Source organism: Methylobacterium terricola (genome assembly GCF_006151805.1).
Classification (GTDB): Bacteria; Pseudomonadota; Alphaproteobacteria; order Rhizobiales; family Beijerinckiaceae; genus Methylobacterium; species Methylobacterium terricola.
Genome location: NZ_VDDA01000032.1, coordinates 1 through 49,949, shown reverse-complemented (window position 1 = coordinate 49,949; position 49,949 = coordinate 1). Strand labels below are relative to the sequence as shown.

At 61.6% G+C, this 49,949-nt stretch carries 51 protein-coding genes and 1 pseudogene; 27 read left to right on the top strand and 25 right to left on the bottom strand.

What is annotated here, in order from left to right; genetic code table 11:
* Positions 1-746 precede the first annotated feature (746 nt).
* Entirely contained in the window at positions 747-1,061 is a 315-nt protein-coding gene (locus tag FF100_RS31815; RefSeq protein ID WP_139040039.1) for a hypothetical protein, read from the top strand.
* 38 nt (positions 1,062-1,099) lie between these two features.
* On the opposite strand, the gene FF100_RS31810 is transcribed toward FF100_RS31815, so the two are convergent.
* On the bottom strand, positions 1,100-1,444 hold the full coding sequence (locus tag FF100_RS31810; protein WP_246102608.1) for a tyrosine-type recombinase/integrase: 345 nt from the start codon (positions 1,442-1,444) through the stop codon (positions 1,100-1,102).
* A gap of 466 nt (positions 1,445-1,910) precedes the next feature.
* Here FF100_RS31810 and FF100_RS31805 point away from each other — a divergent pair, with 466 nt between their 5' ends.
* The 3 genes from FF100_RS31805 (at position 1,911) to FF100_RS31790 (ending at position 5,470) form a co-directional block, all read left to right on the top strand.
* Positions 1,911-2,543, top strand: coding sequence for a recombinase family protein (locus FF100_RS31805; RefSeq protein ID WP_139040038.1), 633 nt, complete (start codon positions 1,911-1,913; stop codon positions 2,541-2,543).
* 402 nt (positions 2,544-2,945) lie between these two features.
* Positions 2,946-3,197: a hypothetical protein gene (locus tag FF100_RS31800; RefSeq protein ID WP_139040037.1), complete on the top strand. Its 252-nt coding sequence runs from the start codon at positions 2,946-2,948 to the stop codon at positions 3,195-3,197.
* Positions 3,198-3,994: 797 nt separating this feature from the next.
* Complete coding sequence (locus tag FF100_RS31790) at positions 3,995-5,470, top strand: methyl-accepting chemotaxis protein (RefSeq protein ID WP_139040036.1); 1,476 nt, start codon at positions 3,995-3,997, stop codon at positions 5,468-5,470.
* Between the two features lie 57 nt (positions 5,471-5,527).
* On the opposite strand, the gene FF100_RS31785 is transcribed toward FF100_RS31790, so the two are convergent.
* Complete coding sequence (locus FF100_RS31785; protein ID WP_139040035.1) at positions 5,528-6,076, bottom strand: PAS domain-containing protein; 549 nt, start codon at positions 6,074-6,076, stop codon at positions 5,528-5,530.
* 137 nt (positions 6,077-6,213) lie between these two features.
* Here FF100_RS31785 and FF100_RS31780 point away from each other — a divergent pair, with 137 nt between their 5' ends.
* On the top strand, positions 6,214-6,435 hold the full coding sequence (locus FF100_RS31780; RefSeq protein WP_139040034.1) for a hypothetical protein: 222 nt from the start codon (positions 6,214-6,216) through the stop codon (positions 6,433-6,435).
* A gap of 413 nt (positions 6,436-6,848) precedes the next feature.
* Here the strand turns inward: FF100_RS31780 and FF100_RS31775 are convergent, their stop codons facing one another.
* Positions 6,849-8,642 (bottom strand): cation:proton antiporter, encoded by a 1,794-nt coding sequence (locus FF100_RS31775; RefSeq protein ID WP_139040033.1) that lies wholly within the window; start codon positions 8,640-8,642, stop codon positions 6,849-6,851.
* Positions 8,643-8,785: 143 nt separating this feature from the next.
* Here FF100_RS31775 and FF100_RS31770 point away from each other — a divergent pair, with 143 nt between their 5' ends.
* Both FF100_RS31770 and FF100_RS31765 read left to right on the top strand, forming a co-directional pair.
* Positions 8,786-9,034 (top strand): transposase, encoded by a 249-nt coding sequence (locus tag FF100_RS31770; RefSeq protein ID WP_171070411.1) that lies wholly within the window; start codon positions 8,786-8,788, stop codon positions 9,032-9,034.
* Between the two features lie 94 nt (positions 9,035-9,128).
* Positions 9,129-9,386, top strand: coding sequence for a hypothetical protein (locus tag FF100_RS31765; RefSeq protein WP_139040031.1), 258 nt, complete (start codon positions 9,129-9,131; stop codon positions 9,384-9,386).
* 105 nt (positions 9,387-9,491) lie between these two features.
* On the opposite strand, the gene FF100_RS31760 is transcribed toward FF100_RS31765, so the two are convergent.
* Positions 9,492-10,958 carry a sensor histidine kinase gene (locus FF100_RS31760; protein ID WP_139040030.1) on the bottom strand — a complete coding sequence of 489 codons (1,467 nt, stop codon included), beginning with the start codon at positions 10,956-10,958 and terminating at the stop codon, positions 9,492-9,494.
* 140 nt (positions 10,959-11,098) lie between these two features.
* On the bottom strand, positions 11,099-12,793 hold the full coding sequence (locus FF100_RS31755; protein ID WP_139040029.1) for a methyl-accepting chemotaxis protein: 1,695 nt from the start codon (positions 12,791-12,793) through the stop codon (positions 11,099-11,101).
* 223 nt (positions 12,794-13,016) lie between these two features.
* Between FF100_RS31755 and FF100_RS31750 the strand changes: the two genes are divergently transcribed.
* Positions 13,017-15,212 carry a putative bifunctional diguanylate cyclase/phosphodiesterase gene (locus FF100_RS31750; RefSeq protein ID WP_139040028.1) on the top strand — a complete coding sequence of 732 codons (2,196 nt, stop codon included), beginning with the start codon at positions 13,017-13,019 and terminating at the stop codon, positions 15,210-15,212.
* 240 nt (positions 15,213-15,452) lie between these two features.
* On the opposite strand, the gene FF100_RS31745 is transcribed toward FF100_RS31750, so the two are convergent.
* The 3 genes from FF100_RS31745 to FF100_RS31735 form a co-directional block, all read right to left on the bottom strand.
* Positions 15,453-15,656, bottom strand: coding sequence for a hypothetical protein (locus FF100_RS31745; protein ID WP_139040027.1), 204 nt, complete (start codon positions 15,654-15,656; stop codon positions 15,453-15,455).
* A 262-nt stretch (positions 15,657-15,918) separates the two neighbouring features.
* A complete protein-coding gene (locus FF100_RS31740; RefSeq protein WP_139040026.1) occupies positions 15,919-16,098 on the bottom strand; it encodes a DUF3606 domain-containing protein in 180 nt (59 codons plus the stop codon).
* A gap of 205 nt (positions 16,099-16,303) precedes the next feature.
* A complete protein-coding gene (locus FF100_RS31735) occupies positions 16,304-16,717 on the bottom strand; it encodes a DUF1236 domain-containing protein (protein WP_139040025.1) in 414 nt (137 codons plus the stop codon).
* A gap of 662 nt (positions 16,718-17,379) precedes the next feature.
* On the opposite strand from FF100_RS31735, the gene FF100_RS31730 reads away from it, so the two are divergent.
* The 3 genes from FF100_RS31730 to FF100_RS31720 all read left to right on the top strand — a co-directional run bounded on the left by FF100_RS31730 (position 17,380) and on the right by FF100_RS31720 (position 19,370).
* The gene (locus tag FF100_RS31730; RefSeq protein ID WP_139040024.1) at positions 17,380-17,814 is read left to right on the top strand and encodes a tellurite resistance TerB family protein; all 435 of its coding nucleotides are present in this window, start codon (positions 17,380-17,382) and stop codon (positions 17,812-17,814) included.
* 455 nt (positions 17,815-18,269) lie between these two features.
* The gene (locus tag FF100_RS31725) at positions 18,270-18,854 is read left to right on the top strand and encodes a response regulator (protein ID WP_246102606.1); all 585 of its coding nucleotides are present in this window, start codon (positions 18,270-18,272) and stop codon (positions 18,852-18,854) included.
* A 90-nt stretch (positions 18,855-18,944) separates the two neighbouring features.
* Positions 18,945-19,370, top strand: a complete 426-nt coding sequence (locus FF100_RS31720) for a Ros/MucR family transcriptional regulator (RefSeq protein ID WP_205825108.1) — start codon at positions 18,945-18,947, stop codon at positions 19,368-19,370.
* 746 nt (positions 19,371-20,116) lie between these two features.
* Here the strand turns inward: FF100_RS31720 and FF100_RS31715 are convergent.
* Both FF100_RS31715 and FF100_RS31710 read right to left on the bottom strand, forming a co-directional pair.
* Positions 20,117-21,403 carry an alpha/beta hydrolase gene (locus FF100_RS31715; protein WP_139040044.1) on the bottom strand — a complete coding sequence of 429 codons (1,287 nt, stop codon included), beginning with the start codon at positions 21,401-21,403 and terminating at the stop codon, positions 20,117-20,119.
* 441 nt (positions 21,404-21,844) lie between these two features.
* Entirely contained in the window at positions 21,845-23,818 is a 1,974-nt protein-coding gene (locus tag FF100_RS31710; RefSeq protein ID WP_139040023.1) for an AI-2E family transporter, read from the bottom strand.
* Positions 23,819-24,008: 190 nt separating this feature from the next.
* Here FF100_RS31710 and FF100_RS31705 point away from each other — a divergent pair, with 190 nt between their 5' ends.
* From FF100_RS31705 to FF100_RS31685, 5 genes are all read left to right on the top strand, one after another.
* Positions 24,009-24,836: a transglutaminase-like domain-containing protein gene (locus FF100_RS31705; RefSeq protein WP_139040022.1), complete on the top strand. Its 828-nt coding sequence runs from the start codon at positions 24,009-24,011 to the stop codon at positions 24,834-24,836.
* Positions 24,837-24,878: 42 nt separating this feature from the next.
* Positions 24,879-26,840, top strand: a complete 1,962-nt coding sequence (locus FF100_RS31700; protein WP_246102597.1) for a hybrid sensor histidine kinase/response regulator — start codon at positions 24,879-24,881, stop codon at positions 26,838-26,840.
* Between the two features lie 915 nt (positions 26,841-27,755).
* Positions 27,756-28,271, top strand: a complete 516-nt coding sequence (locus tag FF100_RS31695) for a hypothetical protein (protein ID WP_139040021.1) — start codon at positions 27,756-27,758, stop codon at positions 28,269-28,271.
* Between the two features lie 125 nt (positions 28,272-28,396).
* Positions 28,397-28,945 carry a CsbD family protein gene (locus FF100_RS31690; RefSeq protein ID WP_246102595.1) on the top strand — a complete coding sequence of 183 codons (549 nt, stop codon included), beginning with the start codon at positions 28,397-28,399 and terminating at the stop codon, positions 28,943-28,945.
* A gap of 141 nt (positions 28,946-29,086) precedes the next feature.
* Entirely contained in the window at positions 29,087-29,290 is a 204-nt protein-coding gene (locus FF100_RS31685) for a hypothetical protein (RefSeq protein WP_139040020.1), read from the top strand.
* A gap of 51 nt (positions 29,291-29,341) precedes the next feature.
* Here the strand turns inward: FF100_RS31685 and FF100_RS31680 are convergent, their stop codons facing one another.
* Positions 29,342-30,442 carry an RHE_PE00001 family protein gene (locus tag FF100_RS31680; protein ID WP_139040019.1) on the bottom strand — a complete coding sequence of 367 codons (1,101 nt, stop codon included), beginning with the start codon at positions 30,440-30,442 and terminating at the stop codon, positions 29,342-29,344.
* 178 nt (positions 30,443-30,620) lie between these two features.
* On the opposite strand from FF100_RS31680, the gene FF100_RS31675 reads away from it, so the two are divergent.
* A complete protein-coding gene (locus tag FF100_RS31675; protein WP_139040018.1) occupies positions 30,621-31,793 on the top strand; it encodes a tyrosine-type recombinase/integrase in 1,173 nt (390 codons plus the stop codon).
* Between the two features lie 131 nt (positions 31,794-31,924).
* On the opposite strand, the gene FF100_RS31670 is transcribed toward FF100_RS31675, so the two are convergent.
* The gene (locus FF100_RS31670) at positions 31,925-32,695 is read right to left on the bottom strand and encodes a hypothetical protein (RefSeq protein ID WP_139040017.1); all 771 of its coding nucleotides are present in this window, start codon (positions 32,693-32,695) and stop codon (positions 31,925-31,927) included.
* 794 nt (positions 32,696-33,489) lie between these two features.
* On the opposite strand from FF100_RS31670, the gene FF100_RS31665 reads away from it, so the two are divergent.
* Positions 33,490-34,515, top strand: a complete 1,026-nt coding sequence (locus FF100_RS31665; RefSeq protein WP_139040016.1) for a hypothetical protein — start codon at positions 33,490-33,492, stop codon at positions 34,513-34,515.
* Positions 34,516-34,839: 324 nt separating this feature from the next.
* Here the strand turns inward: FF100_RS31665 and FF100_RS31660 are convergent, their stop codons facing one another.
* Both FF100_RS31660 and FF100_RS31655 read right to left on the bottom strand, forming a co-directional pair.
* Positions 34,840-35,682, bottom strand: a complete 843-nt coding sequence (locus FF100_RS31660) for a hypothetical protein (RefSeq protein ID WP_139040015.1) — start codon at positions 35,680-35,682, stop codon at positions 34,840-34,842.
* Entirely contained in the window at positions 35,679-36,038 is a 360-nt protein-coding gene (locus FF100_RS31655) for a hypothetical protein (protein ID WP_139040014.1), read from the bottom strand. The genes FF100_RS31660 and FF100_RS31655 overlap by 4 nt, the downstream gene beginning before the upstream one ends.
* Before the next feature lie 132 nt (positions 36,039-36,170).
* On the opposite strand from FF100_RS31655, the gene FF100_RS31650 reads away from it, so the two are divergent.
* Positions 36,171-36,434 carry a helix-turn-helix domain-containing protein gene (locus tag FF100_RS31650; protein WP_139040013.1) on the top strand — a complete coding sequence of 88 codons (264 nt, stop codon included), beginning with the start codon at positions 36,171-36,173 and terminating at the stop codon, positions 36,432-36,434.
* 28 nt (positions 36,435-36,462) lie between these two features.
* Here FF100_RS31650 and FF100_RS38555 read toward each other — a convergent pair whose 3' ends face one another.
* Both FF100_RS38555 and FF100_RS31640 read right to left on the bottom strand, forming a co-directional pair.
* Entirely contained in the window at positions 36,463-37,191 is a 729-nt protein-coding gene (locus FF100_RS38555) for a DUF3768 domain-containing protein (protein WP_342779041.1), read from the bottom strand.
* Positions 37,192-37,230: 39 nt separating this feature from the next.
* On the bottom strand, positions 37,231-37,413 hold the full coding sequence (locus tag FF100_RS31640) for a PWWP domain-containing protein (RefSeq protein WP_139040012.1): 183 nt from the start codon (positions 37,411-37,413) through the stop codon (positions 37,231-37,233).
* 1,060 nt (positions 37,414-38,473) lie between these two features.
* Here FF100_RS31640 and FF100_RS31635 point away from each other — a divergent pair.
* Together FF100_RS31635 and FF100_RS31630 are read left to right on the top strand one after the other, a co-directional pair.
* Entirely contained in the window at positions 38,474-38,701 is a 228-nt protein-coding gene (locus FF100_RS31635; protein WP_139040011.1) for a DUF4160 domain-containing protein, read from the top strand.
* Positions 38,702-38,706: 5 nt separating this feature from the next.
* Positions 38,707-39,138, top strand: a complete 432-nt coding sequence (locus FF100_RS31630) for a DUF2442 domain-containing protein (protein WP_139040010.1) — start codon at positions 38,707-38,709, stop codon at positions 39,136-39,138.
* Positions 39,139-39,298: 160 nt separating this feature from the next.
* Here FF100_RS31630 and FF100_RS31625 read toward each other — a convergent pair whose 3' ends face one another.
* Positions 39,299-40,096 carry a hypothetical protein gene (locus tag FF100_RS31625; protein ID WP_171070409.1) on the bottom strand — a complete coding sequence of 266 codons (798 nt, stop codon included), beginning with the start codon at positions 40,094-40,096 and terminating at the stop codon, positions 39,299-39,301.
* A gap of 124 nt (positions 40,097-40,220) precedes the next feature.
* Positions 40,221-40,766 carry a recombinase family protein gene (locus FF100_RS31620; RefSeq protein WP_139040008.1) on the bottom strand — a complete coding sequence of 182 codons (546 nt, stop codon included), beginning with the start codon at positions 40,764-40,766 and terminating at the stop codon, positions 40,221-40,223.
* Positions 40,767-41,203: 437 nt separating this feature from the next.
* Here FF100_RS31620 and FF100_RS31615 point away from each other — a divergent pair, with 437 nt between their 5' ends.
* Both FF100_RS31615 and FF100_RS31610 read left to right on the top strand, forming a co-directional pair.
* Positions 41,204-41,881: a ParA family protein gene (locus FF100_RS31615; protein ID WP_139040007.1), complete on the top strand. Its 678-nt coding sequence runs from the start codon at positions 41,204-41,206 to the stop codon at positions 41,879-41,881.
* Positions 41,874-42,173 carry a hypothetical protein gene (locus FF100_RS31610; protein WP_139040006.1) on the top strand — a complete coding sequence of 100 codons (300 nt, stop codon included), beginning with the start codon at positions 41,874-41,876 and terminating at the stop codon, positions 42,171-42,173. Before FF100_RS31615 ends, FF100_RS31610 begins: the two co-directional genes overlap by 8 nt.
* A 90-nt stretch (positions 42,174-42,263) precedes the next feature.
* Here the strand turns inward: FF100_RS31610 and FF100_RS31605 are convergent, their stop codons facing one another.
* A complete protein-coding gene (locus FF100_RS31605) occupies positions 42,264-43,163 on the bottom strand; it encodes a hypothetical protein (protein ID WP_139040005.1) in 900 nt (299 codons plus the stop codon).
* A gap of 403 nt (positions 43,164-43,566) precedes the next feature.
* On the opposite strand from FF100_RS31605, the gene FF100_RS31600 reads away from it, so the two are divergent.
* The gene (locus FF100_RS31600; RefSeq protein WP_139040004.1) at positions 43,567-43,776 is read left to right on the top strand and encodes a hypothetical protein; all 210 of its coding nucleotides are present in this window, start codon (positions 43,567-43,569) and stop codon (positions 43,774-43,776) included.
* A 378-nt stretch (positions 43,777-44,154) separates the two neighbouring features.
* Here the strand turns inward: FF100_RS31600 and FF100_RS31595 are convergent, their stop codons facing one another.
* Positions 44,155-44,343, bottom strand: a complete 189-nt coding sequence (locus FF100_RS31595) for a hypothetical protein (RefSeq protein ID WP_139040003.1) — start codon at positions 44,341-44,343, stop codon at positions 44,155-44,157.
* Between the two features lie 13 nt (positions 44,344-44,356).
* Between FF100_RS31595 and FF100_RS31590 the strand changes: the two genes are divergently transcribed.
* Positions 44,357-45,427 (top strand): IS630 family transposase, encoded by a 1,071-nt coding sequence (locus FF100_RS31590; RefSeq protein ID WP_246102593.1) that lies wholly within the window; start codon positions 44,357-44,359, stop codon positions 45,425-45,427.
* A 376-nt stretch (positions 45,428-45,803) separates the two neighbouring features.
* Here the strand turns inward: FF100_RS31590 and FF100_RS31585 are convergent, their stop codons facing one another.
* Positions 45,804-46,070 carry a DUF6894 family protein gene (locus FF100_RS31585; protein ID WP_139040002.1) on the bottom strand — a complete coding sequence of 89 codons (267 nt, stop codon included), beginning with the start codon at positions 46,068-46,070 and terminating at the stop codon, positions 45,804-45,806.
* A 2-nt stretch (positions 46,071-46,072) separates the two neighbouring features.
* Positions 46,073-46,786, bottom strand: coding sequence for a Crp/Fnr family transcriptional regulator (locus tag FF100_RS31580; protein ID WP_139040001.1), 714 nt, complete (start codon positions 46,784-46,786; stop codon positions 46,073-46,075).
* 374 nt (positions 46,787-47,160) lie between these two features.
* Here FF100_RS31580 and FF100_RS31575 point away from each other — a divergent pair, with 374 nt between their 5' ends.
* The gene (locus tag FF100_RS31575) at positions 47,161-47,541 is read left to right on the top strand and encodes a response regulator (RefSeq protein WP_171070407.1); all 381 of its coding nucleotides are present in this window, start codon (positions 47,161-47,163) and stop codon (positions 47,539-47,541) included.
* Positions 47,538-48,332 carry a Crp/Fnr family transcriptional regulator gene (locus FF100_RS31570; RefSeq protein WP_139039999.1) on the top strand — a complete coding sequence of 265 codons (795 nt, stop codon included), beginning with the start codon at positions 47,538-47,540 and terminating at the stop codon, positions 48,330-48,332. The genes FF100_RS31575 and FF100_RS31570 overlap by 4 nt, the downstream gene beginning before the upstream one ends.
* Here the strand turns inward: FF100_RS31570 and FF100_RS31565 are convergent.
* The 3 genes and pseudogenes from FF100_RS31565 to FF100_RS31555 form a co-directional block, all read right to left on the bottom strand.
* A complete protein-coding gene (locus FF100_RS31565) occupies positions 48,290-48,910 on the bottom strand; it encodes a chemotaxis protein CheB (RefSeq protein ID WP_139039998.1) in 621 nt (206 codons plus the stop codon). The genes FF100_RS31570 and FF100_RS31565 overlap by 43 nt on opposite strands.
* A 128-nt stretch (positions 48,911-49,038) precedes the next feature.
* Complete coding sequence (locus tag FF100_RS31560; protein WP_139039997.1) at positions 49,039-49,626, bottom strand: recombinase family protein; 588 nt, start codon at positions 49,624-49,626, stop codon at positions 49,039-49,041.
* A gap of 207 nt (positions 49,627-49,833) precedes the next feature.
* Positions 49,834-49,949, bottom strand: a pseudogene (locus tag FF100_RS31555) (IS5/IS1182 family transposase); the annotation flags it as partial.

Below are 49,949 nucleotides of genomic sequence, written 5' to 3'. Positions count from 1 at the left end.
GCCCAGTAAGAGGGCTTTGGCCTCGTGCGATGGGCGATCGCCTCTCCTCGGGATCGGACGCCCGGCAAGGTCCTAACCCTCCGCCGGGCGTTCTGCTGCTCAGAAGCAACTTCGTGGGTGAAGAGAACGGTTCTAGTTGGTGGCCATCAGTCTGCCAGTCGACCCAATCCTGCCGCTTCTGGCCGCTCGTCTGGTGTCATCGGTGGGTTGGTATCCTTAGCGGGAAACTCTACTCGCCGCGATCCTCACACTTTTCGTGATGTAGCACAGAGATGTTCCGCATTGTGACAGACCGTGAGGAAAATTTATGTAGATTAATCCGATCATTGATTAGCAAAAATGTTTTTGAACCTTCTCATTCAAGTTTTGTTGGTAGCTTAATGCAGGAAAGGGAGTTTTTATGCGCTTACTTGTTATGTGTCTTGCCGCGGTCGTTGCTTTGTCGGTGACCGGCGCGGCTTCTGCTCAGACTTTGCCTCCTATAGAACCTGGGGTAGATTTTCCAGCCACGACAGGTGCCGTCACCGCGCGCCAAACAAACACGACCGGCAATGTGCCAGATCTGCTCATCGCACCTGGCGCCACTGGTGCTGAAACCATCACGACCAACTCGGCGGCTGGTGGCAATGCGCGCCTACCAGAACGCCCTGTGCCGAACGGTAGTGCCGGTGGTGGTGGGGATCCTGGCGGCGGCGGCTAACTCCACGATCAACGGGGTTTGTGGCCCGGATATATGACCCGTGTGAGTGGCTGCCTTTGTGGCAGCCACCTCTTTTGACAATGCTGAGTATCACAATATGTTCGAGCTGCTACCCGCCGATCTCGACGATGAAACCATTCAGCTAGTTCACGACATGAAAATGGAAGAGGCTCTTGATGCGAGTGCATCAAGGCTTTTAATGATTGAGAGACTGAGAAGATTAGAAGATTTTGCGCGAGTTCGCGGAGCAACGAGGCAAACGTTCCAAAAAATATCTTCAGCTAGGCGAGTTCTTGGTGATACAGAGGGTTTTGGAAGAGTAAATGTTCCATTTATTGCGGACGATCGAGGAATAAAATGATAATCTCGACGCGTTGGAGCTATCCAAACGAATTGTGACTACAAAAACCCGTCCCCTGAATGTCCTTTGAAGGCGTTCGCCCGCCGGATGTAGCCAACGACGGTCCGAGTATCCCGATGCCCGCTCTGGTCCATGATGCGCGCCAGATCCGCCCCGCGCTCCGCCGCCGTCGTGATGTAGCCGGCCCGCAAGCTGTGAGCCCCGAACGTCGATGCATCGAGCCCGGCCGCGGCGGCGTACCGCTTCACGATGTCGGCGACGGCTTGCGTGGTGAGGCGTGCGGGGTTGGCATCCCGCGTTGTCATACGAACCCTGCCTGATCGCGACACCGGCCGGAATACCGGCCCTTCGGTGATCCCCGCCGCCTCGAGCCAGTCGCGCACCAGGGCAACCGGCTTGATGAAGCGCTGCCTCGCCCATCTATGGATGCGGTCGACGCGTATGGATTAGGATCGGGCAATGACCCGTACCTCCTGCCAGCACCCCGACAACTGCATCGCCGCGGGCCGCGGCGGCCCCTGCTGGCGATGTGATGCAGCGGCGATCGCAGAGCGCGCGGTTCTCCTACGCGAGCGCATCCTCGCCAACCAGGCAGAGGGGCGTCCACCCTACGCTACTCGCCCGTCTCAGCCGCTCAAGGCTGCGCGACAAGCGCCTTGATCTCACCGGACCCGTGTGGGCTCGCTCTGCCCACATCATGCGCGAGCTATGCACAGCCGCGCCCGTCCGTAAGGGTATACCGTAGCGGACGGCGCAAAGCAGTCCAAAAGCCCGTCCGTAAGGGTTGACTTCGCCTTACGAACGACCAACCTTGCGGACAAGGCCCATTCGGACAGGCGTGCCGCTCTCATGCAGACGATCCTCTATGCCCGCGTCTCAACCGCGGACCAGACCCTCGCCCACCAACGCACCCAGGCAGAGGCGGCAGGCTTCAAGGTTGACCACGTGGTGGCAGACGAGGGCGTGTCTGGCCTCACCACCGCCTTGCAGGACCGGCCTCAGGGCCGCCGCCTGTTCGACATGCTCCGCCGAGGGGACGTGCTGGTGGTGCGCTGGGTGGATCGCCTCGGGCGCAACTACGGGGACGTGTGCGACATCATCCGGGAGTTGATGCGGAGAGGCGTCATCGTCCGCACCGTCATCAACAACCTAACATTCGATGGCGCCACCAAGGACCCGATGCATCAGGCCGTGAGGGACGCCCTGATCGGCTTCATGGCAGCCACGGCGCAGGCCCAGGCGGAAGCCACCAGGGAGGCGCAGAGGGCCGGCATAGACCACGCTAGGAGCCGCGAGGACGCCTATCGGGGCAGGAAGCCCAGCTTCACACGGGAGCAGTTCGAGGCCGTGCAGGGGGCTCTAGGCAAGGGCCAGGGGGTCTCGGAGGTTGCCATCGCGATCGGCCTCAGCCGGCAGACGGTCTATCGCATCAAGGGCAGCCCGGTTGAGGCAGAGGCGGCCCTGGCGCGGTGGGAGGCCTGAGGGCAAGGGCCGAAGAGGCGGCAGTCCGCCCCCCGTGAGGGGGCGGAACGCGGGCACTAGGCTGCCACCGAGCCGGGGGGCAGGCCGGAGGGGCCTTCGGGCGTGGGAGAGGGCGCACGGCGACGGTGATGGTGGGAGAGTGGTGGGCCGAGCCATTTCGGGGGATATGCCCAGCCCACCAGCCGCGCCGACGGGGGAGTGCAGCGCGACGGCATCTTTTCCCATCTTGTAGCATTGCGTGCAATCAAATTGGATGCGCTGTTAATACCGCAGCGTTACCGAGACGCTCGACAAGCCTGACGTTGCTGAAGACAGGGGCGGTCCCTAGCAGTCTTGTGGATTTGCGGTATGGTGCCCTGGAGAAAGCGCTTAACTTGGCGTCAGAAGACCTGTCGGAACGCAATGCCCCGCTATCGCTTCAGCTTGGTAGTCAACGATCGCTGCGTTGAGAGCGGCATAGGCATTGAGCTTGCCAACGAGAGCGCTGCGCTCGCTCAGGCGTGGCACATAGGTAAGGTGCTTCTCAGCTTCCCTGGCCGCTGCGACGCTTGGCGCAAGGGCGTGCTGATAATCGATGCCGAAGACGGAAAGGCGAGCTTCGCCCTGTCGATGGCGGATATTGCGGGCGGGGGCTTGGGCGCTGGGCTGCACTGAGGCGGCACCCGGAATACTCAGAGCGGCAGGCCAGGGTCCAACGGGAAGCTGTTCAGACTGCGCCGGCCCGGCCTGCCTGTCGCGTAAGATCGCGGGGGCGATCCTCGATACGACCTGAGCGCGGTAGCACGAGGCTGGCTGAAGGAGAATGCCGCGAGGCATGCCCCATGCAGCAGAACGTCCGCGTCCGCTACCAGGAAGCCAGACACGGCCTCAGGGCTCGCCGGCAGCGATCGGAACCCATACGGCGCGCACCAGGCCTCGAACGCCGCGGCGTCGCCCCTGTAGGCCCGCACGGTCGCATCGGCCTTGGATGCGCGCTGGTAGGCCTCGACGAGGGAAGCGGTTTCGGCGGGAAGGCCTGAGGGCTCGCGTATCTCGCCAACCTGGCGATTTGCGATCGGTAAGGCTACGGGGTCGCGGGTTGTGTCACCAAGCCGGCCTCTCAGCTCGGCGATCTCCGGCAGGATGAGATGGCCTTGAGGGTTCAATTCTCGGTCGGCTGTTCCACGTGACACTTTTGTGCTCTCGCTATCCTGTGGTGTGCCAGAGAACTGATGGCTTATACCACTTAGGCCGCATGGGCCATAGCGCTACGCTTTCAGTTTAGGCGATTAGGATTAGCTCGTAAATCAGCAGACCGAGCATTCAAATAATAACATTTGACAGTCAACATTCTGACTAAAACGTTTCCGCCTCATCTAATCAAACCGTGAGCCGATTATAAACTTGTTAGCACTTATTTGGCAGCATTTTGTCCGCAATCCTTCCGCGGACACGTGGCGCATGGAGCCTTCATGAACATTTTTGGTTCCGGTCAGCGCGCCATTCTGCGCGCCATCAATAGTTCTCGCGCCAGCATCGAGTTCGATCCTGATGGCACCATCCTTACTGTCAATCAGGTATTTGTAGATTTGTTCGGCTACCCAGCAACTGAATTGCAGGGTCAGCATCACCGAGTGCTGCTTGTGCCAGGGGATCGCGATACACCTTCGTATCATGAATTCTGGGCATCACTCCGGCGTGGACATAGCCAAACGCAATCTTCCAAGTGCATGACCCGTGATGGTCGTGAAATTTGGGTCCACGCGATATATAATGCTGTTTTGCGTAGAAACGGCAGTTTGGCCAAGGTGGTCACATTCGCGTCAGACATCACAGCAGCGACGATGCGGACCCTCGAACTCGAGGCCCAGACCGCGGCCCTGGATCGTTCTCAGGCTGTCATCGCCTTCACTCCTGACGGCTACATCCTAGATGCCAACGCCAACTTCCTTGCGGCTGTCGGATATGGCGTGGAGGAGATCCGAGGGCAGCATCATAGCCTGCTGGTTGATCCGACCGTAAAGGCAAGCGATGCCTACGCCGGTTTCTGGCCGGCCCTCGCGAGAGGCGATTTTCAGGCTGGCGAGTTCCGGCGGATCGGCAAAGGCGGGCGGGAGGTCTGGCTTCAAGCCACGTACACACCGATCAGCGGCGCTGATGGCCGTCCGTTCAAGGTGATCAAGTTCGCAACCGACGTCACGACGCAAGTGCAGGATCGGCAGCGGCGCGCTGCGTTGCAGCATAAGATTGATAGGGATCTTGGCGACATCAGCAAAGCGATCGGGAACGTCAGTTGTCAAACTGAGCGGGCAGCCACGACGGTAAAACGTGTCTCGAGCGAGATCCAGAGCGTAGCCTCCGGTGCGGAGGAACTCTCGGCCTCGGTGGGTGAGATCAGCCAGCAGGTGACGCTCGCCGCTCGGATTGCCGGTGAGGCCGTCGACCAGGCCCGCCACACCGGGACGATCGTTGCCGGTCTAAGCGGGCAGGCCGCGCAGATTGGTGACGTAGTCGGCCTGATCCAGGGAATTGCCGCACAAACCAACCTGCTGGCGCTCAATGCGACGATCGAGGCGGCACGGGCGGGTCCGGCGGGACGTGGGTTTGCGGTCGTGGCGGCTGAGGTGAAGGCCCTGGCGGAGCAGACCGCGCGTGCAACGGAACAGATCGGTGGTCAGATTGCGGCGACGCAAGGCGCGACCCGGGAGGCGGTCTCGGCCATCAACGCCATCCAGGGCACGATCCAGACTTTGAACCAGGTCTCATCGGCGATCGCGGCCGCAGTGGAGGAGCAATCGGCCGTCACGCGTGAGATGTCGAGCAGCATGCAAATGGCCTCACAGGGCGCGTCCACCCTCGCGATCGATATGACAGCGATCGCGCAGGCGAGTACACAAGTTGACTGTGGAACGCGTCAAGTGCGTGAGGCATCTCATCGGTTAGCATAAGATGGGGTAACAAGCCCCAACCCTGTTCTACCGACCGGTGGTTGCGTTTGTGCCACGTCAGTTGAGCGGCCGGACTGCTTCTCGCGTTCTGGCGGCCAGCGCAATCCCGATTTCTAGCAGCGCCAGCTTCACATGGGGTAGTGCCGCTCTCGCCCCATCACCTTCGATCATTGAGTGCGCAAGGATGAGATGGTCGGCGATCAGGTCGAGATGATCGCCCGGCATCGTTGATGGATGAGGCTCCGGCGGCACGAACCGGCCGACGTTGCCGTAGGCCGCGATCGTGTCCGTCGCACCCTCGGCCAGTTCGGTGATCGATCCGAGATAGCCGATGAAGCAGCCTTCCTCCATCCCGAACGAGGGCACACCACCTGCACCGATCCATCGGGGGCTGTCGTCGGCCCTCAGCAAGCGATATCGAACACAGAACTCCGCTGCGGTTTTGACCGCAGCACATATGGTCTCGCTAACGGTTTGGCGGTCTTCCGGGTGGACGCGATCGAGCCAACCCCAGGCAAGGGCCTCATTGACCGGTTGTCCGGTAAGGCTTGTCCATTCCGAGCTGACGTAGACGCATTGCCCGGTGGCGTCCGTGACGAAAATCATATCACCGGCCCCTACGCTGGCTCCTTATAGCTTAACATATGGCACAGCCAAGCTTGCACAAGCGCCCCTTCAACCGCAAATAGCGATGGGTAACGAAAGTATGACCCCACCGTGTGCTGCGGCATTGGAGAAGCGATATGGTCGGATCGGACGAGGCGACCAACTGGCGCCTGCGCCAGATCGCGGACATTCTCGGCGTGCCTGTCGAAGCCTTCGCCGATGCAGGTACATCCGGCGATGTCGTCGGCCTCAACGAACTCGTGAACCTATGCCTCACATTGAAAACACAAACGGGTCGCTCTGCCGCGCTCAACGCGTTGCGCCGAATACGAGATCACGAAAAGGGTGGGGTCACGTAGGCTCGGTCATACCCACGCCCATCTGAAACTTTCGAGAATGACGCTCTCGTTCCATACGCCTCCCTTATGCGAGGGTGAGGAGCTTAGAGACGGGCGCGACGCCCTTTGAGGCGGCTGCCCCCCATCCAACAAACTTGGCCGCAGGCCGCCGTGTATCGCGTCAGCGACCGTAACCTGAAAGGCCGAAACCAAGCAGCAGGCTCGGGGAGCCGCCGCAGGCGGCGAGTAGAGCGCGGCCCGAAGGGGACGCCCCCGAGGTGCCATCCGCCTCGGCGCTGGCAGCCGCTGCTGCGAGCGCAGCGACCGCCTTGCGCTGCCGGACCCTCTCCTGGTCGACCTCGCAGGGGCGCTGCATGTCGTACCGATCCTTCTCGGCTACCTGTTCGATCGGGTTATCAATCAGTAATCACTTTTCAACCCACATCCTCGATCGGTGGAGAAAACAGAACTAACTTATCCCCATGCAACGGCTCTCCAAGTTCGTGCTCAGGCGATGGAAAATCGAGGCTGCCGCTAGATCGAATGATCAACAGACATGACGTCCCCCGGTCTCGCGCGGCTTCGGTCGCCGAGATCACGAAGTGCCAACCGGCCGCATGCCGCGTGGCGATAGCCTCGAAACTCAGCTGCCCATCGCCCAGCACCTTGCCGCGCACGTCCCGGCTCACGCCGGTCTCCGCGTGCAGGAGGTGGTCTGCCGAGGGAGCGAGCTGATACACCCGCTCCCGCCCGAGCTCTGGGGCAAGGCGGGTGCAAACGAGGGCATTGTAGAGTTCGTCCCGCGTCGCCGCGAGCAGATAGTCCGGCGGCCGATCGGCCAACCCCTCCTCTGCATGGCGCGAGAGCAGCTCGGCCTGCAACGTCGGCACGCCCCCGATCCGGGCGGGTCGCAGGGCATCGGGATAGGTGTCGATCAGCACCACCGGCACGCCAGCGCGATGGAGTGTCAGGGCAAGGTCGCTCGACCACGGCGAAGCTCCCACGATGGCCAACCGCTCCGCATCCGCTGCGACCGAGAGCCCGAGCCGCCATGCCAACGGGCCGAGCGAGAAGCCATTCGCGAGCACCGTCGCGACGATGACGGCAAACACCGTCGGCTGGATCAAATCGCCGCCGACGTATCCCGCCTGGCTCAGCCTGGGGCCTGCGATACCTGCAACCGCTGCGGCCACGATACCACGTGGGCCAATCCAGCCGACGAACAGGCGCTCGCGCCAGGTCAGATCGCTGCGCCACGTCGCCATCCAGATCGCCGCGGGCCGCACCAGAAACAGCGTGGCGGCTGTGAGCGCCAGAATTGGTAGGGACAGCTTGCCTAGGACGACAAGGTCGAGGTCGGCGGTGAGCACCACGAACAAACAGGAGACCAGGAGGACGACAAGGGCCTCCTTGAACCGGCGCAGCTCCGAGATGCCAGGAACGTGGAGGTTAGCTAACGCGATGCCGAAGGCGGTCGCACCGATCAGTCCTGCCTCGTGCATTAGGAGGTTCGGAACGGCGTAGGCAACGAGCGACAAGGCGAGCAGCAGCGGCGTCTTCAGAGACTCAGGTACGAGATCGCGCTGGAACGCCCACGACACCAGGAACGCAGACCCGACGCCCAGAACCGCGGCCGTCGCCGCGCCTTCCGCGAGATGGAGCGCCAAGTCGGTCACGGAGGTGCTGCTCGATCCGTGGTCCGGGCCGACCAGGATCTCGATGACGATGGCAGTCAGGATGGCGCCTATGGGGTCATTGATGATCGCCTCCCACTTCAGAAATGCACCGGAGCGCCGCTCGAGCCGGGCACGGCGTAGCAGCGGCAGGATGACCGTCGGGCCGGTCACAACCAGAATGGCGCCGAACACGGCCGCCGGCCCCCAGAGCATGCCGCCGATGAGGTGAGCGGCGAGCGTGCCCAGAACGAAATTGAGGGGCAAGGCGACGGCTGTGAGCCGCAGTACACCCTCTGCGGAGGCTCTGAGCTCCCGGAAATCCAGAGCGAGCCCACCCTCGAACACCACGATAGCGACTGCCAATCCGATCAGCGGCCGAAGGTTGTCCCCGAATGCCTTGGATGGATGGAGAAGCCCGAGGACGGGACCAACCAGGAAGCCGAGGCCGAGGAGCAGGACGATGGCGGGGATGCGCAGGCGCGCGGCGAGTAGCTGGGCGGCGACGCCGCCGGCTACGATGCAGAGGACCGCGGTCGCGACGCCCTGTTCCATACGCAAATATCCTGAAGCCGCCGCGTCGGTGCGGCGCCCTACAACGCACCGAAGCCCAGAGGGTGTCACCGAGGCGGTGAGTTCGGCGAGCGCCGGCCTAGGCGCATCGGTGCGAGGAACATGCCGCGCTGGAAGCCGCGTAGGTGCAAGAAACCGATGGAGCCTCTGCGGAGCAGTACCGCTGGCGGGCGGGTATCGAAGGGATGCTGTCGTTGGGTGTGCGGACCCTGCATCTACGGCGGGCCCGCTATCTCGGACTGGCCAAGGTCTACTTCCAGCACGTGCTGACCGCCGCCCTCAACCTCAGCTGGATCGCCGAGTGGCTGTCGGGTGAGACCATCGCATCGACCCGCAGATCACCCTCCGCTCGCCTCGTCAGCCACGCGGCTTGAAGATACAGCGTTCGCCAGCAGCATCAGAGAACGGGGCAGCCCCAAAAAATGACAAGTACTCGATTTAATCGATTCAGGTGTATAAGGCGGTGAGATGATCACCACCAACTCACTTTCCGACGCCCTTCCGCTGGTTGCTGCGCTGGCCGAAAAACTCGCTTTCGCGCTGACCTCCGATCTCATGGCCGAGCAGTATTGGAGGCCCAGCCCGGCCCTCGACCGGCTTGCCGCCGCTAAGACCTTCCTTGATCGGCACCAGCACCCGGTAGGGCCGCGCGCGCAGGAGGTGGTGGAGATCGCCACCGCACAAGCTGGGCTGAGCTCTTATCAAGATCGCAACGCATCGATTTGAACTGTGCGATCACAAATTGACTGCTAAATCTATGTATATAGCCCTGGATTAATTTCCTGCAGAAAGACATAAAGACAGAGTGAACGCTACGGCTCTGCGCCTAAATTATGCCGCCGGCAGGAACAGATCGAAGCGGGTTCCAACGCCAAACTCTGATTGGAGGCTGATGTGGCCCCCAAGGGTACGGACGAGGGTTCGTACATGGGCAAGACCGATACCTTCTCCCGGCTGATCCTGCTTACCCGAGCGCCGGAACAACTCGAACACACGAGCGTGATCGGCTTGTGCAATGCCCCTACCATTATCCGTAATTTCGAACCATGCCCCTGCGCTTGTCTGATACCCTGATACGACGATGCGTCCAGGTCGTTCCGGGTCGAGATATTTGATAGCGTTGTCGATCAGATTGCCAAATATCTGCTGCACGGCCAATCGATCGGCCTTGATGGTCGGCAGCCCCTCAATCGTGACCGTCGCGCCCTTGGCAGCAGCCTGATGCCGTTGAGCATCCGCCAGCGTCTGTACTAAATTGGTCATCGCGAGTCGCTCGGGAACGTAGCGGCGCCGACCCTCACGTGCCAGTCGAAGGATCGCGCCGATCAGCGCATCCATCTTGCCCACTGCAGATTTGATAAAACCTAAGGCTTCGGTGTATTCAGCATTCAAACGGGCGGTGTCAGGATGGCTGCCTAGCGTCTGTATAATTTCACACCGGAGAGTATCAAGCTCCTCTCCAAATCCCATGATGTTAACCAGAGGCGCGCGTAGATCGTGCGAGACGATGTAGGCAAAACGCTGCACCTCCTCGTTGGCTTCGCGCAGCCCCGTCTCTGCCTCGCGCTGATGCGTTATATCCGTGTTCGTACCAAACCAACGCGCGACTTTACCCGTCTCGTCGTGGATCGGCTCGGCACGCGAGAGGAACCATCGGTAGCGTCCGTCAGCCCCCCGAAGGGGGAACGTATCTTCCCAGCCTGTTCCGGACATCATTGCCTGGCCGAACTTCGTAACGGCCGCATCTACATGATCAGGGTGATGCACGCTGCGCCAGCCTGAGCCACGCATGTCCTCGAACGTCGCGCCTGTATAATCGTACCAGCGTTGGTTGAACCAGAAGATGGAGCCCATCCCATCCGCCATCCAGGCGAGCTGCGGGATCGCATCGGCCATGACACGAAAATCGGTCTCGCGAGCGGCTGCCTCGGCCTCGGCCTGCTTGCGGTCGTGCACGTCGATGTGCACGCCAGCCCACTCACGCAGCATCCCGGCCTCGTCGAGAACCGGTGCACCGCGCGCATTGAACCAACGATAGGAGCCATCACGTCCGCGCAGACGATGTTCGATGGTGTAGCGCGAACGCGTCTCCACAGCCCGGCCCCAGGCCGCGGCGGTAGCGGCCTGATCGTCGGGATGCACCGCATCGAGCCACCCCCAGCCGGCGACCTCCTCAACGCTCTGGCCGGTATAGGTGCGCCATTCAGGGATATCGGCGACCTGGCCGTCGGGTGGCACGAACCACGTCAGTTCTGCTGTCGCGGCGATGAGCGCGCGCAAACGCGAGGCGGTCAGCAAAGGTCAGCTCGCATTGTCAGTGGCGGCCAAGGCAATTCGAGGGGCTCACTCGGTCCTCACGCTGCTCCTAGCGGCAGCTCAGGAGGCCAGCAATAGGCCCACCGAGCCCCTCGACGCGAGATATCTGCCCCCCGTGCCGATCAAGCCGCTCGTACCGTCGTGATGAACCGACCGACCTCGCGAGTGAGCTGCTCGGATTGCTGGCTCAACGCCGAGGCAGAGAGAAGCACCCGACTGGCTGCCTCACCGGTTTGCTCCGCGGCATCGGCGACGCCGGTCACGTGCGTGGTCACATCCCGCGTTCCCGCCGCAGCTTGCGTCACGTTGCGCACGATTTCCTGAGTGGCCGCGCCCTGCTCCTCCACCGCCGCAGCGACCGCCGCCGTCACGCCGTCGAGCTGACCGATGCGCGTCGTGATCGCGGCGATCGCATCGACCACGCGCTGCGTCGCGGCCTGGATAGCGCTGATCTGACCGTTGATGCTGCCGGTCGCCCGTGAGGTCTGGCCGGCGAGCTCCTTCACCTCGGCGGCGACCACTGCGAAGCCCTTACCGGCAGTTCCGGCCCGGGCAGCCTCGATCGTGGCGTTGAGCGCGAGCAGGTTGGTCTGGCTGGCGATGCTCTGGATGAGTGCCACCACTTCACCAATCTCAGCAGCCCCTCGGCTGAGCTCCTGCGCGACTACGGCCGTCGCCTGTGCCTCGTTCACCGCCGAGCGCGCCAAGCCAGCCGCGTCCTCCATCTGCCGACCGATCTCCTGAACAGAGAGTCCCAGCTCCTCGGCAGCCGCCGCCACCGTCGTGACGTTAACGCCGGCGTCCCGCGCGGTGGAGGCAACAGAGGTGGATTGCGTCGCGGTCTGCATCGCGGTTCCGGCCATCGCTTGAGCGGTCGTGTGCATCTCGTCGGCGGCCGTACTCACGCACCCGACGATGTCGTTCATCGTCTGCTCGAAGGCGCGGGTCGTGGCATCGATGCGCTCCGCATGCGCGACTTTGCGCGCTTGCTCGGCCAACCGCTCGTCGGTGGCAGCCCGTGCAGTCAGGGCGTTGTCCTTGAAGATCGCGACCGCCCGCGTGATGTCGCCGATTTCGTCACTCTGGCGCGTCACCGGCACGGTCACGCCGAGATCGCCCTGAGCGAGTCTCAGCATCACCGCGGTCAGCGAGCGCAGCGGACGGATGGCGCGGAAAGCCCAGACGGCGAAGCCGGCCCCAACGAGGGAGGCCATCACGCAGAGCGCAAGCATCAGTAGGGTGAAGGTGTTGGAGATCGTACGAACCTCGCTACCCGTGGCCTGGTTGCGCGCCTCCTGCAGATCGATGAACTGGTTGATGCGAGCCAGCCACTCGACGAAGGCCGGGCGGGCCTCCTGCATCAGCAGCGTCCGCGCTTGATCTCCAGTGCCGGCCTGCTGAGCGTCGATGACCGATTTCATCAGCGGCAGTGTCCTAGCTTCGATCTGCTTGATGCTGTTGAGTATAGCGATCTCTTCGCCGGAGGCATCTGATTGCTCGGCAAACATACGATCCATCTTCGTGGCCGAGCGAGCGTATGCCTCCGTCAAGCGCGCGATATCAGTCAGTACAGCATCACGCCCAGACCGATCGCCGACCAAGGTAAAGTCTCTCAGACTGATAGCACGGTCATGCACACTGCCACGAAAGTTAATAGCGTAGCGCTGCTTGACCGAATTCGCATCATTGATAATACCTAGTCTACTATCGATTGCCCTGACTTGAATGATGGCGTACGCACTCAGGGCAATCATCAACGCAAACATTGCAAAGTAACTCAGGGCGACCTTCGTGCTCAACCGAAATTTGACCGACATGGGCTCAACTACCAAGTTTTTCTGACTGTCATCACGTTGATCGACAGACATTAAGAACCGAGTAACGGAACAATCACATTTGCGTAGACGTCACCTTCACAACTTGAGATGGAAATTATCGCTAGAATGCCATAGAGCAGTCAGCACCACTCAATCCAACCTTAAGCTATCCTTTAACAACCCCTGGGCAGTATGGGTATCGAACTCGAACCTCGATCGATCAATGCGACCGCGAACTCTCCTCCTCGCTGAAGAAGCCCGAGTCGCCGCGCTCGCCGAGTACGACCTCCTCGGATCACCCCCGGCACCAAGTTTCACCCACATCATTGCCCTCGCCGCACGCCTGTTCCAGGTGTCGAGCGCTTTCGTCTCCCTCCTCGACAGCGAGCGTCAGGTCTTTCACGCCAAAGTTGGCCTCGACCTGTGTGAGACCAGTCGCGAAGTTGCGTTCTGCTCGCATACCATCGCGCAGCCCGGCACTCTCGTCGTTCTCGACGCCACCCTAGATCCTCGCTTCCACGTCAACCCCCTCGTCACCGGGCCGCCACACATCCGGTTCTACGCCGGCATCCCGTTGGAGACCCCGTCAGGTCATGCCGTCGGCACGCTCTGCCTGGTCGATGCCCAACCCCGCAACACCTTCACGCAGGCCGATCAGCAGCTCCTACGACAGTTCGCCGACCTCATCTTGGACCGCATGGAGCTACGTCGGCTGGAAGTCGCACGACGCGCGAGCCAGTCTCGTTTCGAGCACATCGCGTCGACATCGCCCGATGGCATTGTCTGTGCCGATGCACAGGGCTTCATCACCATTTGGAACACCGCCGCTGAACGCTTGTTCGGCCACACTGCCGCGGACGCGATTGGGCGGTCCATCGACTTGATCGTCCCTGAGCGGATGCGCGGCGGTCACGGTGGTGGCCTGCGACGCGTCGCCGGCGGTGGTCAACCACGGCTCGTTGGCAAGATCGTCGAGTTGCCCGCCTGCCACGCGGACGGTACCGAGTTCCCGATCGAACTGTCACTGTCGCAGTGGCATGAGGACGGGCGGATCGCGTTCGGAGCGATCGTGCGCGACATCCGCGAGCGGCGCGCCAACGAGGAGCGACTGTTCCGCCTCGCCCACCTCGATCCGCTCACTGAGCTCCCCAATCGCGCCGTGCTGCGCGAGCGCCTGAGCGCAATCACCGCCGCGGCCCGACCCGTGGCGGTGCTGATGCTCGACCTCGACGGCTTCAAGGAGATCAACGACGGCCACGGCCATGCCGCTGGAGATGCCGTCCTCCGGGAAGTGGCTGCGCGCCTGCTCAGATCCATCCGCCCAACCGATACGGCGTCGCGGCTCGGCGGCGACGAGTTCGTGATCCTGCTCACCGACCTCGGCGACCCATTACGAGCGGCCGCGGTGGCAGAGGCGGTCATCGCAGCGATCGCCAAGCCGGTTGAGTACGAGGGACAGATGCTCCGGCTTGGAGCCAGCGTCGGTATCGCCTTGTCGCCAACCCACGGTGATAGCGCCGACGAGTTGCTCTCATGCGCCGATCTCACGCTGTACCAAGCCAAGAGCGAAGGACGGCATTGCTACCGTATGTTCACCCCCGTGTTGCGGCAGGAGGCACAGCGCATCCGCACCTGTCGGGACGAGCTCGGTCGGGCTCTCGAACGCGGCGAGTTCGTACTGCACTACCAGCCGCAGGTACAGCTCAGAGACGGCGCTCTGATCGGTGCGGAGGCGTTGATCCGCTGGCAACATCCCGAGCGTGGCCTGCTCGCGCCGGGTGCGTTCCTCGACGTGCTGGATGGCAGTCGCTATGCGGCGTCCGTCGGCGACTGGGTACTCGCCACAGCCTGTAGGCAGGCAGCGCGATGGCGCGAGGCAGGTGCACCGGAGTTCCGCATCGGGGTCAACCTGTGCAGCGCGCAAGTTCAGCGCGGTGACCTCGCCGAGAGGGTAGCAGCGACGTTACGTGAGACGAACCTCCACCCGCCAGGCCTGGAGCTCGAGATCACCGAGACCATCGTACTGCACCATGATGGGGTGTTGGTCACGGCGCTACGCCAGTTGCGCGCGGCCGGGGTGGGCATTGCGTTCGACGACTATGGCACCGGGTATGCCTCGCTCAGCCTGTTGAAGCGTTTCCCACTGACCCGGCTGAAGATCGACCGGTCGTTTGTCACCGGAATGCTCACCTCGGAACAAGATTTAACGATCGTTCGATCGATCCTACAGCTTGGTCACGGTTTCAAGCTGGCGGTGATCGCCGAGGGCATCGAGACGGAGGCCGAGTACATGCGCCTACGGGCGAAAGGCTGTCAGGAGGGACAAGGCTACCTCTTCGGAAAGCCGATGCCGGCAGACGTGTTCGCAGCTCATTACGGGCTCGCGCCTACGATAACAGGTAAATCGGTTACAGCTTGACAGATTGCGATCTTTATTCGCTGCGACATTGAAAGCCAGTGCGAATTGTCAATATACATATACCGATACTAGCTGCGAAATGCGGAGGTGATCAAGCGATGGCCAATCCCGGCATTCCGACCCCTGGCGATCCCGACGTGCCCACTCCCGGCGATCCGACACCCGGGGATGTGCCGCCCGCGCCCGACAGCGAGCCGCCGATCGGAGACCCTCCTGGACCGGACGTAACCGCCTGACCGGTCAATCCTGCCGTTCGCCCTCGGTCATGCGCGTGGTCAGCTGTTGGACCAACGCCTTGATCTGCGGGTCCACCGGCATTGGCATAGCCTCGTAGACCCGTCGCAGTTGCCGGCCGAGATGGTGTTCGATCGACTGGCTGCGATGCAGTGCGATGTGGTCATGCTGCAGCAGCGCCATCGTGTCCTCGCGGGTCGTGTCTGCCATAGAGATGTCTCCCGTGGGGTCAGACACGGATCAATGACTAGGCCGCAGCCTATGTTGCAGCTTATCCCACAAACTGTGCTGTTAGGCTTAGGAGGGCATTAACGACGGGGCAAAGGGATTAAGAATGTGCTGCCCATTCTGAACAGCAAAAAAGGGCGCCGAAGCACCCTCTTGCCGGTCGTTCAAGGCCCTGCTCCGATCAGCCTTCCAAATGAACCGGTTGGACGACAGCTTGGGTGCTACAGGGCGGCTGTCTGCTCCCTCACAGGGCGATCCCAAGGTGAGCCGCCACCGTACTCGCCCGGGTGCTCGTCAGCTTGACCGCCTGGCGTAGCGCGTCGTCCGACACGCCGAACCGCTCGCACCAGTAGGCGCGGTCCTCGGGGGAATAGATGTCGATGTGACGCTGGCGGTCCGTTGGCACAGCAGCGATTAAAGCCATAACATACTCCTGACCATGTGAGAGGCGCGCTGCCGCGCTCGCCAAGCATATAGCCGTTAACGCGGGACGTTCGGCTTTGTTGCTGGTCTTGAGCCCTCAAGCGCGAGCTGCCCATAGCCTGGCCTCTGTTCATGACCTGACATGGAAAGAGCGGGCGTCAGGCGCCCGCTCTCTGGTCCGAGGCCTTCCCAGGCCCCAGCAGGCCTTAGTCGATCACTTCGACGATGCGCCGGCTGTGCGGATCGACCAGCACCGGACGGTCATTGACGATGGTGTAGCGGTGGCTGCCGGCGCCATACTCGGCCGGCACATCGTAGTAGGTCACACCCGACGGCGGCAGCACGCTGCCGACCCGGACATCGCCGTCATAGGCGTAGGAGGGGTGCCGCTCGCGCACGACGTAGCTGCGAAAGCGCGGGCGCGTATCGACGCCGAGGATGCCGTTGACGGTGCCGGTGGCGGCGCCCACGGCTCCACCCACGATCGCGCCGATCGGGCCGGCAGTTGCGCTGCCTTCGGCGGCCCCTTCCTGGGCGCCGCGCACGAGGCCCTGGGCCTGCGCCGCGACCGGCAGGGTGAGAGCGATCAGCGTGGCAGCGGCGAAGGTTCTGAGCGACATGACAGAGGTTCCGGTCTGCGGCCCGGGCTGTGAAGCCCGGCGGTTCTGCGGGTCAACGTTCAAGCTTGGCCATAGGATGCATGCCGTGCGCGCAAAATTCTTGCAGGCGAGCGGGACCAACCAGGAACGCTCACGCGAGAGACGTACAGCCGCCAAGGTTCCGCTCGTGACAGGCTAAAAATTGTAGGAACTGGTCCCCAGCCTGGCCGTTTTGAGAGTATCTGACAGTCAAGCTTCGGTTGCTGCCATGAATACCGCGCTCCTCTCTGCCATGATTGCTGCAGGCCTGACCCTGGCGGGTTCCGTCACGGCGTCGGCGGAGCCGAGAGCAAATGTCTACGTCGGTGACATTGGGTTGCGGTTGCCCGTCAGCGCGCTTGTGCCGTCTGAGACGCCGCCTACCACGGCGCAGGTTGCTCCGGAGGCCTCCCGGGCGGCCCTGCCCCGCAAGGTGCGCGTGGTGCTCGCTTCACCTTTCGGAGTGCGCTAACCGACTGTTTGCGCAGCCGGTGCTGACGTTTCTCGAACAGTATCAATAAATTCCCACTCTAGGTCCCTTGGAACTGGGAGACGTTCATCCTGCGCTGTGGCAGGCTGCCTTATTCCTCCCCGCATTGCGCTTGCTAAGCAGTGCGCGACAGATACGCGAAGAAGGTAGACCGATGAGCCTCGTCCAGGCGGTCTTCGGCCGGTTCAAGCAGACGGTGACGGCCTATGCAGGCGACGACGCGCTGATGCGGGCCGCGGTGTCGGCCTGTGCCAACGTGATCGTGGCCGACGGCGAGGTCGCGGGGGCGGAGTTCGAGGCAGCCCTCAAGGGCATGCTGGCCGATCCTGTCCTCGAGAAGGGCTATGACAGCTTGATGCTAGAGGAAGAGCTCTACGACGGCATCGGTCGTGCCCGCACCCGGGCCGGGCGGATGCAGAACATCCACTTTATCGAGGCCATCGCTGACCGCCCGACGGAGCAGCGCCAGAGCGTATTCCTGATCGCCGCCGACGTTGCCGATTTCGAGGGTATCAGTTCCTCCGAGCACCGAGCCCTAACTGAGGTGGCAGGAGCGCTCGGTTTAGACCGGGACGTGCTACTCTCGTAGTCGGCGCGCATGTGGGCTCCGCTCAACGGATTTGGCATCCCCGAAGCACCCTGTTAGCCGCGCAGCAGAGCGCGACATACGGAGTGGCGCACCACTATCCTGATCTCGGACTGGTGCCGTTCGACAATGCCGACCACGCGCGGCAGCGCACTTCAGGGCAGCGTCTTCCCGCAGCGCCGACAATATCCTCTGTCATAGCCGCGTAGTCGACCGCCTTGAGGCCACGAGACCATGGTCCATCGTACGCTTCAAGTCCGGCATCTCGAACCGCTTACCCAGGCTCATAACCGCCGGGGTCTGGACAGTATCGGGGGTGGTGACGCCCGGATCAGCGACTTTCGGACAATCGGAATGAAACCAACGACGCTGCCAGCGCTTCCCTCCTAGGACGGTTAACGTGGATTAATGGAAGGCCTGGAGCGTAGCATGAGACCTCCTCCGGGCAAGGAGGGGATATGCGCCACGCCAGCTTCTTCTATCGAGGAGCGGACGAGGGATCAGCCGCTGCCAGCCAGGGTGTCGCGCTGGGTCTGATGGATGCTTTCCCCATCGCCGATGAGTCATCCCTCCCGGATCGCCTTCAGGAGCTTGTCGCCCTTCTGCTAGAGCGGGATGCACTGGGCCAAACCGATGAACGAGGAGGTGCAAAAAGCACTGATCCGAACCGGCTCGTTCTCGTACTTGAGGATGATCCGGCCATGCGCGAGATGGCTGTGGCGCTCTTGGAAGAAACCGTGCTGGATGTGGTCACCTGTGATACCGGCGACGATGCGGTGGCGCTCTTGCGGGACCGAGGCGCCGAAGTCGCCATGGTGTTCACGGATGTCAGCCTCCCCGGCACCATGGATGGCGTGGACCTCGCGCGCACCGTTCAAACCTTGTGGCCAAGCATCCGCCTCGTGGTCACCTCCGGTCAGGCAGGCGCGCATGTCGAAGCGTTGCCCGACGATGTCGTCTACATGCAGAAGCCGTGGCGTGCCCTGGACGTTCTGGTTCAGGTTGACCGCGCCGTGCGCCGACCGTCCCTACCAATCAGATAGAAGGATGGCGTGCTGTTCGATCTTTTGATGGCTTGATTGATCTGTTAATGAAGCTTGGCAGTCAGAACGAACAGCCATGGGTCTCAGAGTATGAACAACGTTACCATGCCCGCCGAACAGGTGATCGGCTTGGCTGCTGACATCGTGTCGGCCTACGTCAGCAAGAACAACGTGCCGGGCTCGGAGCTACCAGCCCTCATCAGGTCGACCTACGCGGCTCTGACGAAACTCAGCGCCCCGCCCGCGCCCGAAGCCGAGAAGCCGACGCCACCGGTACCGATCCGCAAGACGGTAACCCCAGACTACCTGATCAGTCTCGAGGATGGGCGCCAGTACAAGTCGCTTAAGCGCCATCTGACGAGCCGGGGCATGACCCCTGCCGACTACCGCCAGAAGTGGGGCCTGCCGCACGACTACCCGATGGTCGCGGCGAACTATGCTGCTGCGCGTTCGGAACTCGCCAAGAGCAGCGGGCTCGGCCAAGCGCGGAAGGGAGCCACCCGCAAGGCCGGCTGATCGGCACAGCCGTCGCGCAACCCGATCAGGTGACGAACCAGGCGAAGCTCGCTTGAGAGTTCACTAACCATTCGAGACTATCGTGACCTCGGGCAGCGTTGCGTCTCAGCTCCTGTCGTTTGGACACAGCACACCCCGCCAGATCATCGGGCTGGCGGGGTTCTTCATCTTAGGCTCGGCCCCTCCACGGTTCGGCCGAGATTTGAAGGACCGGGGTCGACCTGACGCTGGCACACATCCAACGTAAAAAAATCAGATATTCAATACCTATTTCAAGTATTTGTTTGCGCTGAGAGCTGCACGTCCCGCATCAGTAAGTTCGGCGTACGATGGTCGACCAGGTGCGGCGATACATGGACGTCGGATAAGGCCAGCTTTAGCATGAGCATCGATAACCGCTATACCACCTCGCGTGATGTAGAAAGAGCCACATTTATTGTCAGAGCTCGTGGCGCTACAAACTTTTCGCGCCTCTACCTTGCGCAGAAAACTGATGTTGGGCTCGAAGGATCTCTGCGTCATTTTTCAATCCTGCATTTATAACTTAGAGGCATTTCGAGGCTCAGATACTCAGTAAGCGATATCTCTATTATTATGGAATAAATGTCTGGCTTGCCCACTGGCAAAAACAATTACTACTCATAATAACCGGTCAAACGGCGCCGATATTTCAAATTCATGTTGTATCTGTCATCCCTCCTAAAGTTAGCACTCAAGCTTCATCGTTGCGCAAAAATATTGAACAGTCAGTGTCTGCCAACTACCGCGCGCACGGGCGCCCCGGCTAGATCAACTGTCGAGCCGATGGTGTCCTTGAAACCGCTTCCAACATTGGACAGGTGCTCGCCATAGGTTTCGCGGGTCTGCGGGTCGATGATAGCTACGGGAGCAACCACGGCTAATGCAGCGCCGGTCGCGACCGTCGAGGCGGCACCGGCAGCCGTACTTACCAACCGATCACCGATGCCGATCTTGCCGTCCGAGATCGGCTGCCCGTCGGCAAGTCGCTTGCCCAACAATGCGACGACATCGCCCGAAGCGAACTTGCCGTGGTTGAGTGGGTCGTCGCCTTTCACGGTCGACAGGTTCAGCACGCCGATGTTCTGGCGCGCCAGTTCGGACCGGTATGGCTCGACCGTTGGGTCGATAGCGCCCAGTCGCACGCTGTCACCCCAAACCAGTCGGGAGACCGCGAGCGCCTGGTCATCGCCGGACACCATGAGCGTGAGACGCGGCCGATCCGGACCCATATCGCGGAACGCCTCGCGAGCGAGATCGATGTCGACGTCCGGGGCAGCCAGAATGACGTTGCGGACCTTGGGCGCCACGCGCCGATCGCGAATGGCCATCTGGCGCAAGCTCTCCAGCGTCAGCCAATTGCCCATCGAGTGAGCCAGCACCGTCACTTCACCGACATTAGGATCCTTGGCCAGATCCCGAAGCAGCGTCTCGAGGCCGTTGCGCGAAAAGTTGGTGCTCTCTCGATCGTAGCCGTAGGCGAGCACCGAGCCGCGCGACGGCCAGGTGAACAGCACCGGCGCGACCTCGGCGCCGGAGTCGTGGACGATTTGGGCGAACCGAAAAACCGCGTCCTCGAACTTGTTGTTGAAGCCGTGAACGAACACCAGAACGTGGCGCTTGGAGTCCCGTTTGAGCGCGCGTCCTGTCCACGCTGCGACTTTCGAACGGTCGATCGGCTCGGCGCGCAGGGCAACGAAGTCGGTAGCCGGGTTGCCAGGCAGGGACTTGGGCCACTGCACGGAACCTGGCTGGCGAATGGCGTCCGGCGGAATGGAGACTGCGAGATCGGTGTAAGTCACGGCATCGCCGCGCTCACCCGAGAACAGCACGCCGCGGTCGGTGGCGGACTTGCGGGTGGTGGCGACCAGCATCTCGACACGTGAGCTGCCGGGCACCGGCTCGATGGCGGCGATGGGCAACAGCACCCCGGTCGGCCGTCCGGCACAAGCACCGAGGCTCATGAGCATCGTCAGCCCCGTCGTGACGGCGATCGTTCGAGCGCAGCTTGCCATCTTCCGAACCACCCATGCTCCCGAACCTGAGCTGCTCCACAACCTGGACGGATGACACGTTCACGAACCGTCAAGGCGGAGGCCGTTTACGGGGTGATTGCGGCGGTTGCCGGACGAAGGCGTTGACGACCTCACCGAATGACCAATGGAAGGCAGAGATGGTCGGCGCTCGATCAGCTGCCACATCGCATGGTGGGAACGACGCACACCCCTTCAGACAGCTCAGCCTTACTTAAGGAGCCGGACCGACAATTTTCAATGGTAGGCCGCGTCAGCGCCGCCTCTCCGCCAACTACCGACTGTAAATTGTCCCTGAAGCAAGCGCAGGAACCACGGCGTAGCGGGATACCATGAAAACCGCAGGGGTCATCTTAGTGGCATTGCTTCCAGGCTTGGCTGCGCCGCATGAGAGCAACAGCCAAGCCACTTCACTCTTCCATCCTACGCCGCACTCGCCGAAACCGGCGTGATGCCGTCCGAGGGGATACCCCCTGCAGCCTTCAGGCATGCTTCGACGGCTCCGCGCAGCGACGAGACGTAGACATCCGCCCCGATCTGGCGACCCAGCGCGGCGTCCGTGAGCACTCCCTCGCCCTCCGGCCACAAACCAACCAGCACTGGTACGTCCGGCGCCCGGTGCTTCAGACGCTCCAGCAGGTAGCGCAGGTGCGACGGGTTTCCGGTGATGTCCAGGTAGGAGATGCAGATCATGGCCACGCCCGAGAGGTCCAGCTCGCGAATACCTTCGCGCGAAGCAGACTGGTAAGGCGTGACGCGGGCACCGAGCCCATGCTTGCCTAGCAACTGAGCCAGCATCGCCGAGGACGCCTCGTCCAGGGGACCGCGCCCGGCCAGGCACAACACCGGCGCCTCCCCGCGCCACGCCTCTGGAAGGCTATCCCGCGGCGGGGCGTGCCCGGGCACGGCCTCGGTCTTGGGATGGGTTCGTTCGGCCAGCGTCGGTGTCTCGCTCGGGTTGACCGCCTTGTCGGCAGTGGCGGGTTCCTCGTCCGCGCGGCTTTCGAAATCCTCAACCAGCGAGCGGGCGGAGGCCCGGATGTTGTCGAGCTGCGCCGATGTGACGACCCCACGCGCGAAGTCGTTGGCGGCAAGCTGCAGGCCCTTGAGCGCAACTTCATCGTAGTACGACGACAGCGAGCGATCCTGCAGCATGCCCTCGGCAACCTCCCGCACCTCATCCGGGTCGCCTGCCAGCATGCGCTGATAGAAATTCTCGACAGGAGTGAGCGGCGGCCGGTCGCCGAGCAGCACGTCGAGGAACTCTAGGCTGTCGACGTGGCGGCCGAGCACGACGAGACAAACTGTGAAGGGAGTAGCGAGGATCAAGCCGATAGGCCCCCACAGGAAGCCCCAGAACAGGGTTGAGACGATCACCGCGAACGGCGACAGGCCCGTTGAGTGGCCGTAGAGCAGTGGCTCGACCACCTGTCCGAACAACGGCTCGGCGATCAGGAACAGTGCCGCGGTGGCGATGACCATCGACCAGCCCGGGTCGACCGCCGCGGCCAACGCCACCGGGAACACGCCTGAAACGATGGCGCCGATGTAGGGGATGAAGCGCATGATGGCGGAGAGCACGCCCCATAGCAGCGGATTGGGCACTCCGATGAACCAGAGGCCGACACCGACAATCACTCCGAAGGCAGCGTTCATGCCGAGCTGCGCCAGGAAGTAGGTACCGAGTCGGCCTGCAGCGTCGTCCATGGCGACGGTCGTGCGGTGCAGGTCGCTTGATCCGAACAGGCGGATCATGCGGTTGCGCAGATCCTCGCGCTGCAAGAGCAGGAACACCACCACCACCAGGATGATGCCCACGTCGGTCAGCGGCGAGACGACAGGGCCGAGGACCTTCTCGGCGAGCGCCAGCGGCGAGAGCTCAGGCTCCTCCACACGCACGAGCTGCGCTTTGGGTGTTTCACCGCTCGGCCCGGTTTCAGCAGTCGTGCCGGCTGCGGTCGCTTTTTGTGTCGCGTCATGAACTTGGTGGCTGAACTTCTGGATGACCTTGTTGGCTTCGCCGAGCCAGCCCTGCTGCAGACCGACGAGCTTTCTCTGCACGGTCGCTTGATACTGGGGCAGGTTGCCGGCGAGCCCGGCCACCTGGGTACCGATGACCGCGCCGATGCCGCCGATGACGCCCAGGGCTAGCAGGACGGCGATGATGACGGACGGCACGCGTCCGAGCTTGATCCGTCGCAGCAGGTTGACCACCGGGGCCAAGACGAAGCTGAGGAGCACCGCCAGCACGAGGGGGATGAACACCTCACGGCCGAAATACAGCGCGGCGATCAGCACCACGCCAACGGCCAGGGTCAGGAGGCCTCTCAGGCCTGGTACGAGCGGTGGCGGCACCTGGGCGGGCTGCTTCGGCGCACCTGTCACGTCTGTTGTCATACTCTGAACCCCTCGGCGGTGGCCGGTGCGTCGTGTGCACCACCTAACGTCGTCGGAGCTGGTTCGTCTCGGGCCGCTCGCGGCCGGACCTGGCATCGCCGCCGTACGGTCGTTTCGCCGCCTCGTGCAGGAACGACGGCCTGGCGGGCATCTTGCCTGGACTGGAGCTTTTAAGGGTGGGGATCCGTCCATGCGCATCCGCTGTGGCTACACCGTCGCTCTCGAGACGTTCGGCCCAACCCCCATGGTGCTACTTCTGAACATTCGTCCAGAGCGTCAGCCCGATCTGCGCAGCCGCGAAGTCATCGCCCTCGATCCGCCGGTAGCGGTCAGGCAGTTCCGCGATCCGTTCGGCAACGTCGCCACCCGCATCCTCGCTCCCGGCGGCCGCATCACGATGTCGGCGGACTTCGAGATCGAGGATCGTGGTCGGCCGGACGACCACGCGCCCGAAGCCCGCCAGATCCCGGTCCAGGATCTGCCGGACGAAGTGCTGCCGTTCCTCCTCGGCTCGCGCTACTGCGACACCGACAAGCTATCGCAGACCGCCTGGGACCTGTTCGGCTCGAGCCCGGAGGGTTGGGTACGCGTCCAGGCCATCGTCGACTACGCGCATGGCCGCCTGCATTTCGACTACATGCAGGCCGACGCGACGCGCAGCGCTGCCGATGGTCACGCGCAGCAGGTCGGGGTGTGCCGCGACTTCGCTCACCTGGCGATCACGCTGTGTCGGTGCATGAACATCCCGGCGCGCTACGCCACCGGCTATCTCGGCGATATCGGCGTGCCCAAGGACCCGGCGCCGATGGATTTCTCGGCTTGGTTCGAGGTCTACCTCGATGGACCGGCCGGACCGCGCTGGTACACGTTCGACGCCCGGCACAACCGGCCTCGGATCGGCCGCATCGTCATGGCCTATGGTCGTGACGCAACGGACTGTGCCATCACGACGAGCTTCGGACCCGCCCCCTTGGCTGGGTTCTCGGTGCGCACCGACGAGGTCGGCGACCCGACATGACAGCGGACTCACCGTGCGGGAGGCAAAAACGTGCGCAGGTTCATGGACGCCATCTCGGGACACGGGTTCGGTCCAATCGCTCGTTATGGGCTTCCAGTCGGTGCGGTGGCGGCAGCGACGCTTCTGCGCTTCCTGGCGCCGCTCGATGTCGCTCCGTTCCTCCTCTACCTCCCCATCGTGTTCTTGGCCGCCTTGGCGCTTGGGCGCGGGCCCGGCGGCGTTTCAGTCGGGGTCTCGTTCCTGGCCGCCGCGTGGTTCTTCCGTCGCTCCGACGGCACACTGAGCTTCAGCCCGGGGCAGGTCATCGCTCTGATCCAGTATCTTGCGGTGGGTGCCGCGATGGTTTGGATCTGCGATGCTCTACGCCGGACAATGGCCGAGCGTGAGGGGACGCTTCTCAGCCTCGACGCAGCCAACGCCGGTTTGCGAGCCAGCCAAGCGGCCTTGGAGGATGCCCGACGGGATGCGGAGGCTGCGCAAGAGGCGGCGGAGGATGCCAATCGCGCGAAGAGCAGTTTCCTCGCCAATATGAGCCACGAACTGCGGACTCCGCTCTCGGCGGTCATCGGCTATTCCGAGATGCTGGAGGAGGAAGCTGAGGAACTGGGCCAGGAAGAGTTGCTCAAGGATCTCGGCAAAATCAAGTCGAATGCCAAGCACCTACTCGGACTGATCAACGACGTGCTCGACCTCTCGAAGGTCGAGGCGAACAAGATGGATACCTTTCCCGAGGATATCGACGTCGAAGTGTTTGTGCGCGACGCTGCCGCTACGGTTGGACCGTTGATCTCGAAACGGGGCAACCGTCTCGTGCTCGACTTCGCTGACGGCCTCGGCGTCGCCCGGACCGATGCAACGAAGCTGCGCCAATGCCTGTTCAATCTGCTCTCGAACGCCGCCAAGTTCACCGAGGGTGGCACCATCACGCTGCGCGCGCGGCGCGAGACGGACCCGACCGGCGACCGCCTGGCCTTTGCGGTTGAGGACACCGGTATCGGCATGACCGAGGAGCAAGTCGAGCGATTGTTCCAGCGGTTCACCCAGGCCGACGGCAGCACGACGCGCAAGTACGGTGGCACCGGGTTGGGGCTCGCCCTGACCAAGGCCTTCGCCGAACTGATGGGCGGTAGCGTGACGGTGGCGAGCGAGCCAGGGCGTGGCACGTGCTTCACTCTGAACCTTCCGACCACTCTCCCGGAGGCTGCCGAGGTCCTCACGGAAGAACCGTCCGCCGGAACGGGCATTGCCGGAGGCGCCCGCGGGCTCGTGCTTGTCATCGACGACGAAGCCAGTCAGCGCGACCTGATGGGCCGCTTCCTGACGCGGCAAGGCTTCTCGGTGCGCACGGCCGCGGACGGACGAACCGGCCTCGATCTTGCCCGCACTATAGCGCCGCGGGTCGTCCTGCTCGATGTGATGATGCCGGAAGTCGATGGCTGGGCAGTCCTCGCGACGCTGAAAGCCGACGCCACGACCCGCGACATTCCGGTCGTGATGGTGAGCTTCGTGGCTGACACGACCCTGAGCGCCTCGCTCGGGGCGACCGACACCGTACCGAAACCCGTCGACTGGACGCGACTGAAGGATGTCCTTGACCGGATCGGGACCGGCTCCGGCGACGTTCTCATCGTCGACGACGACATTGACATGCGCAACCGATTGCGAGTCGTCTTGGAGCGTCACGGATGGTCGGTGCGGGAGGCCGGCGACGGCGTCGAGGCGCTGGATCTCGTCCGCGAGGCAACGCCGCACCTCGTCCTCCTCGATCTGACGATGCCCGTCATGGACGGCTTCACGTTCCTGGCCGAGATGCGCGCCATGTCGGGTTGCGCGGAGGTGCCGGTCGTCGTGCTGAGCGCGCGCGACGTAACGGTAGAGGAGCGGCATCGCTTGGCCGGGGCCGCCCGGGTCCTGCGCAAGGGAAACGCGAGCATTGGGGACATCGCTGCAGAGGTAAGCCGCTTCGGTCACCACGCGGTGGTCGCTGAAACTGGCTCGTCCTGACGCTGAGAAAAGGGCTAGTTCAGCGGTGAATGTTCGTTTCAGCTTGGAGACATGAATTTTCTAAGCTCCCCCATGATCCTGTCGGTCCAACGCATCCCCCATGGCAAGGCGGCATGGGAATGGCTTGCTTCGACTCCAGTGGATCGATGCAAAGCCTGCGCTAAACATTAGCTATTCGGCTAGTTCCACCCGTAACGTGGAGGTCCGACCGCCTTATCGATATCATGTCTGCTCATGGGAAATTCTTCTACTTTTTTATAGTATATATGATTACTTATTAATGAATTTAGATAAATTAAAGGCGGCGCAATCTATTACGAATTAATGTTTTTAGGTGTGTGCGTGGCGCCAATGTCTATAGCAGCGGAGGATAGTACAGTATGATCCCTCTTATCTTAACGCAACAGGTGAACTGTTTCTTGCCCACGCCGGCTGGTCATTGGATGGATCACTGTCTCGAGACCGATACAGTGAGCGATGCACTTATCGCCCTTGGCCTGATCATGAAAGCCGGGTGAACTCAGTAAGGGCCGTGTCGCCGCCGACGGCCAGGGCGACGCACATGGTTCGCTGAGGAAGATTGCGAAGCGAGATAAGCCGACACGCCTGCCCTGATCGCGTAGCGGATCGAGGACCCACCCCGTGCGTTCGTATCCCAATAGGAAGATGGAGAGATGGATGTCCGATAAACCCGACCTACCCGAGGGCGTACCCCCAGCAACTCCCGACATTGGCCTGCCGACCCCGGCAGGGCCGGCCCCCCGACCCCTACCAGATTTACCTCCCCCACCGTCCGAAGATGAACCTTCAAATACCCCTCCAGGGGGCAACTAACACCATTTCACTCTCGATATTCCACCGAGGATAGGGCGTGAGACGTGCGCCCAGATCATTACAACGCTTTTGGAGATCTATATGCGAACCATCGCCCTCATCCTTGCAGCGTCCATCATCGTTGAACCTGCCGTAGCCCAAGCTTCGAAGGACGAGGGAGTGGCCATCGGGCCCTGGAAGGTCGAGGCGGTCTCGCAGGGGCAGAAGTTCGAGCGTTGCACAATGACCCGGACGACCGATGACGGCGTCGAGGTCGAGTTCGCCCGCGACGCGCAAGGACTAAATCTGACGATGAGTTCGCCAAAATGGAAGCTGGGTCGTGGCAAAAGTTACCCGGTCGAGTTGGCCGCTGGATCCTCGGTGCTGCAGGCAACCGTGGCTGCGACGGGAAATGCGGTATCGTTGCCGGTCAAGGACGACCGCTTCCTCAAGTCGTTGCGACTCGCTGACGGTCTAGAGGTGAAGGGCGAAGGAGCGACTATCAAGGTAGCGCTTGATAAAAGCGCCGCTGGCTTGGATCGACTGGAGGCATGTTATGCTAAGAACGGCTCGGCAACTGAGACGAACCCATTCGTAGCCCCGAGCCGTAAGCCGTAGTCGGCTGGTACTTGAGTGCTTGAAGTGGGCTGGCTCGTTGGACAAGTTCTGCGTAACCCGGCGTAGCCTCCTCCTGATGCTCTCACAACCCTGTCGATACTCACACGTGCAGAGGAGGAACAAACATGGATGAGAACCGCATCACCGGCACCGCGAAGGAACTTGGCGGCAAGGCCGAAGGCAAGGCTGGGGAACTGGCTGGCGACCGCTCTATGGAAGCGAAGGGCGCCGTCAACGAGGCGAAGGGCACCGTCGAAAACCTCTACGGGCGCGCTAAGGATGCTGTACGCGATGCGGCTGACCACGGTGGTGTCGACAGCAACCGGGTGTCCGGGGCCGCAAAGGAGTTCGGCGGTAAGGTTCAAGGAGCGATGGGCAGCCTTGTTGGCGACAGCGAGACCCAGGCAAGAGGCAAGGCCAACGAGGTCGAAGGCTCCGTCGAGAACCTTTATGGGCAGGCAAAAGACGCAGTCCGAGACGTCGCAGAGCAGGCAGGGGATCTCGCCAGGGACGCACTGAAGCAAGGACGTGAGCGCTACCCCGATGCGGAGCGCGCTTATCGCCAGAGCGCTGATACTGTTTCGCAGTATGCCAAAGAGGCTCCGTTGATGGTCGCGATAATGGCAGGCGCCATCGGCTATCTCTTGGCCCTGGTGATCCACGGCCGGCGTTGATCCCAATAACGCGTCCTCTCTTTCGCGGAGAGGACGCGTCACCGCGTGGGGCCATCCTGGAGCTTCGTCAAAAGATAGCTCAGCGCGAATTACGGCTTTTGCTGCCCAAGCCCGACAAATGGCACCTAGGCGGAAGCGAGCATGATGATTCGAGAGTATGTGCCCCAAGCAATAACTCCAAGCGACACCATCGCACGTTGGCAGCTCAAGCTCGCCACGCTGGCTGACAACGACAATGCACCAACTAAAGTCAACGTCAGCTTCCTTATTATAATGATGCTGCTTGGTGCACCCTTTGTAACGGTTGCAGCCGCAGCGGCCTGCCTCGGGTGCATGTTCCAGTAAAAGTCCAACGAAGAAGCTCAGGCTCATATCCAGTGTGTCAGCAGTCTAATATCATAGGACCCCCCATGCTCGGTATCGTCCTCGTCCGGTGAGCTCGCGCAGGCCAAGTTCGGCCACGAGGGTCTGGGCGGCGCGGGGTGTGACCCCGAGTTCGTCTGCGATGGTGGTGGTGGAGACCAGCGGGCGGGCGAGCACGAAATCGATGAGTCTTGGCAGGCTGGAACTCTCCCTCCTCCCCCGCACCTTGAGCAGCAGCCCCTCGCGCGCCAGCATCCAGCGATCGTGATCCCTCATGCCCTGCTCGGCACCTGCGGTGACGGCGCCGAGGACGGCCAGCCAGCGGGTCAGCGGGTCGCGCATGAGCCAGCGGTCGCGCGGCACGCGGCGCAAGGCGCTGGCGAAGGCGGGCAGGTGGTGTCGGGCCTTGTCGCGGGCGCGCAGGAGGTCGGCGGCGAGGAGCGACCCGAGCCATGCGCGGTGCTGAAGCGGTTCGAGGGCGGCCCAGGCATCGTAGGCGACGGCGGCGGCGAGGACCGGCGGGAGGGTCCGGGTGTCGGCGACCACCTGGCGCCAGTTGCTGAGGCGGTCGGTCTCGCCCCAGGTTGGGTCATAGAGCAGAGGCGTTTTCTCCCTCACCGGGCCGGTATCGGCGAGGAAGCGGTTCGAACGGGCGATCAGGGCGTCGATCCCGGCGAGCTCGGCTGCAAAGGCGTCGTCGACGCCATCGAGGTCCCCCTCCCCGTTGTCGGCGTCGACGGGCGGCGCGGCTGGCACCGGGATCGCGTCCTGATCCGTGGCCCCATCCGGATCCTCGGATAGGGCGGCGAGGCCGGTGGGGCTGGTGGCCCAGCCGGGCTCGACGGCGGCGATGCGGCGGCGGGTGCGCAAGACGGCATGGGCGCGGGTGAGCTCTTGCGAGGGGGCTTGCCGATCGCGTCCTGCGTCGTGGAGGACGAGATCCTCGAGGAGGACGAGGTCACCGTGGAGGGCGAGGCTGGCGCATGCGTCGGCGAAGTCGGTGCGGGCGCACCAGCCGTCGCGGATGGGGCTGGTGGCGAGGAGCTGGTCGAGGCGGGCGAGGGCGTCCTCAGCAGCGGCGAGCGGCGTGGCGAGGGCGGCCCAGGGGAGTGGCTCTGGCAGGCGATAAACCATTGTTCCTCCTCTACCAATGCATCGTCACGGAAGCGAGCTGCTATTTCACTTCGCGCAGCTGTATGAGATTGGGATAGCAGTTATGACCATTGATAATGATCTCTTATCGATGATGATGGACGCCGACGCGGAAATCAGCTTCAATGCGGGCTTGAGCCCCTGCTGCAGCCCGCCCGCGATGTCCGATCTCCCCCCTGACCTCCTCCCGGATCCGACCCTCGCCCGGGAGCGCGACCTCGATGCCCTCGCCGGTCTCCTGCCGTTCGACGCCCGCGAGCGTCTAGCCATCCTCCTCACCGACGAGGACGCCGCCACCCTCAAGCACCTCGCCCGCTCCGGCATGGGTGCCAACACCCTTCGGGCCCTCGCCTCCGACCTCGGCTACCTCGAGGCCTGGTGCCTCGCCGCCACCGGCCACCCCCTGCCCTGGCCCGCTACCGAGGCTTTGGCGCTGAAGTTCGTCGCCCATCACCTCTGGGATCCGGCCGAGCGCGAGAGCGATCCCCGCCACGGCATGCCCAGCGCCGTCGAGGATGATCTGCGGGCCCGCAGCCTGCTCCGGGTCGCCGGTCCGCACGCGGTCTCGACCGTGCGCCGTCGCCTCGCCCACTGGTCGACCCTGCACCGCTTCCGCGGCGTCGAAGGACCATTCAAGGCACCGCGCCTACGGACCGCCCTATCTCTCGCCGTGCGGGCGAACCGGCGGCCACGCACCCGCAAGAGTCAGCGGGCGGTTACCGCCGCGGTGATCGAGAAGTTGCTCACCACCTGCCTGTACGAGCATCGGCTGGTCGACGTGCGCGACCGGGCACTGCTGCTGGTCGCCTTCGCGTCAGGCGGGCGCCGGCGGGCCGAGGTGGCTGGCTTGCGGGTGGAGGACCTCGTTCGCGATGCGCCCGTGCCGCGCGATCCCGACGATCCGGACAGCCCGACCGTGCCGAAGATCACGATCCGGCTCGGGCGTACCAAGACCACGACGGCCGAAGACGACGCCCGGGTGGTCGTGATCGGGCGTGCCGCCACCGCTCTTCTCGACTGGCTGGCCCTCGCCCGGATCGAGACCGGGGCGGTGTTCCGGCGCATCGACCGTTGGGGTCGCCTCGGCACGACGGCGCTCGACCCCCAGAGCGTGAACGCAATCCTGAAGGCGCGCTGCGTCCGTGCCGGGCTCGACCCGGCCCTGTTCTCGGCCCACGGCTTACGATCGGGGTTCATGACCGAGGCCGGAAAGCAGGGCGTGCCGCTGCCCGAGGCAATGCAGCTCTCGCAGCACCGCTCGGTGCAGCAGGCGGCGCGCTATTACAACGAGGCCGAGATCGACAAAGGCAAAGCTGTACGGCTGATCGGATGAGGCGCGCGCCGGAAGGACTAAGCTCGCACGTCGAGCCTACGGAGGTTGTTTCGTTGCCGAAGCCCGCGCCAGTCACTCCGGCAACGATAACTGACGAATTCCGTCATTAATTGCGATGGCCATATTCACTATTAATCGCTGTGTACTTTATATTCATTTAAAAATGCATGAATAAGCCCTTCTAATATCACAACTAATTTTTTAGATTTATCGTTGTATGGCATAGTAATGGTTTTAAAGACCATCTTGCTGTCATCGGCGTCATGGGAAAATTTAAAATTAATGAATTCATTATTCTTTGCGGGATTTTTAGGCGCCGAATTTTCCTTCCTATTACTATTATACCACTTTCGTGACCACTTATCTAAACCTTCTCCCGTCTTTTTAAACAAATCCGCCATATCGTCAGGGCCGATACCCTCGCTATGTAAATATTTGATTGCACAAACATCTCTATTATAAAGCCCTCGTACTTTATTTCTGCTTTTAGGACCAGGATCACCGTAAGATATGCAAGACTCAACTAATAAATGTAGCGATGTTGTTCTCTTGTCGGCTTTAGCACGCGCGCTCCAAGCTTCTTGCAAAAACTTCTTATAACCTTCGTTATGCGCGGACTTAAGCCATAAACTATAAGCAAAAGCTACCGCTTTTATATGATCTCTTTCAGAAATTTTTTTGACTCTTTCAGAGCTTTGCTTCAATGCGCCAATAGGATTTTTACCAAAAGTTTCAAGAATTCCTTCTATTTCTTTTATATTTTGCAAAAATTTATCAGCACTGTCTAATAAGGTGCGATTAACTTCAGGAAATCCTTCTATTAATATATGATCCAGATCATTTTTTAATGCATTCATTCTTCGTGATTTGTTTTTTATGGCTGGTTTCGTTTTTGAAATCATCTCTCATCCGCACCTTTCTGAAAGCCCCCTCATGAGGGGTATGCGGCGCAAACCGTTAGGGGCTCGTGGGCACCATCATTCACCCGATACATGCATCAAATGTCTGTTTAACAGACATTAATCCGATCGTCAAAAAATCGCTTCAGAACGCATTCAACCCAGCCAATGCGGGGTTCCGATCACGGGGTGGGACTTGGTCAGGCCGAAATCGGCGCTATCAGCCAAAGCACGTCGATCTATCGGAAGTGCTCAAAGCAGCCGCCTGGGGCTGCTCCAGAACCGTGCGAGGAAGTGTGCTAGGGCGAAAGAAGCGGCATCCCGGTTGCGGAAACCCACCAGCGCCGCGACCACTGAGAGGCAGCCCTGCGGCTCCACGGTGAAGGTCAGTTGGTCGAAGAGATCGTCGCAGTCTTGGTGCATCCCGCAACGCCCTCCAACCATATCACCGGGCGCGCGATGCTCTCACCAGCTACGCACACGTAGCCAACTGCGCAGCTACTTTTTCCAGCGTTCGTAGCCAATGTCCGTTTAACGGACATTGGCGTGAAATTTCCGAAAAATAATTTTCAGATCCGTTCGGGCTTAGGCGCTTCGCATTCAGGGTCGGACCAGGCAGCCAAATCGCACTGTCTCAGAGCGTTTCATGTGCAAGGCCGAGTGCCGTCCATCTTGCGCGTCGGCGCTGTCGAAGAGGCCCTCGAAATTCATTCCTCTGGCTCCGAGGCACCTCTGGAGACCCCGTAAAAGCTCGTCACAACCCTATTACCCTGATCAGCAACTACAGGGCATCAACCATGACGAACTTGGTACGTTTCCCTACCCCCAATCGCTTTCTAAGCCCTCAAATCCCCGATTGGGAAATTACACCCCCCCCTGGTTGGAATTCCACATCGAAGCTGCCTGAAATTACCGATCTGGCGTCATTCGTGGAGGTGCATCGTTACGCCGACTGGCGGATCAAAAACTACGTCGCCTACCCGCAAGAAAATTACGTCGTGAGGGCACACAGGGATGTGGTCCGAGGTCTGCAGCGGGGTGCCGCCGCCGAGCTACTAGCGAACAACGCACTTGCTCGCATCGGCTTCGCGGAGATTGCCGTTGAGCACCTAAAGGCCCACGGCGGCATCGACCGCGGGCCGGTCTGCTTTGTCACGCTCGCACCCAAACAGTACGCGTTTCCGATCCCACAGAGCCGTTATCGCTTCCCCCCGCTGGAGACGGAGCCGCGTAGGTCCAGCAAAGCTGCGAACTTCGACATCCGGAAACTCCAGGCGTTTGCCCGGCAAGCGATGGGAGAGATCCCGTTCCTCGGCATCGTCGAGGTCGCCTTTTTTCGAAATTGGGGGCCCGAGGGTCAGTCGCGCTATGACTGGGCCAGCTGGCACACTCACCTACTATCCTGGGGAGCGACGCATGCTGAGGTCTCGAGAACGCTGAGCCCCGTTCGAGCGAAACACCAGTCGCTGATCAAAGGCTCGCCTGCCGCTCACGCCCTGAAACTCAGCCATGATGACAAAAATAGTATCGAGCGATCAATTTTTTACAAAATGAAAGCACCTCAGAAACAATATCGCGTCGTTTATTATAATAAAGAGTGGAAAAACAAAAAAGGTGATGTCCTTAAACCGGGATGGCACCTCAGGAAAGATTGGCTTCGAACAGGACAGAGAGTGCAGCTACTCGACATCGTTGGAGAGCGCACCCTGGATCAACTCCTTTTCGGCAACCTTGAGGGTACCAAACTAGCTCGGGCGATCAGTGACGAGGCCTTAAGCACCTATCATGACTACGAACGACGGCAGCCATGGGCGAGGCGATAGGCGCTACGGCGTATCGATCATCCCGTTCCTTCTGCACTCGGGCTCGCCCTGAAAGATGCTACGGTCCGAGAAGGGGCAGTTGTAGGATGAGTTACCGGCATAGCCTGCGTGACTGCCCATAGGTGGGCGTATGGGCCCACCCGCATCAGATCCCCCTGGAGCGCCTACACGCAGCTAGGCAGTTCGAATGACGCCAGTCAAATTTGGATAGTCCGGACCGTCTAGCTCAAGGATTAGTTTTGCCACAGTGTCGATGAAATTCAGGCATCAAGGTCCACCTTTTTATCGATGCGCTTGGTACTTTGCGCCTGAACTAGGCTGAGATCATCGTCCGACAGGGCTTAGGGAATTAACTTTTATTTCGATAAAATATCGACTCATAGCACCCACGTTGGCTGACACCATCACAAGTTTTGAATTTTCATCCGCCCAAACAAAACCGCATTTTACATCTCCTAACACATCGCGCTCGCAAACTGCCTCACCGTATTTCTCACAAATCAACTCAATTCCGGGGCTGCATCGCTCAATTATCGGCGTTGGTAGCTTCACTGCTTTGAAGCCACGCAGTAGCATTGATTCTTCAACACGCGTATAATTTTGTCCAACATATGCCGCTGACAGTTGCTCCAAAGCGGAAGGTGGCGGCAATGGTTTGTAGAGAATGCGTCGTTCTAAGCCAGCATCCACCCATTCATTAGCTAGAATTTGAGTGTCGTTAAAACCACAATATATTCCTATTTTACGACTTCCAGCATAAATTCTGGAGCGTTCTGCGTCAATTTTTTGAATAACTATTTCATCGACATTCGCATAATCCCGCTCAGATAATCGTCCGCGATACGCATATGATAGAAAATTGAATGATGCAGAAATCCCTTCCAGACGTTTAATTGATCTTGATGAGTCCGATAAGGCACTAAAGTAATCGTCTGCGTCCGCTGGTGTCTTGCAATCCGCTGATGACACATTTGATTGTTTGCCTTGACTGAAATGAAATGAGGGATGAAGCGATAGTAAAAAATCAGAAGTACGCGCTTGCTGGCTTGGCTGAGCTTTGGCGCTCGACGAGCCTGCAACCAAAAATGCGGACGGGAACACGAGATTTAGCGCAGCCATCAACGGCATCAGATTTATGATTTTCGACACGTGATTCGTATTTTTCATGGGCTCAACTCCTTTTTAGCCATTTTGCTTTTCCGCAGCTCACGATTCCCTAGGAAAGCCATCAGTGACAATATTAGTGCGGCGGCGCCCCAATAATTTAGATCATGGAACTTAGTCGTACGGCCCGCTACGTTGCCGATCAGGCCAGCCAGCAGAAAGATGCTGCCTGATAAGCGCGGCAGCCCAAGTGCAAAGGCCGCTCCAATAATAAACAGTAATGCAACTAATACTCCTAAAGCACCTCCTTCGGCTAAATCCTGGTTTTTAGCAACATCAGCTCCAAATGATACAGCACAAGATTGAAGGAAAATTGCAAAAGATAAACAAAGTCCTATAATTAGAACGGCAATGCGCATAGCGACCTCTCATGCAAGATGTTGTGATGACAGCATCGAGACACCCCAGAGTGCTTCGATCCGAACCGGCCCGACGACAATGTCGAATATATTCCGTGGTTTGATGTTCCGCAATCTGATGGCCTTCGTCCGATGGACGGGCGAACGCGCGTGGCGCGCAACCTTCGAAGAATTAGGTCTGCGCAAGGGATTTCGCAGGAAGCGCTTGCGATCGATGCGAACGTCGATCGTACATATGTGAGTGGTATCGAGCGGCGTGTGTTTAATCCCACTGTCGATATCCTTGATCGTCTTGCTGACGCTTTGTCGATCGATGTGAGCGAGCTATTTAATAAGCTGGACAATGCCGACCCCGAACCCTCGTCGCTTCGTTCAGGCAGACGATCATCGAAGTGATGGGTGGATATTGCCGGTGTCTTCATGATCAATACTCAGCGATGAGCATGATCGTGAGCACTCGCAGCGTCACCTCTGCGTTTGCCGGATCGAAGGAATGACCTGAGCTTTGGCGGCCGTAGTAGTCGATCTTCCAGTAGTAGCGATCCCCATTGACCTCGACAGCGCCGAAGTCGTGCTCCCCGTAAGGGTCGTTCTCGGGCGTGAACGCGTCGAAGGCCGCGACCGCCGCGACCAGGGCTGCCACGCGCTCAGGACCGAGGGCGCGTACGCCGGGTGTGAGGACGAGACGACCTCCCTGCCCCGTCCCCCGCAAAGCGTCGTTCAGCTGCTGGATCGTTCCGCGATGGGCTGCCGCGCTCGGACTTTCGATTTCGTGGAGATCGCTCTGTTTGTTCATGTTTTGTTCTGTTTCGATAACGCTCATAGATCCCGCGTGTCGGTTCTCGGCGATCATTCCGACGCGGTCGCCAGCAAGGCGCATCAGGGCAGCGAGGTGCGTGAAGTGGGCTGCGCTGCCCTCGAGCGCCGCAACAAGCTCTGCCATCAGGGCCGGGCGCACAGCCTCGGCTTCGGTTAGGGCATGCAGCAGCGATGGCCCATCTTGAGCGATGATCGCCTGCATGGCCCTGATGGTCGGTAGGTGGCGATCAGACCAGCCGCTGCCCTTCGGCAGAAGCACCTCGATCGGAGTGAGCCGCGGTGGCGTACCAGACCTCGGTTCGGCGGGGGCATCCGCATCGTACGACTTGGCCATTTTAAACCCTCTGGTTCGATTGGTGAGCGCTTCCGCCGTTCACTCCTCGAGGAACAGGCTCGGGTTGAGCAGGGCGATTTGGTCGCGGCGACGCACGAAAGCTGGCTCATCGAACCAGTCGCGCCAGCGCAGCTCGAGCCGGCCCTTTGCCTTGACGCTCATCACGATGGCCGGCCACCAGCTCTCCTCGTCATGCTCAGGGGCGAGCACGAGGCTGCCCATGCGGATCTGGTCCCAGCTGATTGGGAGGTGCCGCGAACCTGCGTGGGGCAAGTCAGGGGTTGCGGACGCGGCGGAAGCGGAGGCCTGGCCTCCCCTGCCGTCGCCAGCTTCGGGCACGACAGGTTGCGGTTCAGCGTTCGGGGTCGGCGGGGCGGTATCACCGGCGCCAGTCGCTGCGCTGAGAGCTTTGAGGCGGGCGTACACGGCAACTTTGGCAAAAGGTACGAAAGCTCGCCCACTGGGGAAGAGCCGGCCTTGTGGTAGCCCCTGAGCCTCGGTTCGGAGCTCATCGCTGGCGACGGTAAGGGCTTGCATGCGCAGAGCTGCTGCCGCTTGCAGGGCGAGAGCTGCCTCGTGCACCTCGAACCGCGCCGCGTGAGGTCGGCCGCCGCTATCGAGGCCAAACACGATCAAGCCAGCACCAGGCGTTCCCTGGGACGAGGGGGTGTTTTCGAGAGTGGGTGACACCATCAGTCTCCACAAACAAAAATGGAGCCTTTCGGCCCCGTTTGTATTGGATGCTAAATTTTTAGGAAAATTTTGATCAAACAGGCATGCTGCAGCCCCTATTTAGGTGTGATCATATTTGCAATTTAATTTGATCAAAAAAACATGTCAACTAGAATGAAAAATATTTTTGCGAACCGCTTGGTGTCGATAAAATCTATTCACAACCGCTAATTTGCAATTATGCTCTACATATTGATTTTGATATGAAATCTCCGCAAATATTTCTCTATAAAACAAGATATTAGGTGACGATAGCATGCGGCGTTGTATCGAATATGCTTGCGAGTTTGGAGATGCCGAGGACGAGGCGCTTGCCCAATTTTGCTGATAATGACCATAGGTCAGCGACTACGGCTGGCACATCCTTAGCGGCGCAGGCCGCTGCTCGAATTCCATATCAGGCGATTACGCGCCCGCCGGCGGGAAGGGCTGAAGCGCCGCTTTTTGCAAGCGATCACCACCACCAGAAGCCAAAAATGGCAACTGTTGCCGTTTTTGGCTAGCGTTTTCGGCAACCATTGCCTATTTTTCCTGTCGACGGGGAAAGGCGATGCCGACCATCCAGCGCTTCACGAACTGCAAGGTCGCCATCTACGCCGACGATCACCTGCCGCCGCACTTCCATATTGAGGGACGCGGCTGGCGGGCCCTGGTCGAGATCGAGACGCTGACGGTCCGTGCGGGTGACGCCCGCAAGGGCGCCGAGGCGATGGCGTGGGCCGAGGCGAACCGCGACGTGCTGTGGGCCACGTGGCGCCGCCTCAACAAGCTGGGGTGAGGACGATGGAAGCGCAGAGCATCAAGGCTGTCCGGGCCGGTCGCGGCCGGACCCTGGTCGTCACGTGGAAGAACGGCTCCGAGAGCCCGGTGGACGTGAGCGAGCATCTCGGCCGGTTCGAGGTGTTCAGGCCGCTCCGGGACGATCCTGACGCCTTTCGGGTGGTAGAGGTCGGCGAGTGGGGGTGGAACGCCCACTGGTCCGACGACATGGAGATCAGCGCCGACACGCTGTGGCGGCTGGCGCTGGAGCAGGGCGCCGCCTGGCTGCTGTCGTGGCGGAAATCCCGGGTGCCGAAGCTGTCCCAAGCCGAGGCCGCGGCGATGCTCGGCGTCAGCCCTCGGATGTGGCGCTACTACGAGGCCGGGACGCACCTGCTGCCGAAGACGGTGCGCCTGGCAGCACTCGGGGTTGATCACGAGGCAGAGGCGGCCTGACCTCGGCGAGCAGCGAGGGCTGCACCGCAGGCGCGCCTACCGTAACGTCCGCCGCTCCGTAAGGGGCAGTTCTACTCAGGTTCCGCATGCGATCTTACGCGTGCGGGTGCTGGTGTTAAGACACCATCCACGCCCCCTGCGCGATAAAAAAAACTTATCCTCAATCCGGTATCTGACCATTGTAGATCGCTTTTGCGGCAGGGGCGATCTGAGCACCGGTTAGTGCCTGCGCCTCAAATGCAATAAATTCTGGAGTGGGACCACCGGCCTTCCTACAACCTTCATATAGCGTTATAAGCTTTTCTATATACCCGTCGGCTGCGCTTATTTGCTGTGGCGACATGCCATCCGGTAGAAACATCTTTAATAATACTCGAAGATCATCGGCGTTATTAGCACTGAGAAGTCGGTTATGATTGAGTGTCGTCAAGGCCGCGCCATCCTTGGCAGAGAGGGGATTTCGCTGGCTCGAGTCCGATGGGTGATATTGGGGAATGGCGAGAGCGACGCCGAAAAAGCCTGCCCAAATGCGATAGGCCAGTGCTTTCACAAGCGGCTGCTTAACGTTCTGCAGCTCATCCTCAGTAAGACTCAGGGTAGACAAAACTGCATCAAAGTCCTTTGTCAAATTGTAGTTAGAAGCCTGCACGGCGCCGAACGACATTGTAGTAAGTCCAGTACTGGCGTAACCCGCCTTGGCAACTAGCAAACTGAGAGTTCGTAGCTGTTTTATCAATTCGTCAGCGCGATCAATGCGGTCCTGGAGCTGCGCCTTGATCGTAAACGCTTCAAATGATTTGAATCGATCCAACTGACTCACAATGCCCATGGATAGGAATAGGCCACCCATGGTGATCGCAGCACCTTTGCTGTCTGTGAGTGCCAGGTAGATTGCCGCACCAGCTGCAACGATAGAGAGAAGCGCTATGACGTTTCCGTAGCTGATCAAATCTCGCAAAGCCCGCTCCCTGCGATATGCTCACGATTGATGTGGGTATGGCAGGTCAAAATTTGCAAGATTTCGTGCACAGGCAACTCGAAGCTGCCCTCATCAGGGTGGTCGCCAGGGATGCGCTTCCTGGTTACGGGATGCCTTTAAGTGCTCGGTAGACGCTCGCCCGTCCAATCCCGAGGTTCCGGGCAATCGCTGAGGCGCCCTTCCCCTCCCCTGCCAAGCGGCGCACGGCCTCAGGATCGACCGTGCGCGCCCGCTTGTAGACGCCGGCCGCCTTGGCCTTGGCAATCCCTTCCGCCTGGCGCTCGCGCCGGAGGTTCGTCTCGAACTCGGCGAACACGCCGAGCATGTCGAGGAAGGCCTTACCGGCGGCGGTCGAGGTGTCGATCGGCTGCTCGGTCGCCAGCAGCCCCGCCCCCTTCCCTCTCAGCTCGCGCACGATGTCCTGGAGGTCGCCGATCGAGCGCGCTAGGCGGTCGACGCGGGTAACCACCAGCGTGTCGCCCTCGCGGATGAAGGCGAGCACGGTGCGCAGCTCGTCGCGGCCGACGGTCGAGGAGCCCGACACCTTCTCGGCCCGGACAATGTCGCAGCCGGCGGCCTTGAGGGCTGCGAGCTGCACGGTGAGATCCTGGTCGAGGGTACTGACGCGCGCGTAGCCGATCCGGGCCATGGAATGTCTCGCAGGGTCTAGACGATCCCTTGTAGCTGTCTCATAGGTCGCGCAGCAACCCTGTGAGACAGGATGAGGGCGTCTCACCATCACTGCCTCGCAGGGTGCACCCCGCGGACACGCGGCCGGGCGTTCGGGGAAACGGATCCGCGGGAACCCTGGCCGTTTCGGCGGTAGTTTACCGCTCGATAACTGCGGCGGCTTGGCGGGTGTGTGGGGGCGCGGCGTTCGGTGAACCTGCCCCAGGCCCCACGCTGGCGTCTTCAAATGACTTCATTTGAAGTCACGTCAATTGACATAACGCCACTTGGCTCGAATTGCCTTGACGAGATGCCGTGCCACATCGCATCACGCTAAGGCGCGTCACGGCAATTAACGCGACGTTGAACGATGCCGCATCACATTGCGCCATGTGACCGGAAGTGAGGTGACCCGACATGGCTGTAATTGCCGTCAGCAACCCCAAGGGCGGGACCGGCAAGAGCACGACCGCCCTCGTGCTCGCGACGACGCTCGCCCGCCACGGCGCGTCCGTGACGCTGTTCGACTGCGACCCGAACCGCAACCTCGTCGCCTGGAAGGACGGGCCAACGACCTGTCCGGTCACCGTGATCGGCCACGCCGACTCGACCAACATCGGCCGGATGCTGAAAGGGGAGGGGGCCCGGAGCCAGTTCGTGATCGCCGACCTCGAGGGGACCGCCTCGCTGATGGTCGCCTCGGCGATCCTCGCGGCCGACCTGACGCTCATCCCCATGCAGGGCTCGGCGATGGACGCGACGCAGGCGCGCCGGGCGATCGACTACATCGAGGACCAAGCGGCGACCGTCGGGCCGCGCGCCTACCGGGTGCTGTTCACCCGCACGAAGCCGGGCTTTGCCACCCGCGACGAGCGGGCGATCCGCGAGACGATGGCCTCGGCCGGTGTGCCGATGCTGGCAAACGACCTCGCCGAGCGGGCCGCCTACCGCTCCATGTTCACCTACCGCCAGGCCCTCGACGAGCTCGACCCGCAGGCCGTCAACGGCCTCGACAAGGCGCGCGAGAACGCCGACGCGCTCGCCTCCGAGATCGTCGAGATCCTGCGCACCGCCAGAGAGACCGCCCATGTCTAAGCCCACCCCCGCCGGCCTCGCGAACCTCGGCGACTTCAAGCCGGCCGCGCCCGCGCCGGACGAGGCGCCGGTCGTCAGCCGGGCCGCTGCCGCCGCCCACGGCTTCGTCGAGCGCGACGCGCCGAAGCCGATCAAGCGGCGCCGGGCGTCCGAGGAGCCGACAGTGTCCTTCACGATGCGGATCGACGTGTCCGATCAGAATGACTTCATTCAATGGTGCGACGAGCAGCGCTTGCCCTACCGAGAGGGGTTCAAGAGGATCATGGCGGCGGTGCGTAAGGGCTCTGTCTGATACCGCTCACGTACCTCGAATCTCTCACCGAGCGCCGGATCCTCACCAGGGTCCGGCGTTCTCGATTCCAGAAGTAGCGCCAGTCTCAGGCTAGAATCGGAAGCTCGCGGTCGGCCGTCCTGCCGGTCCGGATCCCGAATCTCCCCTCCGAAAACCCTTCGCAGCGCTTACGCGAGCCGCCGCATTCGATTCTAAAGAGGAAGAAAGATCCTGAATCTCCGTGGAGGGAGTCGGTCTGCACCCTGTCGGTCGACGCCGTTGGAGCCAGGCGGCCCATTCCCGGGAGAGGACCCGCACGAGGTTCGTTTGGTGCTTCTGCCCCCTGCGGGGGCGCTCAGTGATCGTGACGAGGCCGTCGCTCTCGGCGAGGCGTAGGGTCATCTGCGCGTGGCGGTGACAGACGCCGGCGCGGGCCGCGATCTCGGCGACCGAAAGGCCGCACACGCCCCGCGCCGCGATCTCCTCCCCGACGATGAACAGGACGGCCCTCTGACCTTCGGTGTAGCGGCGGGCGAGCGGCTCCGGCAGTGGGCTCGATCCGCCGAGGCCTCGGCGGCGCTCGCGGCTCTTGGCGCGGTCCGGCGAGTGCTGGCGGCGGGGCGCGAACCGGGTGATCCGGGCAGCAGTCGGCGCGATCGCGGCGGCGAGCGGCAGACCGGGCAGAGCAGGGGCTGCCGGCGAGGCCCGGCCGGCGGTGCGCCGCGCCTCGATCGCGTCGTCGAGCTCGCCCGCCTTGCGGTCGTCGATCAGCCCGGCGCCGTTCAACGCATAGAGCTGGTCGCGCAGGGCCGGCAGCATCGCCGGCAGCGCCCGCGCGATCGCCTCTTTAATCTCGGCATAGGTCATTGGTCGGCCTCGTGATGAGGCCGCGGCAGATCGAGCCGGGTCACGCGTGAGCGCGCCCGGTTCCTGGCAAAGCTCCGCCATCGTCGGAAAACGGGTTTCCGATTGACAGAGGCAGCGATTTCGGGGGATGATCCGTCCTGTCACAGACTTTGGATCGGCCCCCTCGGGGCTCTAGACCCCTTCACCCGGCAAGGTGAGGGGGTCTCGCTTTTTCAGGGTCTCACTGCGGCGGCAGGTGTCTCCAGGTGATGCGACTCGGGTTCAGGACGCGAGCCGCGGTAACCTACATCCAGGCACGGATTAACCTTCGCCGTCAAATCTCGAGGGATGAGCGGGGCGTTCGTGCACATCGCAGAGGCCGTTGCTGGCTCGGGGCTGATTTGCCTCGTGGCCAGAGGCTGTGCACGTAAAAGGGACCTGTCGCAAACGCGAATGACGCTTTAGGTCAGCGCTGACGTTCGGCCGCCTCCTCGGCGGACGCCAGCTCAGGGATGCGAACCGCGAAGTGGCTGGGAAGTTGGTGAATACTAACTCCAGGAGCACGCCAATGATCGACCCGACGAAGAGCACCGACCACGACAAGGATCACCCTCAGGACCCTGGTAAAGCGAAGGCAGATCTCGCTGCGGCCAGCGCTCCCGGCCAGCGGAAGCCGGGTGACAGTCTTAAGGAGCGACAGGATCAGCTACTCGACCAAGCCGTCGAGGAAACGTTTCCGGCCAGCGACCCGATCTCGCCGAAGCGGATCACCAAGTAGCGGCTCGTTGCGGCTGGCCAGCAATGTGCAGGAAAATGCCACTTGCCCAGGGATGGCGCACAATTGCGCTTGAGACGGGCAGGGGAGCGCGCTAAGACCTTGCTCCCGGACAGAAAAAAGGCCGCCCATGAGAGCGGCCCGAAGTCTAGGGAGGAAACGCCCAAAGAGGGCAAGGCACGGTCGCGACGCCATCGCGACCGTGCATGGGGTATGTATCCCACGCTTTTCCGCATCGCACCATACGACCTATGTCCCAGGAACCATGCGCACGATGCATGGATGGGCTAACCGTTTTTGCATATTTAGGTTGTATCGCACCTGACCTCGCTAGAGCCGGAACGGCTATGGCCTAAGGAACAGGTCACCCGCAGCCTTGCGCTACCGATAGGTGAACCAGCGCTGGCACAGCGCCTTGAGGTTCGCCGGCTCGTTGTTGCCGCGATCGTGGTCGAGATGGGAGCACGCCAGGTACATGCGGGTCAGCTGCACCGCCGTGTCGGCCGGCAGGTACTCCAGTGGCGCTAGTGCATTGACGCAGTCAGAGGATTCACAGAATGCCTGAGCCATGCGAGTCTGAGGCATGGCTCAGACTGTCTGCGTGATCCCCAGCACCGCCGACCTGGCGCACCTGTCCGCCATCGTCGCGGATCGGGCGCGGCCCCTCAAGCACATCCAGCGCGCCCGCATCATCCTGCTCTCGGCCGAACGCCTCTGCGTCCTCGATGTCGCCCAGCAGGCGGGCGTCAGCCGGCCAGCCGTCTGGCGCTGGCAACAGCGCTACGCCGAAGAAGGCGTCGAGGGTCTGCTGCGCGACAAGACCCGTCCGCCCGGCAAGCCGCCTCATTCCACCGACACCGTCGCCGAGGTGCTCGCCCTCACCTGCTCCGAACCGCCCGGAGAGGTCACCCACTGGACCGGCCGCGCCCTGGCGCAGGCCGTCGGGATCTCCTTACGGTCCGTCCAGCGCATCTGGGATGCCCATCGCCTCAAGCCGCATCGGGTGCGCAGCTTCAAGCGCTCGAACGATCCGGCCTTCGCCGAGAAGGTCGAGGACATCGTCGGCCTCTACATGGATCCGCCGCGCCACGCCGTCGTGCTCTCCCTCGATGAAAAGAGCCAGATCCAGGCCCTGGAGCGCACCCGCCCGAGCCGATCCATCACGCCAGGTCGCCCCGAGACACAGACCCACGACTACATCCGTCACGGCACCGCGACGCTGTTTGCCGCGCTCGATGTACTGGAGGGCACGGTGATCGGGCGCTGCATGCAGCGCTACCGCCACGAAGAGTTCCTGCGCTTCCTCAACACCATCGAGGCGGCGGTACCAGCCGGCAAACTGATCCACGTGATCCTCGACAACTACGGCACGCACAAGCACCCGAAGGTTCGGGCCTGGCTGGCTCGGCACCCACGCTGGATCTTCCACTTCACCCCGACCTCGGCCTCGTGGATGAACGCGGTCGAGGGCTTCTTCTCCGCCCTGACCCGGCGCAGGCTGAAGCGGGGCAGCTTCAGCGGGATGGTCGACCTGCAGGCTGCGATCAACCGCTACATCGCCGAGCACAACGACAGGCCAAAGCCCTTCGTCTGGACCAAGCCAGCCACCGCCATCCTCGATGCCGTCAACGGCAACGCTGCACCATCCGTTTGAGTCAATGCACTAGAGATCTGCGACAGCAACGATCTCCTCCTGATGGAGGTGACTTTCTTGGAGCGGGTCACAAAGTGGCGGAGGCCCACATCTCAACCTGATGTCCCGTCAGAGACTCAGGCGTTGTTTAATCACCTCGATATCCTAATGCTCTCGGTCCGCGCACAAATGGAACAACTGCAGGCAAATATGCAGGCGGCGCTGGGCCATGTGGCGGCTACTCGCGCGATCAGCCGGGGTGAGCTGACTTGGTTTCGTGAGTAGGAGTCGAAGCAGCGAGTAGCTGAGCCCCTGACCCTCAAAGCTTTGAACGAGCATCGAAAAGGTGTTGCCGGATCCTTGCTGCGGGAGATCTTTCGAGACGGACCAACCCAGTTCATTCTTCTCCATCGTCCGGCTGTTCCGGCACGGTGTCGGTGAACGGCACTGTCATCACGGAATGGCCCTGCTCGTCGGTGATCTCGAACGAGCAATCGAACCAGTTCCGCACACTGTCCAGGCGCGTCCGAGTGATCAGGTCCCTCGCCACCATCAGGGCATGCTCTCGCGCTGCAGTCGCGTCCGGAAGCTCGTCGCCTTCGAAATCTTCCGCCAGGCCTTCTGAGCCGGGTTCGTGCCTCAAGTGGAAGAAGTAGCGTGCCATTGCTACGCACCTCCGATCAACCGAGCGTACTCCGCCTCCGCCACGCCGTAGCTGCCACCCACCAACTGCTCCAGCTTGCTCCGGTCAAGGATCTGAACGCGCTTGCGTCTGCCTTTGATCCGGCCCGCACCCTCCAGGTTCTGCAGCGCCAGTGTCACACCCGCCCGCTGTACCCCCAGCATCATGGACAGGAATTCGTGCGTCAGCACTAGTTCGTCACCATCGATGCGATCGTGGCACATCAGCAGCCAACGCGCGAGCCGCCCCTCCAAGTTGAGTGCAGCGTGTGCATAGACCGTCATCGAGATCTGAACCATCAGTGTATGAACGTATCGCAATAGCACATCCTGCAATTTCGAACTTTTCCGAACGGCTGCACGCAGTTCCAATGCGCTGATCCTCAGAACCTCACCGGACATCTGAATGAACGACTGCTGCGGCGTTCTGTCGGATCCTAGAAGAACCGGCGCGGCGCCAACCAACCCTTCGCGACCGATCAGCCCGACCTCAATCTGCCCCTCTGTGCACGCAGTGACGACAGAGGCGAAGCCGACCTCGGGAAAATAGAGTTCCTGGATCGGTTGGTTGGCGTCGATCAACCCCTCACGAAGCTGGGTGGTCATCGGTTCAAGGTGCGGCCGGAGTAGCGCGAAATCGGCAGGCGAGAGGGCCTTAAGCAGGCTGTTGCGGACGGTGGCTTGTTGGAGCTGCGGCACGAAACTCTCCCGGTAACTGGCAGGAGCACGCGTGGTCTTCAGACCACCTGCGCCTAGGTCAAGAGCAGGCGGTCGATGCCAGCTTGGCAAGCTGAATATCGATTTGAAGACCAACATCAAGCATATTGATTGCATCCTCCCGTGACCACTCAGAGTAACAATTGTTATATGCCAAATGTTATATGTCAAACGTTTATCGCGCGCATCCCATTGTTCGCTATCGCACCATAATTTTGGTACGATACAATACCGAACTACAACCGCTTCTTACATGATCGCCAACAATAATTTACACCCACTTGCATCCTGCCGTGATCCATTCCTCGAGCCCGATCAGCAACAGCAGGCAATGATGCATCGGCAGGAGAGCGCCCGTGAGATCCACCGGCACGCAGCCCAGAGTGCTGCTCATCGAGGATAATGCCCTCATCGGCCTCGACCTCGGCGACGCTTTCGCGCATGCCGGCTACCGCGTCGCTGGCCCTGTTGCCACTCTCGCCGAGGCTGCGGCCCAAGTAGAGCGGCGCACTCCCGACCTCGCGGTGGTCGACGTGCGTCTCAAGGATGGCCTGTGCACTGAGCTGGCGCGCGAGCTGCACAGGCGCGGGGTACCGTTCCTCGTCCACTCGGCCTGCCGGCAAGACAGCTCGCTTTGCTCCGAGCTGCTTGAGGCGCCCTGGCTGGCCAAACCCGCCTGGTCTCCCGACGTGGTTGCGGCGGTCCAGGATCTCGGACGGACAGGAGCGCGTCCATGAGCAGTGGCTTGGAGCAGGTCAGCGGGGGACGTCTCGCGTCGAGCGGCGGAAGCAGACACCATCACCATCCGATCGTCCGGAAGCTGGCGCGGCTGGTTCCGCTGACAGAGGCTGACACAGCCGCTCTCGGCCAGCTAAGCGCGAGCATGCGCCAAGTCGCAGCCCATACGGATCTCGTCCATGAGGGTGCACCCCTGACAGAGGCAGTCCTCGTGCTGCAGGGCTTCGCCATCCGCTACCAGCTGCGCGACACGGGCGCCCGCCAGATCCTGGCCTATCTCGTGCCGGGCGACCTTTGCGACCCCGACGCCGCGTTGCTGGGTGAGTTGGATTGCACAATCAGCACGCTCTCGGCCTGCTTCGTCGCCCGCGTTCCGCAGGGGGTTCTCTCCGACATCCTCGAACAGCACCCGAACGTCGCCCGTGGGTTGCGCTTGGCCAAGCTGATCGAGGAGGCGACCACCCGCTGTTGGCTAACGAATGCGGGCTGCCGCTCTGCCCTCGAACGCATGGCACATCTTCTGTGCGAATTGCAGGTGCGGCTCCAGGTAGTCGGCTTCGCGACGGAGGACGGCTACGAATTGCCGATCACGCAGCATGACCTGGGCGACACGCTGGGCCTATCGAACGTGCACGTGAACCGCACTCTGCGCGTCCTGCGTGAGCAGAGGCTGATCGAGCATCATGGCAAGCAGCTGACGATCTTGGACCTACCCCGCCTCCAAGAGATTGCCGAGTTCAAGCCGGGCTATCTGCGCTCGACTGCTAGCCACGCGCGCCTGCCGCTCTGAACGGCCTCGCGGATACCCGCGGCGATCTCGATGGGACTACCGATCAGGTCGATTGGCCCATCATACGCGATGGCGTTCTCCGGCATACCTCGTCCAACTGATCGAGACGGGGTGAGCACCATGGTGAGGCCGCCCGTCTCGTTGATGGCCGCCAGCCCGCGCGCACCATCGTCGAGCGCACCAGACAGCACGATGCCAATCATGCGCGAGCCACCATGCTCGGCCACGGACCGGAAGAGCAGATCCACAGTGCGGTTCCGGTAGCGACGATCCGGGTCATACACCAGCCGGCCGAAGCTGTTGGCTGCGAGCGCGAGATGATCGCCCGGCTCTCCGACGTACACCTGGCCCGCGGCGAACCTTTCGCCCGCCCGGGCCACGCTGACGGGCAATAGGCTCACCCGGTTGAGGATCTCGGCCAGGCGGCTCGGGTGATCCCATGACCTGTGCAGGACGACCAGCACCACGGCGTCGAGCACGGGTGGCAGCGCGCTGAGAACGTCCTGGATATCGCGTAGGCCATCGGTGCCAGAGGCACCGATGGCCACGAACCAAGGAAACGGGGTGTCGTCCGTCATCGCCACAGATTAACACAGATCAAAGTCCCGCCAACCCCAAGCATTGATGCGGGCCAAGGTCCGTATTGCAGCCGTTGGTCATTAGGTGGCACCTCGCCCGTCCCGTCCCGTCCCGTCCCGCCCCGTCCTCATGCGGCGGTTTCCGGCTTCGTTCGCAGGCGGCCGATCGTTTGGCGGCTGACGTTATATGTGATGGCGAGGGGAGCCAGCATCTCCCCACCTGCGAGCCGCTGGGCAATCTCGCGCTGTTGCGCTGGGGTAAGCTTCGGCTTGGGTCCGCCAGTCCGGCCACCCGCCGCCTTCACACGGGCACGGCCCTCGGCCGTGCGGGTCAGGATCATCTCCCGCTCCACCTCAGCCATGCCACCCATCACGGCCAGCATCATACGGCCCTGAGCCGTGCCGGTGTCGGCCCACTCCTGGGCGAGACTGCGGAACGTGGCTCCGGCCTGGTGGATGCGCTGGACGATGCTGAACAGGTCGAAGATCGAGCGGGCGAGGCGATCAATCCGGGTGACGATCACTACGTCTCCCGGTTGTACCTCCCGCAGCAGGCGGTTCAGCTCGCGCCGGTCTGCCTTCGCCCCGCTAGCTTTCTCCCGATAGATCGGGCTGCAGCCGACGGCGGCGAGTTGGGCGAGCTGCACCTCTAGGGTCTGTCCGATCGTCGAAACGCGGGCATAGCCGAGGGCGCGGAGTGGTTGGGTTATGGTCATGAGTTATGAGCATCATAACTCCTTGCTGGATAAGGCGCAAGCGCAACGCTCATAACTTGTGAGTTATGAGCGTTTCTCTTACAACCTAATCGGGCCCAACCAATCCAAGCCTGGCAGGAACATCCAAGGGCACTATTAATTGCGTTGTGTGTGCAACGAGTTAGGGTCAGGAAAGAGCGTGGTTTGCCGGGACGTGATTTAGAGCGCCTAACAGAACCGCCTGATCTGGCGGAGGGTGATGAGGCTTGCCTGCAGGAACGTGAAGGCCTCGTAGATGTCGGCGCGGCGTTCGTAGCGGACGGGCAAGCGGCGGGCGCGGTTGA

Excerpts from the sequence above, each read along its gene's own strand:
- FF100_RS31805 (WP_139040038.1), top strand. The coding sequence starts at position 1,911 with ATGCAGACGATCCTCTATGCCCGCGTCTCAACCGCGGACCAGACCCTC.
- FF100_RS31800 (WP_139040037.1), top strand. The coding sequence starts at position 2,946 with ATGCCCCGCTATCGCTTCAGCTTGGTAGTCAACGATCGCTGCGTTGAG.
- FF100_RS31790 (WP_139040036.1), top strand. The coding sequence starts at position 3,995 with ATGAACATTTTTGGTTCCGGTCAGCGCGCCATTCTGCGCGCCATCAAT.
- FF100_RS31785 (WP_139040035.1), bottom strand. The coding sequence starts at position 6,076 with ATGATTTTCGTCACGGACGCCACCGGGCAATGCGTCTACGTCAGCTCG.
- FF100_RS31780 (WP_139040034.1), top strand. The coding sequence starts at position 6,214 with ATGGTCGGATCGGACGAGGCGACCAACTGGCGCCTGCGCCAGATCGCG.
- FF100_RS31775 (WP_139040033.1), bottom strand. The coding sequence starts at position 8,642 with ATGGAACAGGGCGTCGCGACCGCGGTCCTCTGCATCGTAGCCGGCGGC.
- FF100_RS31765 (WP_139040031.1), top strand. The coding sequence starts at position 9,129 with ATGATCACCACCAACTCACTTTCCGACGCCCTTCCGCTGGTTGCTGCG.
- FF100_RS31755 (WP_139040029.1), bottom strand. The coding sequence starts at position 12,793 with ATGTCGGTCAAATTTCGGTTGAGCACGAAGGTCGCCCTGAGTTACTTT.
- FF100_RS31750 (WP_139040028.1), top strand. The coding sequence starts at position 13,017 with ATGCGACCGCGAACTCTCCTCCTCGCTGAAGAAGCCCGAGTCGCCGCG.
- FF100_RS31745 (WP_139040027.1), bottom strand. The coding sequence starts at position 15,656 with ATGGCAGACACGACCCGCGAGGACACGATGGCGCTGCTGCAGCATGAC.
- FF100_RS31740 (WP_139040026.1), bottom strand. The coding sequence starts at position 16,098 with ATGGCTTTAATCGCTGCTGTGCCAACGGACCGCCAGCGTCACATCGAC.
- FF100_RS31735 (WP_139040025.1), bottom strand. The coding sequence starts at position 16,717 with ATGTCGCTCAGAACCTTCGCCGCTGCCACGCTGATCGCTCTCACCCTG.
- FF100_RS31730 (WP_139040024.1), top strand. The coding sequence starts at position 17,380 with ATGAGCCTCGTCCAGGCGGTCTTCGGCCGGTTCAAGCAGACGGTGACG.
- FF100_RS31725 (WP_246102606.1), top strand. The coding sequence starts at position 18,270 with ATGCGCCACGCCAGCTTCTTCTATCGAGGAGCGGACGAGGGATCAGCC.
- FF100_RS31720 (WP_205825108.1), top strand. The coding sequence starts at position 18,945 with ATGAACAACGTTACCATGCCCGCCGAACAGGTGATCGGCTTGGCTGCT.
- FF100_RS31715 (WP_139040044.1), bottom strand. The coding sequence starts at position 21,403 with ATGGCAAGCTGCGCTCGAACGATCGCCGTCACGACGGGGCTGACGATG.
- FF100_RS31710 (WP_139040023.1), bottom strand. The coding sequence starts at position 23,818 with ATGACAACAGACGTGACAGGTGCGCCGAAGCAGCCCGCCCAGGTGCCG.
- FF100_RS31705 (WP_139040022.1), top strand. The coding sequence starts at position 24,009 with ATGCGCATCCGCTGTGGCTACACCGTCGCTCTCGAGACGTTCGGCCCA.
- FF100_RS31700 (WP_246102597.1), top strand. The coding sequence starts at position 24,879 with ATGGACGCCATCTCGGGACACGGGTTCGGTCCAATCGCTCGTTATGGG.
- FF100_RS31695 (WP_139040021.1), top strand. The coding sequence starts at position 27,756 with ATGCGAACCATCGCCCTCATCCTTGCAGCGTCCATCATCGTTGAACCT.
- FF100_RS31690 (WP_246102595.1), top strand. The coding sequence starts at position 28,397 with ATGGATGAGAACCGCATCACCGGCACCGCGAAGGAACTTGGCGGCAAG.
- FF100_RS31685 (WP_139040020.1), top strand. The coding sequence starts at position 29,087 with ATGATGATTCGAGAGTATGTGCCCCAAGCAATAACTCCAAGCGACACC.
- FF100_RS31680 (WP_139040019.1), bottom strand. The coding sequence starts at position 30,442 with ATGGTTTATCGCCTGCCAGAGCCACTCCCCTGGGCCGCCCTCGCCACG.
- FF100_RS31675 (WP_139040018.1), top strand. The coding sequence starts at position 30,621 with ATGTCCGATCTCCCCCCTGACCTCCTCCCGGATCCGACCCTCGCCCGG.
- FF100_RS31670 (WP_139040017.1), bottom strand. The coding sequence starts at position 32,695 with ATGATTTCAAAAACGAAACCAGCCATAAAAAACAAATCACGAAGAATG.
- FF100_RS31665 (WP_139040016.1), top strand. The coding sequence starts at position 33,490 with ATGACGAACTTGGTACGTTTCCCTACCCCCAATCGCTTTCTAAGCCCT.
- FF100_RS31660 (WP_139040015.1), bottom strand. The coding sequence starts at position 35,682 with ATGAAAAATACGAATCACGTGTCGAAAATCATAAATCTGATGCCGTTG.
- FF100_RS31655 (WP_139040014.1), bottom strand. The coding sequence starts at position 36,038 with ATGCGCATTGCCGTTCTAATTATAGGACTTTGTTTATCTTTTGCAATT.
- FF100_RS31650 (WP_139040013.1), top strand. The coding sequence starts at position 36,171 with ATGGACGGGCGAACGCGCGTGGCGCGCAACCTTCGAAGAATTAGGTCT.
- FF100_RS38555 (WP_342779041.1), bottom strand. The coding sequence starts at position 37,191 with ATGGCCAAGTCGTACGATGCGGATGCCCCCGCCGAACCGAGGTCTGGT.
- FF100_RS31640 (WP_139040012.1), bottom strand. The coding sequence starts at position 37,413 with ATGGGCAGCCTCGTGCTCGCCCCTGAGCATGACGAGGAGAGCTGGTGG.
- FF100_RS31635 (WP_139040011.1), top strand. The coding sequence starts at position 38,474 with ATGCCGACCATCCAGCGCTTCACGAACTGCAAGGTCGCCATCTACGCC.
- FF100_RS31630 (WP_139040010.1), top strand. The coding sequence starts at position 38,707 with ATGGAAGCGCAGAGCATCAAGGCTGTCCGGGCCGGTCGCGGCCGGACC.
- FF100_RS31620 (WP_139040008.1), bottom strand. The coding sequence starts at position 40,766 with ATGGCCCGGATCGGCTACGCGCGCGTCAGTACCCTCGACCAGGATCTC.
- FF100_RS31615 (WP_139040007.1), top strand. The coding sequence starts at position 41,204 with ATGGCTGTAATTGCCGTCAGCAACCCCAAGGGCGGGACCGGCAAGAGC.
- FF100_RS31610 (WP_139040006.1), top strand. The coding sequence starts at position 41,874 with ATGTCTAAGCCCACCCCCGCCGGCCTCGCGAACCTCGGCGACTTCAAG.
- FF100_RS31600 (WP_139040004.1), top strand. The coding sequence starts at position 43,567 with ATGATCGACCCGACGAAGAGCACCGACCACGACAAGGATCACCCTCAG.
- FF100_RS31595 (WP_139040003.1), bottom strand. The coding sequence starts at position 44,343 with ATGGCTCAGGCATTCTGTGAATCCTCTGACTGCGTCAATGCACTAGCG.
- FF100_RS31590 (WP_246102593.1), top strand. The coding sequence starts at position 44,357 with ATGGCTCAGACTGTCTGCGTGATCCCCAGCACCGCCGACCTGGCGCAC.
- FF100_RS31585 (WP_139040002.1), bottom strand. The coding sequence starts at position 46,070 with ATGGCACGCTACTTCTTCCACTTGAGGCACGAACCCGGCTCAGAAGGC.
- FF100_RS31570 (WP_139039999.1), top strand. The coding sequence starts at position 47,538 with ATGAGCAGTGGCTTGGAGCAGGTCAGCGGGGGACGTCTCGCGTCGAGC.
- FF100_RS31565 (WP_139039998.1), bottom strand. The coding sequence starts at position 48,910 with ATGACGGACGACACCCCGTTTCCTTGGTTCGTGGCCATCGGTGCCTCT.
- FF100_RS31560 (WP_139039997.1), bottom strand. The coding sequence starts at position 49,626 with ATGACCATAACCCAACCACTCCGCGCCCTCGGCTATGCCCGCGTTTCG.